We start from the raw sequence: 54039 nt of genomic DNA, 5'->3' as shown, positions 1-54039 counted from the left end.
TGAAGATCGCCGCCGCCAGCCTGCCGCCCGGTCAGGTGCTGATCACCTTCGGGATCCTCGGCACCGCGGCCTTCGCCCTGCTGTCCGTCCTGGCCGGCGAGCCGCCGCTGATCCGCGCCATGCGGGGCCGCCCGATGATCCTGCGCTCCCTGTCCGAGGTGACGGGCCGGCTGTTCTATATGCTGGCCATCGCGCTGACGCCGCTTTCGACCGCCTCGGCCATCCTTCAGGCGACGCCTCTGGTGGTGATGGTGGGCGCCGCGCTGCTGTTCGGGGAACGGATCGGGCCGCGCCGCTGGCTGGCGGTCGCCTTCGGTTTCCTGGGGGTGCTGCTGATCCTGCGGCCGGGAACCGAGGGGTTCGGGCCGCTGTCCCTGCTGGCGGTGGCCGCCATGCTGGGTTTCGCGGGCCGCGATCTGGCGACCCGCGCCGCGCCCGTGTCGATGTCGTTCCGGCAACTGGGCGTCCTGGGCTTTTCGATGCTGATCGTCGCGGGCCTGATCGCCCTGCCCTTCGGCGGTCCCCTGGCCGCGCCCGACGCCGCCACCTGGGCGGGCCTGCTGGCGGCATCGGCGGCGGGGGTCTGCGCCTATACCTTCCTGACGGTGGCGATGCGCACGGGCCAGATCGGCGCCGTCACCCCGTTCCGCTATACGCGCCTGGTCTTTGCGATGGTGGCGGGCGCGGCGGTGTTTTCCGAAACCCCCGACGCCCTGACCATCCTGGGCGGCGCGGTGATCATCCTGGCCGGGATCGCGGCGCTGCGCCTGTCGCGCCAGCCCGCGCGGCCCCGGCCTGCCTAGGCGTCAGACCCGCTCGATCGCCAGCGCGATCCCCTGCCCGCCGCCGATGCACATGGTGATCAGCCCGCGCCGGCCGCCGATACGCTCCAGTTCGTACAGCGTCTTGACGGTGAGGATCGCGCCCGTCGCGCCGACCGGATGGCCGAGCGCGATGGCGCCGCCGTTCGGGTTGACCTTGGCGGGATCCAGTCCCAGCCCCTTGTTCACCGCCAGGGCCTGCGCGGCGAAGGCCTCGTTCGATTCGATCACGTCGAAATCGCCGACCGACAGCCCGGTCTTTTCCAGCAACCGCTCCACCGCCGGGATCGGGCCGATGCCCATCACCTCGGGGCGCACCCCGGCCACCGCATAGCCGAGGATCCGTGCCCGCGGCGTCAGCCCCGCCGCCTGCGCCGCATCCGCTCGCGCCAGCACAAGCGCCGCCGCCCCGTCGTTGATGCCGCTGGCATTGCCCGCCGTGACGCTGCCGTCCTTGCGGAACACCGCCGTCAGCGCGCCCAGCTTTTCAAGGCTGGTTTCCTTGGGATGCTCGTCCGTGTCGAAGGCCACCACCCCCTTGCGGGTCTTGATCTCGATCGGCACGATCTGGTCGCGGAAATGCCCCGCCGCGATGGCCGCCGCCGCCCGGCGCTGCGATTCCAGGGCGAATTCGTCCTGCGCCTGACGGCTGACATCATGTTCCGCCGCGACGTTTTCCGCCGTCACGCCCATATGCCCGGTGCCCATCGGGCAGGTCAGCGCGCCGGTCATCATGTCCAGCATCGTCTGGTCGCCCATCTTCGCGCCGAATCGCGCCGACGGCACGGCATAGGGCGCCCGGCTCATGCTTTCCGCACCGCCCGCGACCGCGAAGTCGGCGTCCCCCAGCATCAGCGCCTGCGCGGCCGAGACGATGGCCTGCGCGCCCGACCCGCACAGCCGGTTCACGTTCATCGCGGGCGTGGTGTCGGGGATGCCGGCGTTCAGCATCGCCACGCGCGACAGATACATGTCGCGGGGCTCGGTGTTGATGACATGGCCGAAGACCACCTGCCCGATGCGGTCGGGGGCGATGCCCGCCCGCTCCATCGCGGCGCGGGTCACGGTCGCGGCCAGGTCGATGGGCGGAACGGCGGCCAGGCTGCCGCCGAAGGTGCCGATGGCGGTGCGCGCCCCGGACAGGATGACGATTTCGGTGGACATGACGAACCCCTTCCCTTGGTTGCGCGGCCAACATAGGCCGGGCGCGTCCCGCAGGCCAAGCGCGTCGTGGCGTCGCACGGGGTCCAGGGCTAACCTGCCGCAAAGACAGGAACCGAATCGCGATGACCGACCCCACCCCCCGGATCAAGCTGCGCCTGGAATACGACACGCCGCTGGTGCTGGGTCCGGGCAAGGCGCAACTGCTGCGGCTGATCGACCAGCACGGATCCATCTCGGCCGCCGGGCGCCGGATGGGGATGAGCTACAAGCGCGCCTGGTCCCTGGTCGAGGAAATGAACGCGGCCTTCGCCAGCCCGCTGGTGGACAGCAGCCGGGGCGGCGCGGGCGGCGGCGGGGCCAGGGTCACGGCGACCGGCCAGGCGGTGCTGCGGCATTACGAGGCGCTGGAACGGCTTCTGGCGGACAAGGGGGCGGCCGACCTGGCCGCCATCGGGGGATTGATGAAGGGGCGGGACAGATGACGATTCTGGCGATGGATCAGGGGACCACCTCGTCCCGCGCGCTGGTGTTCAGCGACGACCTGGGGGTGCAGGCCACCGCGCAGCACGAGTTTCCCCAGCATTTCCCCCGCTCGGGCTGGGTGGAACACGACCCGAACGACATCTGGACCAGCAGCGCCGGAACCGCCCGCGCCGCCATCGAAAAGGCGGGCGCCCCGCGCATCGACGCCATCGGTATCACCAATCAGCGGGAAACCGTGGTGATCTGGGACCGCAGGACCGGCCAGCCGATCCACCGCGCCATCGTCTGGCAGGACCGCCGCACCGCCGAGATCTGCGACCGGCTGCGCGACGACGGGGCCGAGGATCAGGTGACCGACACCACCGGCCTGCTGCTGGACCCCTATTTCAGCGCCACCAAGATCGCCTGGCTGCTGGATCATGTCGAAGGCGCCCGCGACCGCGCCCGCGCCGGGGAACTGGCCTTCGGCACCGTGGACAGCTTCCTGATCTGGAAGCTGACCGGCGGCCGGTCGCATGTCACCGACGCGACCAATGCCAGCCGGACCCTGCTCTATGACATCCGCAAGGGCTGCTGGTCGGGCGACATGTGCCGCCTGTTCGGCATCCCCCCCGAACTGCTGCCCGAGGTGCGCGACAGCGCCGACGATTTCGGCACCACCCGCCCCGACCTGTTCGGCCGCGAAATCCCCATCACCGGGGTTGCGGGCGACCAGCAGGCGGCCACCGTGGGGCAGGCCTGTTTCCGGCCGGGGATGATGAAATCGACCTATGGAACCGGCTGTTTCGCGCTGCTGAACACCGGCGACCAGGCGGTTCGGTCGCAGAACCGGCTGCTGACGACCATCGCCTACAGGTTGGACGGGAAGACCACCTATGCGCTGGAAGGCTCGATCTTCATCGCGGGCGCGGTGGTGCAATGGCTGCGCGACGGGCTGAAGCTGATCCGCGAGGCAGGCGAGACACAGGCCCTGTCCGCCAGGGCCGACGACAGCCAGCAGGTGATCATGGTCCCGGCCTTCACCGGCCTTGGCGCGCCGCATTGGGCGCCGAATGCGCGCGGCGCGGTGTTCGGCCTGACGCGCAACACCGGACCCGCCGAATTCGCCCGCGCCGCCCTGGAAAGCGTCGGCTTCCAGACCCGCGACCTGCTGCAAGCGATGCACGCCGACTGGCCTCAGGCGGACGAGGCGGTGCTGCGCGTCGATGGCGGCATGACCGCCAGCGAACCGGCGATGCAATTCCTGGCCGACATCCTGGGCGCCCCGGTGGACCGGCCGAAGAACACCGAAACCACCGCCCAGGGCGCGGCTTGGCTGGCGGGATACCGCGCGGGGCTGTGCCCGCCGCCCGACGAATACGCGACGGCCTGGCGGCTTGACCGCCGCTTCGAACCGCAGATTGCCGCCGAGGACCGCGACCGGCGTTATTCCGCTTGGCAACGGGCGGTTCAGGCGGTGCTGTCGGTCTGATCTTCCGGCTTTGTGATTTCATCCGCCCGTCGTTTTCCGTAATATTCCCGGAAAACGACAAGAGGGCAGGATGAGCAGGCTTCTGAAACTCGCGATCGTCGGGCTGGTCGCGTCATGCGGCGGCGGCAACTATTCGGCGCCCCGGCAGCTGGACAACGCTTGCGCCATCGTGGCGGAACGGCCCGCCTATTACCGGGCGATGAAGGCCACGGAACGCAGATGGGGCGTGCCGATCCATGTGCAGATGGCCGCGATCCACCAGGAATCGAAATTCATCGGCGACGCGCGGACGCCGCATCAATACGCGCTTGGGGTGATTCCCATCGGCCGCCAGTCCAGCGCCTTCGGCTATTCCCAAGCCCTGGACGGCACGTGGGAGGAATACCAGAAGGAAACCGGCAACCGCCGGGCCAAGCGCGACAACATCCGCCACGCGACGGATTTCATGGGCTGGTACATGCACAATTCCGCACGCAAGCTGGGCATCTCGAAATGGGACGCGACGGGGCAGTATCTGGCCTATCACGAAGGCCGGTCGGGCTTTGCGCGGCAATCCTATCTGTCGAAGCCCTGGCTGGTGCGGGTGGCGAACCAGGTCGGCCAGCGCGCGCAGATGTATCGGGCGCAGCTGGTGGCCTGCCGCAAATCGTGACGCTTGCCCTTGGCGCCCTGCCCGGTTGATATGGCCGGGCAGCGGAAGGGAAACTTCATGGACGATCACACCAGACGCGATGCCGACGACCAGCCCGAATTCGCCGTCCATATCGGCGCGCGGCTGGTCTCGGCCACGCCCGAGCGCGTCGAATTCGAGATGCCGGTGACGCAGGCCCTGGCCAACCGCAACGGCGTGCTGCACGGCGGCGCGATCATGGGGCTTGCCGACAATGCCGGGGGCACCGGCACCTTCCTGAACCTGCCCCAGGACAAGACCACCACCACGCTGGAAAGCAAGACCAACTTCCTGCGCCCGATCCGCCTGGGCGACATGGCCCGCGCCGTCAGCCTGCCGCTGCATATCGGCCGCACGACGCAGATCTGGCAGACCACCATCACGCGCGGCGACGGCAAGGTCGCGGCCATCGTCACGCAGACCCAGATGGTGATCGACTGGAAAGGCTGATTCCGGTCAGATCCAGAAGACGTCGCGGAACACATGGGCGACGATCCCGTCGCGGGTCAGGCCCATGCGCGCCAGTTCGGCGTCGGATTTCGCCTCCAGCGCCTCGATCTGCGCGGACCGCGCCCGCGATTCCAGATAGGCGTTCATGCCTTGGCCGAAGCGGTTGAAGAAGGCGTCGATGCGGCTGCGCGTCTCGGGCGAGAAATGGGTGATCGTGTAGGCCATCGGAAAACCCTTTGCCTGGCAGAAGTGGTTTCCTCCCTTGACCGCAGCATAGGTCATGATCGCTGCCCTATCAAGCGCGCAGGGCTCGATCGGCCCTCTGGGCGGCAAGCCGCCGCGCGGCTGCCCGTCCGGCGTGCAGCCCGCTGCCCAAGCAGGCGGTCAGAAGATAGCCGCCGGTCGGCGCCTCCCAGTCCAGCATCTCTCCGGCGGCAAAGACATCGGGCAGCGCGCGCAGTTCCTGGTCCGGGCCCAGCGAATCCCAGGTCACGCCCCCGGCACTGGAAATCGCCGTCTCGATCCCCATCGCCCCCGCGTGGCGCAGCGGCAGGGCCTTGGCCAGGGCCGCCCAGGCCGCGGCATCGGCGGGCAAGGGCCTGCCCCATTCCAGCAGCAGCGCGACCTTGACCGGATCGTCCAGCACCCGGCGCAGCCAGTTGCCCAGCGACAGCTTGCCCCTGGGCCGCGCGAATCGCGCCGCCAGCGTCGGATGGTCCAGATCCGGCGCCAGATCGACATGCCCCGCCGCCCCCTCCCGCATCGCGGCCGAGATCCCATAGATCCCGCCCCCCTCGATCCGCTGTCGGCCGATGATCCATTCGCCCCGGCTGACCAGATCCCCCGCGCGCAGCGCGGTCCCCTTCACCGCCACCCCGAAATGCCGCGCCATCTGCGGCGACCAGGCGACGCGGAACCCCATATTCGCGGGCCGGAACGACGCGACGCCGACCCCCGCCGCCCGCAACCACGGCACCCAGGCCGCATCCGATCCCAGCCGGGGCCAGCTTGCCCCGCCCAACGCCAGCACCGTCACGCGCGGCGCGATCTCTGCCACACCATCGGGCGTCTGGAACCGGAAGCCGCCCCCGATCCAGCGCCAGCGGGTCCGCAGCTCCACCCCCGCCGCGCCCAACCGTCCCAGCCAGGCCCGCAGCAGGGGCGAGGCCTTCATTCCCACCGGAAACACCCGCCCCGTCGATCCGGTGAACAGCTCGATCCCAAGGCCCCGCGCCCAGGCCATGACGTCGGCAGGTCCGAACCTTTCTTCTTCACCCCAATATCCTGGGGTCCGGGGCAAAGCCCCGGTTCCGACAGCGAACCTGCGCGCGAACGCCTCGAACGGCTCGTCCCTGGTCAGGTTCAGCCCCGACTTCCCCGCCATCAGGAATTTCCGCGCGGGCGTCGGCATCGCCTCGGCCACCACCACGCGGCGGCCCGGCGCGGCCAGGGCCTCGGCCGCCATCAGCCCCGCCGGTCCCGCGCCGATCACCAGCGCGTCGACCGCCTCCGTCACCGGCGCCCCCGAGGGGTCATCGCCAGCCGGATCAGCGCGCGTTCGATCAGCGCCATCTGCGGCGCGCGGCTCGAACTGCGCAACGTCAGGTCGCAATCCAGCAGCGACCGCATCGCCTCTTCCAGGGGCGCCATGCCCCAGCCCTGGGCCTGCCGCTCCATCCGGTCGCGGCGCGGGCCAAAGACCGGCGGGCGCATCCGCGACAGCGCCACCCCCGGCCCGGCGGGATCGGCGGCGGCGGCGTGCAGGGCGCGGAAGTGGCGCAGCGCGGCGATGCACAGCGTGACGGGGTTCACCCCCTGCCCCTCGATCCGGCGCATCATCGGGCCGAATTCCGCCTCGCGCCGTTCGGCGACGATATGGATCAGCTCGTCCAGGTCGGCCTCGATGGTGGCGGGGGCCATCAGGGCGATCTCCTGGGACGTCAGGGGCGTGTCGTCGCCATGCTTGTAAAGCCCGATCTTCTCGATCGTCTGGCGCAGATCGCCCGGATCCAGGGCGCGGGCCAGCGCCATCATGTCCTTCATCGCCGGCGGCGGCACCTGGCGCAGACCGGCCTCGGCCAGCCAGCGCAAGACCTCCTCCTCGCCCGGCGGATCGTCATAGATCGGCGCCGTCACGGCGGCGGGATGCGGCTCGAACAGCTTGCGCAGGGCCGAGGATTTGCCCAGGCCCCCCGCCGTCACCACGATCACCGCATCGCCCGCGCGCCAGTCCGACAGCGCCGCGCGAATCGCGTCAGCGGCGGTGTCGGGCGTATCCTCGACCAGCACGACGCGGGGGCCGGGAAAGAAGCCGACCTCCTTGACCGCATCCAGCAGTTGCGCGGAATCCTTGCGCAGGCCGCTGCCGGGCAGGCGGGTCAGGCGCATCTCCTCGTCGGCCTTCTCGCCGACCAGCGCCTTGACCGCCTCGGCCCGCTTCATGGCGACGCGCATCGCGTCCTGCCCATGGATCAGCAACGCCGGGCGCGAGGGATCGGGCCGCGCCAGATAGCGCGCGATTTCCGCCCCCCTGAGGATCATGCGCCGGTCATTCGGGCAGTTGCGCCGATGCCGCCAGCAGCCGCGTGACGACCTGATCGGCCAGCATCTCGGCCAGCCGCGACCGCGCGTCGCCTTCGGCCGACAGCGTGGCGATGGTCGTGCCGGTGGTGGAATAGGACGAGAAGTTGCTGACCCGGCCCTGCGTCAGCACCCGACCCGCGCGATCTTTCAGCACGAAATCGGCGGTGCCGTTCAGCGAATAGCGATTCGTCACCTCGTCGGGGGTGATCGCCTGCGCCACCACACCGACATTCAGCCGGTAATCCAGGTCATAATCCGACCCCTCGCCGCCCAGCCGTTCGCCCAGGCGGCGGTTGAAGGCGAAATCCTGATAGGTCTGCGGATCGCGCGGCCGGACCTTGCCGAACAGCCGCCGGCCCGCCCCGTTCGGGCCATAGACCGGCGTCAGCCCGCAGGCGGACAGGGCCAGCAACCCCAGCAGGGCGGTCCGGCGGTCAGGCGACCACATTGACGATCCGCCCCGGCACGACGATCAGCTTCTTGGGCGCCGCGCCTTCCAGAAATTTCAGCACGGTTTCGTCGGCCAGCACCATCGCCTCGATCTGGTCCTTGGGCATGTCCTTGGCGACCGAGATCTCGGCCCGGCGCTTGCCGTTGATCTGGATCGGCAGGGTGACGGTGTCATCCTCCAGCATCGCCGGATCGGGTCTGGGCCAGGGCGCATCGACCAGCAGGCCCTGCCCGCCCGCCATGGCCCAGACATCCTCGGCCAGATGCGGGACCATCGGCCCCATCAACTGCGCCAGAATCCGCAGCGCGGCCTTGCGCGACTCGCCGCCTGCCCTGGACTTGCCCACGGCATTGGCCAGTTCATAGATCTTGGCGACCGCCTTGTTGAAGGCGAATCCCTCGATGGCCTTGGTCACATCGGCGATGGCGCGATGCGCGGCGCGGGTCAGGTCGGGATCGTCACCCCCCTCGCCGGCCTCGTCGGCCAGACGCCAGACGCGGGCCAGGAACTTGTTGGCGGCCTCGGCCCCGGCGGCGGTCCATTCCACGTCGCGTTCGGGCGGGCTGTCCGACAGCATGAACCAGCGCGCGGTGTCGGCGCCGAAATTGGCGACGATATTGACCGGATCGACCACGTTCTTCTTCGACTTCGACATCTTGGCCGAGGGGATGATCTCGACCGCCGTGCCGTCCGCCAGCCTGCCCTCGGTCACATCCTCGGGCAGGTGATAGACCGGGCGGCCCCGGTCGTCGGTGGTCCTGTAGATCTCGTGCGTGACCATGCCTTGCGTGAACAGCGCGTCGAACGGTTCCTTCGCGCTTTCCGGCAGATGGCCGGTCTTGACCATCGCGCGGGCGAAAAAGCGGGAATAGAGCAGGTGCAGGATCGCGTGTTCGATCCCGCCGATATACTGGTCCACGTTCATCCAGTAATCGGCATCCGCCCGGTCGGTCGGCGTCGGCGCATGGGGGCTGGTGAAGCGCGCGTAATACCAGGACGAATCGACGAAGGTATCCATCGTATCCGTCTCGCGCCGGGCGGCATTGCCGCAGACCGGGCAAGGCACCTGCCGCCACGAGGGATGCCGGTCCAGCGGATTGCCCGGCTGATCGAAACTGACATCCTGCGGCAGCAGAACAGGCAGGTTCTCTTTCTTCTCGGGCACGGTGCCGCAGGTGTCACAATGCACGACCGGGATCGGACAGCCCCAATAGCGCTGCCGCGAGATGCCCCAGTCGCGCAGGCGGAACTTGGTCACGCCCTCGCCATAGCCATGGGCCTCGGCATGGGCGATGGCGGCGTCCACGGCGGCCTCTCCGGTCTGGTCGGCCTCGCCCGCGAAGCCGCGCACATAGGTGACGGTCTCGGATTTCAGCGGCACGAAGGGGGCCTTGGCGACCAGCGCATCGGCCTGATCCTGCGTCATGCCGCGTTCGCCGAAGGTCGCGCGGATCGGCAGCCCGTATTTCGTGGCGAATTCGTGGTCGCGTTCGTCATGCGCCGGGCTGCCGAAGATCGCGCCGGTGCCGTAATCCATCAGCACGAAATTCGCGATCCAGATCGGCAATTGCCAATCGGGATCCAGCGGATGGCGCACCGTCAGCCCGGTATCGAAGCCCAGCTTGGGCGCCGTCTCGATGGCCTCCTCGGTCGTGCCGATCTTGCGGCACTCCTCGACGAAAGCGGCAACGCGCGGATCGGCGGCGGCCAGATCGCGCACCAGCGGGTGATCCGGCGACAGCGCGACGAAGCTTGCCCCCATCAGCGTGTCGGGGCGGGTGGTATAGACCTCGATCTGCGCGAAGTCCTCGGGCGCATCGACGGTCTGGAACCGGAATTGCAGCCCGCGCGACTTGCCGATCCAGTTCGACTGCATCAGCCGCACCTTCTCGGGCCAGCCGGTTAGCCCGTCCAGCGCCGACAGCAATTCGTCCGAATAATCCGAGATGCGGAAGAACCATTGCGTCAGCTCGCGCCGCTCGACCGTCGCCCCGGATCGCCAGCCCTTGCCGTCGATCACCTGCTCGTTGGCCAGCACCGTCATGTCCACCGGATCCCAGTTCACCTGCGCGGACTTGCGGGTGATAAGGCCCGCGTCCAGCATGTCCAGGAACAGCGCCTGCTGCTGGGCCACATAATCGTCGTCGCAGGTGGCGAATTCGCGCGACCAGTCGATCGACAGGCCCAGCGGCTTCAACTGCGTCTTCATCGTGGCGATATTGGCATAGGTCCAGTCGCGCGGATGGCCGCCCTGCTCCATCGCGGCATTCTCGGCCGGCATCCCGAAGGCGTCCCAGCCCATCGGGTGCAGCACGGAATACCCCTGCGCGCGCTTGAAGCGGGCCACCACGTCGCCCATCGTGTAGTTGCGCACATGGCCCATATGGATCCGCCCCGAGGGATAGGGGAACATCTCCAGCACATAGTATTTCGGCCGCGCGTCGCGGGTGGCGGTGAAGCTGCCGGCCTGGGACCAGGCCTGCTGCCACCGGGATTCGCTGCTGGAGGGATCATAGGGCATGGTGCAGACCTTTGGCGTCATTCGTCGCGGCCGGGTTTATACGGCACGACGGGACGGGTCCAGTGGGCGGGGCGGGGGTGCCGCGCGCCTACAGCCGCCCATCCTGGATCCGCAGCTGCCGGGCGCGGGTCAGGATCGCGTCCTCGACCGCGCGGACAGTGCCGGGTTCGACCGCCGCGCCGCCCGGACCTTGCAGCGACAGCTTCAGGCTGCGCGCGTCCAGGGCCGGATCGGCGATCTTGATCGTCGCGCGATAGGACCGTCCGCCGCCGGGGGGCGTGCCATAGCCGGTCTGGATGACGCCGGTAAAGGGATCGACCGACTGCACCGGCAGGAAGTTCAGCACCTCAAGGCTGGCATTCCACAGGTACTTGTTCACGCCGACGGTGTTGTTGGGGTTTTCGGAATTGCGGAACGCGTCCCAGATCGTCGTGCGGCGCACTTCGGGGCGCATGTCGGGGCTGTTGTCCGGCCCGGCATTCGGCCCGCCGCCGCAGGCAGCCAGCCCGGCGCAAAGCGTCGCTGCGATGATCAGACGCGCGGCGTGTGCGGTTTTCATGCGGTCCCCCGTTTTTCGCGTTGGCGCAGCTTTAGCGCGGATCGCCCCCGCCCCACAAGCGCCTTGGGCCGCAAGCCGGGAAGGGCCGGTTCCGGGGATCACGCAAAGGTGTGGCCCTTGTGCATCACAGAATCCGCCGTAGCCGGGGCAGCGGCGCGATTCCGTTGCATCGCGGGTGCGGACGGGGGAAACAAGCTGCATACCCAAGGCGGTAATGCCGGTTTGGGCATCAGAGAGACAAGAGGGAAACTTGACCATGAAAAAGGCTCTTATCGCCTCCACCGCGCTGGTCCTGACCGCTGGCGTCGCCGCCGCCGACGTGACCATTTCGGGCTACGGCCGCACCGGCGTGATCTATTACGAAAACGATACCCCGGATCTGAACGAGACCCAGATCATCTCGCGCCTGCGGATGAACATCGACGCCTCGACCTCGACCGACCAGGGCGTCGACTTCGGTGCCCGGTTCCGCCTGCAGTGGGACCAGAACCGTAACGACGACCGCGGTCAGCGCGGCGCGCTCAACGCCGGCAAGCTGTGGGTCACCGCCAGCGGCCTGACCGTCGAAGTGGGTAACGTCGATACCGCCTTCGACTCGACCGGCCTGCGTGGCGCGACCGAACTGGGCGCTTACGACCGCTCGGTGGGCTTCTCCGATCGCGCCAACACGTTCTTCGGCTATAAAACCGGCGAATACAGCCTTGACGAAACCAAGCGCGTCGGCGTCCGCGCGATCTACACGATCGCCGATGTCAAATTGCAGGCGTCGTATGTCGATCCTGACCAGACTGGCCTGAACGAAGATGGGGTCGGCCTGAAGGAAGAGCTGGGCTTCGCCGCCGACTACACCTGGAACGATCGGCTGGAACTGAGCGGCGCCTTCGTTCTGGACGGCAACGGCATCGAAGATAACGACATCTTCTTCCTGGGCGCTCGTTATGCGGTCATCGAAAACGCCCGCATCGGCCTGAACTACTCCAACGCCGACAATGACAGCGTCGTCGAGGATGGTCAGACCTTTGCTCTTTACGGCGACTACACCCTGGCCGATGGCCTGACCAACATCGAAGCCTATATCGCTCATAACGATGTCGACACCAACGAAACCGACAACGCGTTCGGTATCGGCGTGAACTACGACCTGGGCGGTGCCCGCCTGGGTGCGTCGCTGCAACGCGACTATGACGAGCTCGTGACCGCCGACTTTGGCGTGCGCTTCGACTTCTGATCCACAAGATCGGACGTCAAACTCAAGAGCGGGCCTTGCGCCCGCTCTTTTCTTTTTGTCTGGTCGCATCATGGGACTGGATGACATCAAGCGCCGCATCAGTGCGGCCGAGGAACGGGCCGGTCGCGCGCCCGGCAGCGTCACGCTGATCGCCGTCAGCAAGGTGCAGCCTGCGGACCGGGTGACGGCCGTGCTGGACGCGGGTCAGCGCGTCTTTGGCGAAAACTATGTGCAGGAGGCGCAGGGCAAGTGGCCCGGCTGGCGCGCCGCCTATCCCGGCGTCGAACTGCACATGATCGGCCCGCTGCAATCCAACAAGGCCAAGGCTGCGGTCGAGCTGTTCGACGCCATCCACACGCTGGACCGGATGACCCTGGCCCGCAAGCTGGCCCAGCAGATCGCAGGCGGGGGCCGCAGCCCGCAGCTGTTCATCCAGGTCAACACCGGGGACGAGCCGCAAAAGGCCGGGATCCTGGCCGACGAACTGCCGGTCTTCCTGTCCTCCTGCCGCGATCTGGGCCTGTCGCCCCAAGGGTTGATGTGCATCCCGCCCGAGGGCGCCGATCCCCTGCCCCATTTCCGCCTGCTGCGCCGCCTGGCCGCCGATCACGATCTGCCGAATCTCTCCATGGGGATGAGCGCGGATTTCGAGGCGGCGATCGCGGAGGGCGCCACCCATGTGCGCGTCGGTTCCGCCATCTTCGGCGCCCGCGACTACGGCTGATTTCCCGCTTGCGAAACGCGGCAGCCCCGCGTATGTCCGGCGGCGGGACACCCTTCCCCAACGAAGGGCCGCGTTCATCCTTTTTTTCTCCTTTTATTTCTAATATCTAGCACTTTTCCTGCGGCAGTTTGTGCAGAATTTGTGCGAAATACAGCATCGGTTACGGTGCGATCTTCGATGGCGTGGGCATAGGTCCGCAGCACCACCGAAGCGTCCTTCCATCCTCCCCGCGCTGCGACCGTCTTTACGTCGAAACCAGCGCGCAGCATCAGTGTGGCGAACCCGTGGCGGCAGCAATGAGGGCTTCGGTACGGCAGCTGCGCGCGCTTGATAGCGTTCTTCCACGGCTGGGTGACGCTATCCCGGCCAACATATCCGAAGACGTACTCGTCCGGGTGACGGCTGCTAGGGATGCTCTCTAGGGCATCGGTAACCTGCTGAGGCAGGTGGGCTACATGCTCCTCATGGTTCTTCCGGCTCATCGGAATACGCGCCTCGCGCTTCTCCAAGTCGATGTGTCGCCACTGGATAGCCAGCGCCTGGCTGATCCGTGCGCCTGTCCCAAGCATCAGAAAGCACAATGCACCCAGGTGAGGTGATGCATGGGTCGCGAAGGCTGCGGCCCATCCGGGCGTGACGATCTGCTTGACCTTCACCTCCACCGGGAAGCGCTTCACCTTCATTGGGCTGCACCAGTTCAGTCCAGCCGCGTGGTTGATGATGGCCTGTGTCGGCACGATCACCTGCCTGTTGCGGGTCGCGCCCTTGGCGTTGGGATATAGCTTGAATGCCGACTGACGGACGGCTTCGGCCGTAATATTGCGCAAGGCTGTATCCTTCCAATGCGCCGCGATCGGAGCAATGAAGCGATCAGACTTTTCAGCTTCCAGATAAGCCAACGCAGCCTGCGCAAAGGTTACATGGGCGTGCGGCCCGTCGAGGTGCCGCTTCCATTCAGCTGCTTCCGCTTCCGCCCGGATCCTTTCCGCGATTGTCTTGTCAGACGTGCCTGTAGATCGACGTAGCTCCCGCCCGGCGACGGTGCCGCTGATGTGCCAGTATCTGCCGCGCTTCTTGAGCCTGAGGGGCATGTCATCGCCTCCGTGAGCATTTCGACATGGTGCGGGAAAACCACCATACGGTTGCCAAGGGTGCCATAGGCCCCTAGCGTCCGCAGCTTGGCGCGGACTGTACGTTCCGGCACCCCGAAGTGCGCGGCGAGGTCGGCGGGCAAGACATAGGCCGGCAAGATGGAAGCGTTCTCCATAGGTGCTACCTAAGCCAGCGAGATCAGGTGAAGTGAAAAGGCAGCGGCAAAGTATTGCCGTTGACTCGATAGCGATAAAGGTCGCCGCGCTTGATGAGCCTCATACCGTTGGGCTGCGTTTCATCGGCGGCGTACAAGTCGCGGCGAAACACGCGCTCATCCTCCGACTGTAGGACCGTCTCGTCGAGCGTGAAGAACTCTACACGCCCAACATAATGTCCAAACTCAACCGCTTTAGTTCTGACCATAACTTAGACCTCGCCCAGCTCACGGAACAGCGCATCAACACGGTCCACAATCTGCCGCTGCGGAATAGCAACCACAGCACCCGTGGTTGACTTCGCGGCCATATCCTTAAGCGTCTCGGTCGTTGGATCGTTGGTCGCGACGCCCGTAGAGAAGTCGCCAGCCGGGAAAACCACCCAGTCTCGCACATCCCCTACTTTGCTGCTGCGGATCAGCGCATTTGCCAGGGCGATGGCCGACTTCGGCGGCATTCCGCTTCTGACAAATGCGGCCGTTCCCGCCAGTTCGAGCACGTTATCGCGGCTGTATTCCTGGGCGCGGCCCGCGACGGTCGGCTTATACTCCGTCAGCAACCCGACGCGCTTCCGCCAGTTGTCTGCATCATGCCTCGATATGCCCAACTTTTCCGAAAAGTCTGTGATAACCAGCATCAAAACCTCCATCAGTGATGCACACTCTAGCGGCACACCTTAGCTGCGTCAACTACCGAGGTTCAGAGACCCATTGCATAGCCTCCCGCAAGATTGTCGCGGATAGCCGGCCGTTGTCGTCTGCAAAGTGCCGCCCGCCAAAGGTGAATGCAGTCAGCTTGGCACAGACATCTGCCGCATCTAGCGCCGAGGTCGCGACCATTCTCTCGACCAGGTCCTGGACCTCCGCATGAAATGGCGCCAACCGTTCATCTGACCAGCCACGCGTCCCAGGCCCTTCAACGAAAGCATGGACCGCCTGCCATTGGCGAAACAGTGCCATCACCGGGCTTTGCGTTTCCTGCGCCTGCGCGCCGCTGACACTCAGCACGGCGGCAGGGAAGCCCGCCAGAACCGCACGCCGGTTCATGATGCCACCATGAAGCCGGGGACACCGATAAGCGCGCGGGCTTCGTCCCACAGCCCTTTGTCCTGGTCCTCGCCCATGCTCAGCATTCCAAAATCCGCGATGGCCGAAACCTTGGCAGTCCAGTCAAGCGGAGTTGTTGCGGGCGCCGCCCGCAGCTCGTCCTCTTTCGCACTCACGCGAGCCGTGGCGGCATCCTTGGCGGTGACGCCAGCGCCGATGTCATATAGACGCTGTTCCTCGATCCGCAGCATCTGCCATTCACGGAACAGCTTCATGATCGGGGTAGCTTCGGGAACCGCAGCGAAGCCGGGCGCAGCAACGACAGTCGGCGCGGCCACAAGGAAGGCGCGGCGGTTCATTGGGGCACCCCCATCAGGCGTTCCGTGCGGCGCAGGGCAGAGCGGACATAGGACCGCGCCTCGCGCTCGGCTTGGGTATAGCTGTGCGGCCGCTCCGAGGCGTCCAGCGCCAGCGTCAGGGCGTCATGGATTTCGGCAAGGGTTTCCACGGGCAAGCCGGGGGTGATATGGCAATGCATAGCCATTCTCGATCTCCCATAAGATCGGGTTTCGGTTAGGGTCGAAGGCGAGGTGCAACTTTCCTTCGGCCCGCTTACTGTGGTACCAGCGTTGATATGGTCGAGCAAGAAAAAACTGTGCATCCACGGAAAGGGAAACGCGGCCCTGCCCCCACGGGCAAGGGAACGCCCATCCAAGTACGTTTACAACCCGACCTACTGGCGCAGATCGACGCCGAACGCGCCAAGCTGGACCCTGAACCCACCCGGCCCGAGTTCATCCGCCAGGTGCTTGAAGAACGCATGAGCATCGTAGTCGAGCCGTTGCCGCCTTCGGCCGAGACGCCCGAGACCGCGCCGACCTGGATCCGCGAAGCCGCCGCCCGCTTCCTGCTGCTGGGCGCCCGCCTGATCCGAGGCCGCAAATCGAACGCCGCACGCCTTGCCCAAGCGGCCTTCTATGAGCAGCTGGCCGAGATTGCCCGCAGCGGTCACGTATCAACGAAACTGCCCCCCGCCCGCGACTGATCTGGCACACATCATCGGCCCGGCTGCACCCAGCACAGGCAGGGCAAACCGGCGGGCCAGAAGTGTAACGCTGCCAAATTGCATTTCCTGCTACAGTAACAGCCGCAGCGCCCGCCTCTTGACCTCACCAGATCAAGGTGTGTGACTCGCAGAGGTTCTTCCTCGCCAACCTGTCAATATTTTTCTATGGCTTCGCGCCGTTTCATGGAATATTGACAGTCGCGACCTATATATGCCTAGGAACGAACGAAGGAGGAACGTCTGTCATGCCAGTCCCGTTCACTCCGCTCGCAGTAGCGAACGCATTTATCACCGAGTATGCCAAGGGCGTCGGCATTGAGCATATGAAGCTTCAAAAGCTGGTCTACTGCTCTTACGGGTGGTGGCTACAGCAGTATGGCCTTAAAGGCCTTAGACTGACGACCGAAGGCCCTGAAATTTGGCGGCATGGCCCAGTATTTTCAAGCCTTTACAAAACCTTGAAGGTGTTCGGGCGTGCTCCAATACTTACGCCACAGTCTTCTGGCCCTTTTGCAGCACCAGATGCGATTGATGATGTCAACGTAGAATCCTTGATCCACTGGATCTGGAGTCGCTACGGCCACATGTCCAGCTTTGCACTGTCGGACCTGACACACAAACAGGGAACACCTTGGTATCGTGTGGCCATGGACCACAACTTTTCTGTACCCTTCCACACGAATATTCCCGATGAGTATATCTTTGAAGAGTTTACGAAACTTGCTAACAATACAGGGCAGGCGTCGCTGGTAGCACAGGCAGAGAATGAGCGAGGAAGACCAACGATTCGAAATTGACCGGAAGCCGAGTCCCACTGCCGAAGCTGAGTCATTCGAATCTCCGGACGAGCGAAGAGACGCACGCGCCAAAGGCCATGAATTGCAGCTCTTGCTGGTCCAACAGGGACCGGTCGGCCGACTTATTGGATGCTCTGACCCGTCACTGACTATTGCACTGATCTTGTTGGTTTTTCTATTTGTTCTGCTCATAGGCGCCATGATTGGCAGCTACGCAGCACCGACAGTTTTCGGCGATCACGTTGGAAAGTTGATTACAGCCATTCTTACCATCGCAGGCTAGGCCGTGTTGACAAAAGGGATTCACAGGACGTGCTGAACGTGATTCAAGCTGGTATCTGCGATGGAGACCAGCTTGGCACGAGACCTGATGTCTGACGAGGAATGGGCGTTTCACGAACGCTTCATTCTGGCCGTCCGCGCACCGAACGGGCGCAAACCCATGAACCATCGTCTTGTTCTGGATGGGATTTTCTGGATAGCCCGCACAGGTTCGCCGTGGCGTGACCTGCCGGAAGAGTTCGGCAAGTGGTCGTCGGTCTACCGCCAGTTCCGGCGCTGGACCCTGGCCGGGCTGTGGGAAGGGATACTGGAGGCCCTGAACGAGAGCGGGGTGGTTCCAGCGGCCTTGCAGATGATCGACAGCACCGTGGTCCGCGCCCATCATCAGGCAGCGGGCGCTAAAGGGGGACTCCGCGACAGGGTTTTGGCCGTTCGCGAGGTGGCTTCACGACAAAGATCCACCTCCGCGTCAATGGCGCAGGCCTGCCCATGAGGTCGGACATCACGCCGGGCCAGACATCGGACTATCTGGGCTTTGACCTCATCATGGACGACAACCTGCCAGAGCCCTCCGTCCTGCTGGCGGATCGCGGCTATGACTCTGACAGGGTTCGAGAAACCATGGAGGCGCGCAACGTCGTGCCGGTGATCCCGATGCGAAAGTCCCGCAAGCTGCGCGTGGCCGTGGACCGAACCCTTTACCGGCTGCGCAACCTCGTCGAGCGCTGCTTCAACAAGCTCAAGAATGCCCGCCGCGTCGCCACCCGCTACGACAAAACCGCAGAGAGCTTCCTGGGCTTCATCGACATCACCTCGATCCGCATCTGGCTCCGCCATTTGTCAACATGACCTAGGTAATGGGTAAATCGCAAAGCGGTAAAGAATAAGGATGGCACAAGTTAATAGATAAACCGTAGCTATTCATTCCAATTTTGAGACTTCTCCTAAAGAGGAAGCGGCCGCAGCTTAGCCCCGATCTTCACAGGTATCTCGTGCATGGTCGGAGCAGATAGAAGATCCGTGACCTTTACCAACTCTGGCCAGCGCCAGATCAACAGAGCCGCCACCTGGTTAAATGGCGTCTTCTGATAGGCAGGCGTGAGGACGAAGCCATGAAGCCCGGCAGTTCGCAGGGCTGCACGCTCGGCCGGGTTCTTCATCACACGCCCATCCCCGGTGATGAATATCCAGACATCCCGGCTTTGGCGCAAGAACTCGATCCATTCCAAGTCCTTCGACTTACGCCCGTTCGGCAACGCAGCAACGTCTCGGATATGATGGGCAGAATGGCCGTCGCCCTGAATGAACGCGTTCAGCGTCTCGGCATAGACCGGCGCAAGGCAGTTATCGAAGAAAACCTTCACGCGGCTAGCCGTTGCTCCAGAGAAGCTTCGAAATCCAGTGCGTGGCGCACTGAAACCTCGGACACGTCATAAGCCGCCGCCGTTGCCTTAATCCCGTGTTCACGGGCAACATTCGCCAGTACCGCAGTCGGAACATGCGATTCCGCATCTATCGGTGCGCCGAAAGCATGATCGGGCGAAACCACAACACGGACGCGCCGCCCCTCTGGCCACCAGGCGAACGGGTTTCCGTCATCTCCAAAGTCCACCGTCTTGAGGATAGGTTCGATGATACCGCTGAACTCATACTGGCGCTTGAACAGATTCAGCAGCCGCTCACGCTCGGCACCGTCTTCGTCGGTTTCAATGACGTGCAGGAAAATCTCGCGACCGTCGGTGCGGAAGCGGTTGGTCGAAAGCGGATGCTGCTGGGCAATGATCTCTTGCGCCTGGACGATGGCAGACCGGACCCGCTGCGGCGACACGCCGTGCTGGATGAAAGCGGCCGCCACCCGGACCTCCATCAGATCACGGAAGCCGAGGAACACCTTGCCGTCGCCCAGGCTGACCTCGGGCGTCCAGAGCGGGTCGTATGGCTTGCCCTTCACCTGATGACCGCGCAGCCAACGGGTGATCTTCGCAGGCGAGACATGAAGAAGCCGCCCGGCCTCGGCGGGCGTGTACAATCCCACGCCGATCAGATCATCCATGGCACACCCTTCCGAAGCGGTAAGCGGTTCTTACTGCTTACCACAACATAACCGTCGCGATTCCGCGCGACTAGCTGCCATTTCGGAAATCTTACTGCGGCCCGCCGCTAGGTGAAACGGCCAGCCCCGGCGTTCGCCGTGCTGGCCTGCGCCGCGCCCCGGAGGTTCCGATGGGGCCGCGCCTTGTCGGGGTTTACCCACTCACCGACTGACGGGGGCGTTTGGCAGCGACGGACGCTGCCCGGCTGCCCTGCCGTTTCTTATTAAAACTGGCCGTACGTGAGCGCCGTAGGCTGCTTGACGGCAAGGCCCAGGCGCTCCTCTGCAAGGATGGCGACCTTGTTCGACGTGAAGAAGTCTTCATGGTGGCTGCTGACCTCCACGCGGGCCTGCCAACGGTCATAGACCGTTGCCGCCATCTGAAAGTTGCCGACCAGGAAAGACCCTGCCGCGATGGCCTTGGTCGCGACCACGGGCAGGCCGAACAACACCGGCTCCACCGCGGCGCCAGGCGCGCCCAGGATGTACTTGCCATCCCCATCCTTCAGCATCCTCATGCGCATCCAATCCGAAGGGTGGACCACGATGCCATCGGCCGGGAAATCGGCCAGGGCATTCTGAAGGATGGCCGCGCCCAGAATGTCGATCTGCGTCGGTTCGGCAAGGGCCTGCGGATCGGCAAAGGCTGTCGCGCTCGGGATCAGGCCGTGCAGGTTGGACCCGATGCCGTTGCCGTTCAGAATTTGCGCTTCCTCGGCCTCCATCAGCCCGTAGCGCAGTTCACCATCAACCAGGTCACGCAGTTGCGGCAGGTCATCGAGAACCTGCCGCGAGGCGGCAATCCAGTGCGCGATCACCTGCGTCGGCACCGTGCGCAGCACAAAGGTCATCGAGCTTTCGGGCTTGGCCGCACCTTCCGCTACGGTCGCGGCCGCATTCGGGCGCGAAGTCTGGGCCGCGAATTCGATCAGGTTGGTCGAAACTTCAACGGCCGGGATCAGGTCGCGGATAGTCATGCGGCGCCTGGGCAGGGCGCTGACCACATCACGCGTTGCAGCGCCCAGGCTGCCACTGCTGGCCGGATCGTTGGTAAAGGCCTTCACGTCCAAGCGGAAGCGGCCAGGGCGGCTGGTTTCCTCCGAAAACGACTTGAGGCCGTCTGCCTGGACGAACTGCTGTCCCTAGGTGGCAGCCTCATCGCGGAAGATGCCGAAGCCCCCACCAGCCATGCGGGCCGATTTCTGCGCCAGCTCGATCAGCGACCCGTTCAGTTCCGCGACCTTTTCCTCTGTCTGTTGCATCCGCTTGATGCTGGCGTCGGCCATATCGGCCAGCTTGCGGGACAGGATCTCAATTCCGTCGCCAGCATCCTTGTGCCGCAAGTGCTGCCCGGCGGCAAGGATGGCGCGGGCCGAGGCGGTCAGGTTCATATCATGTTTCATTTCTGGTTTCCGATTTGCTTGGTGATGCGGTCGATCTGATCCGCAAGTTTGGTGACGTGATCCGCCGACACCCCATCTCCGGCCAACGCCGGGAACCCGCCCGCGGCGAAGCGCTGCGCTGCCGCCTTAGACAGCCCCGACTCCCGCAGGAAGGCGATAGCCTCGGCCTTCGATGCCAGTTGCTTGACTTGGGTGATGCGCGCGCGCGCGTTGGCGGGAACCGACACAAGACTGATTTCGACCAGATCGAGATCGTCTAGCGCGAAGGCGCCCTTGCCCAGGTAACTCCGGCCATTTTCGGGCGTGACGTAGCCGATGCTGAAACTCGCAACATCTCCGGCACTGACATGAGCAAAGGCCTCGCGGCCCCGGTCCGTCTTGAGGTTGATCTGACCGGACACGAACAAGCCGGTACTGTCTTCCTCTATCGTCAGCCATTTGCCGATGGGCGCTTCCAGCTGATGCGACCACAGCATGGCCGGAGCAGTCTTTTCTGCCCGGTGTTCGCGCAGGGTGCGCGTGAACGCGCCAGGCGAAACGATGTCGCCGTGCCGGTCAGGTTCACCGCCAAAGGTCGAGGCGTAACCCTCGATCCTGCCGTTGCCTTCGGCTTTCACCTCGAAATCGAGTGCCGGGGCCACGCGCAAGTCCTGCTGATACTTGTGGAATGTCATGGGATCACCTTCAGACATTGAGAAACGGCAGGCAGAATTTGCCCGCTGTGAACCTCGCGCCCGGTTTGGTGGCCGGTGCTGTCGAAGGTGGAAAGTCGGTTTGCGCTCCGCATGACGGTAGCGGCCCGATCAGTCCAACTGCAGCATACCGCAAGGCAAGAATCATCGGCAAGAGGCGCATTCTCCATGCCTCTGAAAATCTTCACTGCCCCCTCAATGCTTGGGCTTTTCCTATCCAATTTCGACTTTGCGCACAGAAACTGTCCACGCCGGTCCCCAGCGATAGAGGCTTTTGACTTTCCAATACCCCCCGGCCCTAGACCGGCCAGCGCAAGATGCCCGACCATCAGACGTTCACCCCGATGCGTCGCAGGTCGCTGGACGTGACCAACCCAGCGCTAAGCATTTCGCGCGCCTCGCCAGGATTGAACGCGCTAGGCGGCACATACCCTCTCGCGTTGATAGTTTTGGCCCATAGGATAGTGTTCGGCCTCACTGGCCCAGGATGGCGGCGCAACGCATCATCGAAATCTTTCCATCGCTGATCCGACAACCAAGCATCCGAACGAACGCGGTACTGACTTTCCGTCCCAGCGCAGACAACCGCATATCGCGATGCCGCTTCAATGATGCGCTCGACCTCGGCACCGCCCTTCTTCGCAGCCTGCCACGCCTGCCACGTGCGATCTCGGCTGCTGGGTCGTGGGTGCGCCTGCCAGAAGCGTTGGAAATCCTCATCGCCCTCATCGCTGACCAGCTGCGCCGTCCCTCGCGGCTGTGCGCGCGAAGGTTCTCTTAAGGGTTCTCTGACAGAGTTAGTGTCCGGATTCCGGACACGGCTTTCTGCATTTTCCGGACACGGCTCGGCACCTTTTCCGGACACGGCTCCATGTCCGGATTCCGGACACGGGCTGTCTGCCACGAAGCCTTCCTCGAACGCGAGCAGGTAACGGGTAGATTCCTGACGGCGGGTCTGGGCGTTCACCCGACGCTCACGGCGAATCAACCCCATCGATTCGAGAATGTTTAGATGCTCGTTCACGGTGGATCGCGACATCTCGCAGTCATGGGCGAGACGCTCCTGCGACGGAAAGCAGCCGAAGTCTGGATTGTGCCGGTCGGCCAGGTGCCACAGGACGATCTTCGTTGCAGGTTTCAGGCCGCGCTGCTTGACCGCCCAATGGGTTGCATCGTTGCTCATGCCACTGCCCCCGCAAGAACGGGATAGAAACATTCTGTGCGGATTTTGTGCGAATTCTCTCTAGCAGTTCCGGTATCGTTCCGCACCGCGCTGCACGAACCAGCACACCGCAACACGCAATCGTCTTTTTCTATTGCAGTATTTTTAGGGTCCAAGTATTCCCGGCGGCGGGACACCCTTCCCCAACGAAGGGCTTTTAGCTGGAAGGCTGACATGAAGGATCTGACGATCCCGGTTGCGCGCCCGGTCAATCCGCGCTTCTCCTCTGGCCCCTGCGCCAAGATCCCCCATTACAAACTGGACATGCTTTCGGACGCCCCGCTGGGCCGCTCGCACCGTGCCGCCATCGGCAAGGCGAAGCTGGCCGAGGCGATCGACCTCACCCGCGAGGTTCTGGGCGTTCCCGCCGATTACCGCATCGGCATCGTCCCCGGTTCCGACACCGGCGCGGTCGAGATGGCGATGTGGTCCCTGCTGGGCGCCCGTCCGGTCGAGGTGCTGGCCTGGGAAAGCTTCGGCGAAGGCTGGGTCACGGATGCCATCAAGCAGCTGAAGCTGGACGCCACGGTGCGCAAGGCCGATTACGGCAAGATCGTGGATTTCGCCGAGGTCGATTTCGCGCGTGACGTGGTCTTCACCTGGAACGGCACCACCAGCGGCGTGCGCGTGCCGAATGGCGATGCGATCCCCGCCGACCGTGAGGGCCTGACCATCTGCGACGCGACCAGCGCCGCTTTCGCGATGGACCTGCCTTTCGACAAGCTGGATGTGGTGACCTTCAGCTGGCAGAAGGTGCTGGGTGGCGAGGGCGCGCATGGGATGCTGATCCTGTCCCCTCGCGCCGTGGAACGCCTGGAAACCTATCTCCCCGCCTGGCCGCTGCCGAAGATCTTCCGCATGACCAAGGGCGGCAAGCTGATCGAGGGCATCTTCAAGGGCGAGACGATCAACACGCCCTCGATGCTGGCGGTCGAGGATTACCTGGTCGCGCTGAAATGGGCCCAGAAAATCGGCGGCGTGAAGGCGCTGATCGCGCGGGCCGATGCCAATGCCGCCGCCGTGCGCGACTTCATCGCCGGCAAGGACTGGATCGCCGATCTGGCCGAGGATCCGGCCACCGCGTCCAACACCAGCGTCTGCCTGCGCTTCACCGATCCGGCCATCAAGGACGGCGCCGCCTTCGCCAAGGCCGTGGCCAAGCGGCTTGAGAAGGAAGGCGTGGCGCTGGATGCGGGCGCCTATCGTGACGCCCCGGCGGGGCTGCGGATCTGGTGCGGATCGACGGTCGAAACCAGCGATGTCGCGGCGCTGATGCCCTGGATCGAATGGGCCTATCGCGCGGAACTGGCCGCGCAAGCGTAAGCAAAGCCGGGGGCCAGCCCCCGGACCCGCGGGATATTTAAACCAAAGTGAAATGGCATCCGAGAGGCTGTGCCCGGATGCCGCATGAAAGGATGAACGACATGCCGAAGGTTCTCGTGTCCGACAAGCTGTCGGAAACCGCCGTCCAGATCTTCCGCGACCGCGGGGTCGAGGTGGATTACCTGCCCGAGCTGGGCAAGGACAAGGACAAGCTGGCCGAGGTGATCGGGCAGTATGACGGGCTGGCGATCCGGTCCGCGACGAAGGTGACCGAAAAGCTGTTGCAGAACGCCGCCAACCTCAAGGTGATCGGCCGCGCCGGGATCGGGGTGGACAATGTGGACATTCCGGCGGCGTCCAAGAAGGGCGTGATCGTGATGAACACGCCCTTCGGCAACAGCGTCACCACCGCCGAACATGCCATCGCCATGATGTTCGCCGTGGCGCGCCAACTGCCCGAGGCGAGCGCCAGCACCCATGCGGGCAAGTGGGAAAAGAACCGCTTCATGGGGGTCGAGCTGTTCAACAAGACCCTGGGCGTGATCGGCGCGGGCAATATCGGGTCCATCGTCATCGACCGCGCCCTGGGGTTGCACATGAAGGTGCTGGCCTATGATCCGTTCCTGTCCGAGGATCGCGCGAAAGAACTCGGCGTGACCAAGGTCGAGCTGGACGACCTGCTGGCGCGCGCCGATTTCATCACCTTCCACGTGCCGCTGACCGAGAAGACCCGCAACATCCTGTCACGCGAGGCGATTGCGAAACTGAAGCCGGGCGTGCGGATCATCAACTGCGCGCGCGGCGGCCTGGTCGATGAGGAGGCCCTGGCCGAGGCGCTGAAGGACGGCCGCGTCGCGGGCGCCGCCTTCGACGTGTTCGCCGTGGAACCCGCCACCGACAGCCCGCTGTTCAACCTGCCGAACGTGGTCGTGACCCCGCATCTGGGCGCATCCACGACCGAGGCGCAGGAGAACGTGGCCCTGCAAGTGGCCGAGCAGATGTCGGATTACCTGCTGACCGGGGCGGTGCAGAACGCGCTGAACATGCCCTCGGTCACGGCCGAGGAAGCCACCGTCATGGGGCCCTGGATCAAGCTGGCGGGCCATCTGGGCGCCTTCGTGGGCCAGATGACCGACGAGCCGATCAAGGCGATCAACGTGCTGTATGACGGCGTGGCCTCGACCATGAACCTGAACGCGCTGAACGCGGCGGTGATCGCGGGGGTGATGAAGGCCACCAACCCGGACGTGAACATGGTCTCGGCCCCGGTCATGGCCAAGGAACGCGGCGTGCAGGTGGCCACCACCACCCAGGACAAGGCGGGCGTGTTCGAGGGCTATATCAAGCTGACCGTCGTCACCGACACGCGCGAGCGGTCGGTCGCGGGCACGGTCTTCAGCGACGGCAAGCCGCGCTTCATCCAGATTCGCGGCATCACTGTCGATGCCGAGGTCGGGCAGCACATGCTCTATACCCGCAACAAGGACGTGCCGGGCGTGATCGGCGCGCTTGGCACGACGCTGGGCGATCTGGGCGTGAACATCGCCAACTTCACCCTGGGCCGGTCGGCCGAGGGGAACGACGCCATCGCCATCCTGTACCTGGACGAGGCGATCAGCGACGCGGCCCTGGCGGCGTTGCAGGCCACCGGCAAGTTCCTGCAAGCCCGCCGGTTGCAGTTCGAGGTTTGACGATCCCGCCGCGCCCCCTTACGCAGGGGACGCGGCTTTTCTTGCGACGGGGCGGTGATGCGGATTTATGTCATTGGCGATGTCCACGGGCATCTGGACCAGCTGAAGGCCGCGCATGACCGCATCTTCCGCGACGGCGGCCGGGACGCGGTGATCGCCCATGTGGGCGACCTGATCGACCGGGGGCCGGATTCGCGCGGCGTCGTCGACCATCTGATGACCGGCCAGGCGCAGGGACGGCCCTGGATCGTCACGCGCGGCAATCACGACCGCTTCCTGCCGCAATACCTCTCGCAGCCGGACTGGGTGGATCCGGGGCTCAGTTCGAAACTGCACTGGACGCTGCATTCCGGCCTGGGCGCGCCGGAAACGCTGCGGTCCTATGGGGTCGATCCCGCCCTACCGCCCCAGCGGATGCTGGCCGAGGCCAAGCGCGCCGTGCCCGCCGCCCACACGGCCTTCCTGGCCTCGCTGCCGCTTTATTTCCTGCATCCGCTGGCCCTGGTCGTTCATGCGGGCGTCCGCCCCGGCGTCGATCTGCAAGACCAGGCCGAGGAGGATCTGGTCTGGATCCGGCAGGGTTTCCTGAACAGCCCCGTGGATCACGGGCCGCTGGTCGTCCATGGCCATACCGCGATCCAGACCGCCACCCATTACGGTAACCGCCTGAACGTCGACGGGGGCGCGGCCTATGGCCGTCCGCTCTGCGCGGTGGTCGTCGAACGGGGCGCGGTTCATCTGCTGACCGATGACGGCCGTGTGCCGCTGGAACCACAGGATTTGCCGTGCGACTGATCGCCCTTGCCCTGCTGATCGCACCCGCCCTGGCCCAGGCCGAGGAGATCGCCAAGATCGGCGTCGATTGGGTCGGCAACGATATCGTGATCGAATCGGTGGCCGACCCGGCGGTCGGCGGCGTCACCTGCCACCTGGCCTATTTCGAACGATCCGTGCTGGACCGGCTCAGCCAGGGAAACTGGTTCGAGGATCCGTCGAACAGCGCCATCCAGTGCAGCCGAACCGGCGCTGTGGATGTCAGCGGCCTGCGCCCCGGCCGCCCCGAGGATGTGTTCAGCGAAGGCCGGTCGCTTTTGTTCAAGTCGCTGCGCGTCAAGCGCATCTATGACGCGGAAAACCGGGTTCTGGTCTATCTGGCCCATGCCAGCGAATTGACCGAAGGGTCGGCCAAGATGGCGATGTCGACCGTGCCGCTGCTGCCCGAGGATGGGGCGGACGCGCCCGCCCGATAGGGCCGGGCCTGTGGCGGACTTGCCCCACGGCATCGTGCAAATGCTGGCGATCCGATGGACAGAATCGTCGTATCGGATTAAAACGCCCGGCAGACCGGCCTGAAGCCTTACGGAATATCCATGCACGGACAGCATCGCATCGCCAAATACGGATTGGGCCAGGTGGTTCGCCATCGGAACAGGCCGTTCCGCGGCGTGATCTTCGATGTGGATCCCGAATTTGCCAATACCCAGGAATGGTATGATTCCATCCCGGAGGACGTGCGCCCCGCCAAGGACCAGCCCTTCTATCACCTGTATGCCGAAACCGAGGCGACCTATTACGTCGCCTATGTCTCGGAACAGAACCTGGTCCCGGACTATTCGGGCGAACCCCTCGACCACCCCGAGGTGTTCGAGATGTTCGGCGATTTCGAGGACGGGCGCTATCCGCTGATGGGTCCGCTGAACTGAGATTGCCGATAGGGGACCATGAAGGCCAGGCAGTTCCGCTGGTCCTCGCGGTAATAGCACAGCGATTGCGTCAGCCCCTGGATCAGGCACCAGCCGAAGCCGCCTTCGGGCAGGTCCAGCGGATCCATCACCGGCAGGCTGCGGGGCAGCAGGCAGTCGGCGGGCAGCCGGCCCCCGTCGTCGGTGATCGCGCAGGACAGGCCATTGTCGTGCATGACCACGCAGAGATGGATCGACCGCGACATCCCCCCCGGCAGCGGCGCAAGGTCGGCATGTTCGACCACGTTGTTCATCACCTCGGCCAGGACCAGTTCCAGCCGGCCCATCGTGTCGGCGCTGATATGGGGCGCGAAGCAGGCACGCAGATCCTTCAGCGCCTGGCGCACGTCATGGGGGTCCGCTTGCAGCACGCGGTGGAACATCGGCTGCGAGCGGGTCAGCGATCGGGGTTTCGGACCGGCGTTCTGCCGTTCGGTGGAACTCATTAAAACGACTCCTGTCTGGGGAGCGGATGCTATTGCTGTTGCGGGGCGGGCCGGATGTCGAACACGCTGTCCATCCGGGTCAGGCGGAACACGCGTTCGACGTTCGGGGTCAGCCCCTCCAGCACCAGAGGCAGCGATTCGGGCAGGGCCTTGCGCACCGCGATCATCGCCCCCAGGCCCGAGCTGTCCATGAAATCGACGCGCCGCATGTCCAGCCGCACCGGCTTGCGGCCGCGCAGCACGATTTCGCGCAGCCGATCCTTGAACCGCGTGGCGATGGCCGCGTCGATGCGCGCATCCTGGATGGTGACGATCAGTTCGGCGTCGGCGTCGTTGACGATCAATGTAGGCATGTCGGTCCTCTGCGCTGTCCCGGTCGGGCCTAAAGGAAAAAGGTTACCATCCGGTAAGCGCCGTCCACCCCGTCAAGGCCCCTCGGACCGCCTTCATCCTGCCCAAAATCGCGGCAGAGGCCGCAGCGTCTGGCCCGTCCTGCCCAAGGCGCGATCCCGATCTGCGGAACTTTCGCGCAGGGCAGGCCATTCCCCTGTGGACTTGGGAAAATCCGTCTCTGATCATTGTCAGGAAGAAGGCCCGCGAAGGGGTCCGGTTTTAGCGGGTGGGATCTATGACGTCTTACAACGAGATGTATGAGGGATCGCAGGTTCGCGACCCTTATGCACGGCTCAGCCAATGGGTCGAGACCATGCCGGCGGATTTCCGGCAGATGAAGCAGGCCGAGGCCGAGGCCCTGTTCCGGCGAATCGGCATCACCTTCGCCGTCTATGGCGAGGGCGGCGACCCCGACCGGCTGATCCCCTTCGACATGATGCCCCGCGTCTTCGAACAGGCCGAATGGCGCCGCCTGGAACGCGGCATCAAGCAGCGGGCGCGGGCGCTCAACGCATTCCTGCGCGATGTCTATGGCCGGGCCGAGATCGTGCGCGCGGGCCGCATCCCCGCCCGGCTGGTCTATCAGAACGAGGCCTATGAGAAGGCCGTGGTCGGCGTCGTCCCGCCGCGCGGCGTCTATTCCCATATCATCGGCATCGACCTGGTGCGCACCGCCAAGGACGAGTTCTTCGTGCTGGAGGACAATTGCCGCACGCCGTCCGGCGTCAGCTACATGCTGGAGAACCGGGAAATCATGATGCGGATGTTCCCCGGCCTGTTCCGGGGCAACCGGATCGAGCCGGTGGACCAGTATCCCGACCTGCTGCGCCGCACGCTGGAATCGGTGGCCCCCGCGAAATGCCACGACCGGCCGACCTGCGTGATCCTGACGCCCGGCCATTTCAACAGCGCCTACTACGAACACAGCTTCCTGGCCAACCTGATGGGCGTGGAACTGGTCGAGGGGCAGGATTTGTTCGTGGACGGCGAATTCGTCTATATGCGCACCACCCAGGGGCCGAAGCGCGTCGATGTGATCTATCGCCGGGTCGACGATCCGTTCCTGGATCCGCTGTGCTTCCGCCCCGATTCGCTGCTGGGCGTGCCGGGGCTGATGGATGTCTATCGGTCAGGGGGCGTGTCGATCTGTTCGGCGCCGGGCGCGGGCGTGGCCGACGACAAGGCGATCTATACTTTCGTGCCGGAAATGGTCCGCTTCTATCTGGGCGAGGAACCTCTGTTGCAGAACGTCCAGACCTGGACGCTGTGGAAGGACGACGATTACCGACACGTCATGGAAAACCTGGCCGATCTGGTGGTGAAGGAGGTCCACGGATCGGGCGGCTACGGGATGCTGGTCGGCCCGAAATCCACGAAAGAAGAGATCGAGGCCTTCCGCGCCAAGATCGAGGCCGATCCCGGCAACTATATCGCCCAGCCGACGCTGGCGCTGTCCACCTGCCCCACCTTCGTCGAGGAAGGGCTGGCGCCGCGCCATGTCGACCTGCGCCCCTATTGCCTGTGCGGCGACCGGATCGAACTGGTGCCGGGCGGGCTGACCCGCGTGGCGCTGCGCGAGGGCAGCCTTGTCGTGAATTCGTCGCAGGGCGGGGGCGTCAAGGACACCTGGGTTCTGTCGGAATAGGAAGGGGACGCACATGCTCAGCCGCACCGCCGCGAACCTGTTCTGGATGGGCCGCCACCTGGAACGCGCCGACACCGCCGCCCGCCTGCTGGATGTGGGTCAGCGGATCACGCTGCTGCCCAATACCGCCTCGGGCTATCAGAACGAATGGAACTCGCTGTTGCAGGCGTCCGGTTCCGCCGATCTGTTCGCCGAGAAATACGGCGAGATCAGCCAGGAGAATATCGAGGAATTCATCTTCTTCGACCGCGACAATCCCGGTTCGGTCATGGCCTGCATCGAAAAGGCGCGCGAGGCGGGCCGGATCGTGCGCACCGCCCTGACCAGCCAGGTCTGGGACGCGCTGAACATGGCCTATCAGGATCTGCGCCGGATCGAACGGACGCCGCGCGACACGCTGGACATGGCGTCGCTGACGGATGTCACGACCAGCCACACCTCGACCGTGCGGGGCGCGATCAACGCCACGCAACTGCGCAACGACGGCTGGCATTTCATGAACCTGGGCTATGGCCTGGAACGCGCGGACGCCACGGCGCGGCTGCTGGACGTGAAATACTATGTCCTGCTGCCCCGGATCGAGTTCGTGGGATCGGGGCTGGACACCTATCATTGGCAGGTGATCCTGCGGGCGCTGTCGGCGCATCGGTCCTATCACTGGGCCTATGGCGGCGACATCACCGCGGGCCGGGTCGCGGATTTCCTGATCCTGAACGGCGAAAGCCCCCGGTCGCTGATCACCGCGCTGTACGAGGCGGTCTGGAACCTGGAAGGCATCGCCAAGCGATACGGCGACACCGTGCCCACCAATGCCCGCGACAAGGCGCGCGAGGTGCTGGGCCGGTTGCAGGCCCATGACATCGACATGATCTTCGACGAGGGGCTGCACGAATTCCTGACCTGGTTCATCGGGGAAATCGGCACGATCTCGACCCTGGTCCACGAAGATTACCTGCTGGGAGGGTCGTGATGAAGCTGCGCATCGTTCATCAGACGGTTTACCGCTATGACCTGCCGGTCAGGAACCTGGTCCAAAGCCTGCGGCTGACGCCCTCGGTCTTCGAAGGGCAGCGGACCCATGACTGGGTGATCGACGTGTCGGGCGGCAGTCGCGGCCCCGGTTTCCGCGACGGCGCGGGCGACTGGATCGAAGGCTGGACCGTGCGCGGCCCGACCGAGGAGGTGATCGTCGCCACATCGGGCCGGGTCGAGACGCGCGATACCGCCGGCGTGTTGCGCGGGCATCGCGAACTGATCCATCCGCTGGCCTATCTGCGCGACACGGCGGCCACCAGGGCCGACGAGGCGCTGCGGGATCTGGCGGCCGGGGTCACGGATGCCTCGGATCCGCTGGGCCTGGCGCATCGGCTGTCGGCGGCGGTGTCCGAGGCGATCGCCTATCGGCCGGGGCGGACCGAGTTCCACACCACCGCCGCCGAGGCCCTGGCCCAGGGCGAAGGCGTCTGCCAGGACCATGCCCAGGCGCTGATCGCAGTGGCCCGGCTGCGCGACCTGCCCGCGCGCTATGTCTCGGGCTATCTGCACAGCACCGCCGGGGGCGAGGCGCATGAGGCCGCCCATGCCTGGGCCGAGATCCATGTCCAGGGGCTGGGCTGGGTGGGCTTCGACCCGGCGAACCGCTGCTGCCCCGACGAACGCTATGTTCGGCTGGGATCGGGGCTGGATGCGCCCGACGCCGCGCCCATCCGGGGCATCGCGGCGGGCCAGGGGATCGAGACGCTGGACGTCGCCGTGAATGTCGAAGAAGTCGAGCGGTTCCAGAGCCAGAGCCAGACGCAAAGCTGACGGGAAGGGGGGGGTTGCCGCCCCCGTCCGCAAGGGCGGACTCCCCCGCGGATATTTGGACCAAGGCAAAAGGACCGATTGCGGCAGGGTGGCGACGCCACTAGATTGCCCTGCGATCATCACGGGAAAGACGCAGCCATGACCTATTGCGTCGGCTTGAAGCTGAATGCCGGACTGGTGCTGCTGTCGGACACGCGCACCAATGCGGGCTTGGACAACATCGCCTGCTATCGCAAGATGTTCTTCTTCGAGGAGCCGGGCGAGCGCGCCATCGTGGTGATGACCGCCGGGTCGCTGTCGGTCACGCAGACCACGCTGGCCCGCCTGAACGAGGCCATCCATGACGAGATGGCGGACGAGACGACCTCGATCATGAAGGCCCAGACCCTGTTGCAGGTCGCGACCATCATCGGCGACACGCTGGCGCGCACCCGCCGCGAAATCGCCGAACAATGCCGCGACCTGCGCCAGCAGGCATCGGCCAGCATGATCGTCGCGGGCCAGCGTGCGGGCGGCGACATGCGCATGTTCCTGATCTATCCCGAGGGCAATTTCATCGAGGCGACCGAGGACACGCCCTTCCTGCAGATCGGCGAACACAAATACGGCAAGCCGATCCTCGACCGCGTGGTGACGCCCGCGACCAGCCTGGCCGATGCGCAGAAGGCCGTGCTGCTGTCCATGGATTCGACGCTGCGGTCGAACCTGTCGGTGGGGATGCCGCTGGACCTGGCGATCATCGAACAGGGCGCCTGCGCCGTGACCAGCCGCCGCCGCATCCTGGACGGCGACGCCGATTTCGCCCGGATGAGCGCGGCCTGGTCCGCCGCCCTGCGCGACAGCTTCGTCAATATCCAGGTCTGACCCGACATTCCCGCGCGTCCCGGCAAGACAGATTTGCCCGCGAAGGCGGTTGAGCCAGCGGTGACGCGACGTTAAACGGGTCCACCATCCCCGGAGGAACAGAATGTCCGACAAGACCCCCCGCAGCGCCCGCGTCACCCCCGAGGAGGCCTTGGCCTATCACATGGAGCCGCGTCCGGGGAAATTCGATGTGGTGGCCTCGACCCCGATGACCACGCAGCGCGACCTGTCGCTGGCCTATTCGCCGGGGGTCGCCGTGCCGGTCCAGGCCATCGCCGACCGCCCGGAAACCGCCTATGACTATACCACCAAGGGCAACATGGTCGCGGTGATTTCCAACGGCACCGCCATCCTGGGGATGGGGAACCTCGGCGCGCTGGCCTCGAAACCGGTGATGGAGGGCAAGGCGGTGCTGTTCAAGCGCTTCGCCGACGTGAACGCCATCGACATCGAGCTGGACACCGAGGACGCGGACGAATTCATCAACGCCGTGCGCCTGATGGGGCCGACCTTCGGCGGTATCAACCTTGAGGATATCAAGGCGCCCGAATGCTTCATCATCGAGCAGCGCCTGAAGGAACTGATGGACATCCCGGTCTTTCACGACGACCAGCACGGCACGGCGGTGATCTGCGCGGCGGGCCTGCTCAATGCGCTGGAACTGTCGGGCAAGAAGATCGAGGAGGTGAAGATCGTCCTGAACGGTGCCGGCGCCGCCGGGATCGCCTGCCTGGAACTGCTGAAATCCATGGGCGCGCGGCACGAGAACTGCATCATGGCCGACACCAAGGGTGTGATCTGGCAGGGCCGGACCGAGGGGATGAACCAGTGGAAATCGGCCCATGCGGTCGTGACCGAGGCCCGCACGCTGGAGGACGCGATGAAGGGCGCCGACGTGTTCCTGGGCGTCAGCGCCAAGGGGGCGGTGACGCAGGAGATGGTCGCCAGCATGGCCGACAACCCGGTGATCTTCGCCATGGCCAATCCCGATCCCGAAATCACCCCCGAGGAGGCCCATGCCGTCCGCCCCGACGCCATCGTCGCCACCGGGCGGTCCGACTATCCCAACCAGGTGAACAACGTGTTGGGTTTCCCCTATCTGTTCCGGGGCGCGCTCGACATCCACGCCCGCGCCATCAACGACGAAATGAAGATCGCCTGCGCCGAGGCGCTGGCGGCCCTGGCGCGCGAGGATGTGCCGGACGAGGTCGCCGTGGCTTACGGCCGCAAGCTGCAATTCGGCCGCGACTACATCATCCCGACGCCCTTCGATCCGCGCCTGATCCATGTGATCCCGCCTGCGGTCGCCCGCGCGGGCATGGAGACCGGCGCCGCCCGCCGCCCGATCATCGACATGGAGGGTTACGTCCAGTCGCTGAAGAACCGCATGGATCCCACGGCGGCGATCCTGCAAGGCATCCATGCCCGCGCCCGCCAGAGCCAGGCCCGGATGATCTTCGCCGAGGGCGACGACCCGCGCGTGTTGCGCGCCGCTGTCGCCTGGCAGCGCGGCGGCATGGGCCAGGCCCTCGTCGTGGGGCGCGAGGCCGATGTGAAGGAAAAGCTGGAGACGGCGGGCCTTGCCGATGCGGTGCGCGAACTGACCGTGATCAATGCGGCGAATTCGCGGCATCTGGATGCGTATCACGAATTCCTATACGCCCGCCTGCAACGCAAGGGCGTGGACCGAGAGGATGCGCACAAGCTGGCCAACCGCGACCGCCATGTCTTCGCCGCGCTGATGCTGGCGCATGGGCATGGCGACGGGCTTGTCACCGGCGCGACGCGCAAGAACGCCCCGGTGCTGGCGCAGCTGGGCACGGTCTTCGACCTGCGCCCGCAGGACGGCGCGGTGGGCATCACCGCCGTGTTGCACAAGGGCCGCATCGTGATGATCGGCGACACGCTGGTCCATGAATGGCCCGAGGCCGAGGATCTGGCCGACATCGCCACCCGCGGCGCCGCCGTGGCGCGGGGCCTGGGGCTTGAGCCGCGCGTGGCCTTCCTGTCGTTTTCGAACTTCGGCTATCCGGTCAGCGAACGCGCCGTGAAGATGGCCAGGGCGACCGAGGTTCTGGACCGCCGGGGCGTCGATTTCGAATATGAAGGGGAAATGACCGTCGATGTGGCGTTGAACGCCGAATCCATGGCCCGCTATCCCTTCAGCCGCCTGACCGGCCCCGCCAACGTCCTGGTCGTGCCCGCGCGCCATTCGGCCTCGATCAGCGTGAAGCTGTTGCAGGAAATGGCGGGGGCGACGGTGATCGGCCCGATCCTGACCGGGGTGCCGCAGCCGATCCAGATCTGTTCCACGACCTCGACCGTGAACGACATCCTGAACATGGCGGCGATCGCGGCGGGGGGTCTGGGGACGGGCCGCTAGGGACCGTCAGTCGCGGGCGAACAGCTCGCCCCGTGCGACCTGCCGCTGGCGGTCGCGAAACCGCGCGCGGGCGGCATCATCATAGTCGCCGATGCAGCGGTGGCAGCTGACGCCCTCTTCGAAGTCGGGGCGGGCGCGGTCCTCGGGCGCCAGCGGGCGGCGGCAGGCGTGGCAAAGCCCGTGGCGGCCCGGCCGCAAGCCGTGGCTCAGGCTGACGCGGCCGTCGAAGACGAAGCATTCGCCCTGCCACAGGCTGTCATCCTCGGGCACCTGTTCCAGGTATTTCAGGATCCCGCCCTTCAGGTGGAACACCTGATCGACCCCTTGGGACAGCAGCCAGTTCGTCGATTTCTCGCAGCGGATGCCGCCGGTGCAGAACATGGCCACGCGCTTGCCCGCGAAACGCGGGGCGTTGGCCTGCCACCAGGCGGGAAAGTCGCGGAACGACCGGGTGCCGGGATCGACCGCGCCCGCGAATGTGCCGATCTCGACCTCGTAATCGTTGCGGGTGTCGATCACGGCCACGTCCGGGGCGCTGATTAGCGCGTTCCAGTCGGCGGGTTCGACATAATGGCCGACCGAGGCGCGGGGATCGACATCGGGCTGGCCCATCGTCACGATTTCCCGCTTCAGCCGCACCTTCATCCGGCCGAAGGGCATCCGGTCCGCCGGGCTTTCCTTCCAGTCCATATCCGCGCAGCCCGGCAGCGCGCGGATATGGGCCAGCACCGCGTCGATGCCGTCCCGCGTTCCGGCGATGGTGCCGTTGATCCCCTCGGGCGCCAGCAGCAGCGTGCCGCGCACGCCGTTTGCGCAGGCGATCCGGGCCAGCGGCGGCTTCAGCGCGGCGGGATCCTCGAAGCGGGTGAAATGATACAGGGCGGCAACGATCAGCATGGATGCGGCCTTAGCCAGCCGACCCCGGTCTTGCAAGCCATTGACCGCGCCCCGCGCAGTTTCTAGGCATGGTCGCAGGCAAGGGGGAAGCCAATGCAACGGGCATTGATCGTCATCGACATGCAGGTGGATTTCTGCCCCGGCGGTGCGCTGGCCGTGGCGGGCGGGGAGGAGATCGTCGCGCCGATCAATGCGCTGATGGACCGGTTCGACGCGGTGGTGCTGACCCAGGACTGGCATCCCGCCGATCACGCCAGCTTCGCCGCCAACCATCCACGCGCGGCGCCGTTCAGCGTGACGGACATGCCCTATGGGCCGCAGGTGCTGTGGCCAAGCCATTGCGTCATCGGCATGCCGGGCGCGGATTTCCACCCCGGCCTGAACACGCGACGGGCCGACCTGGTGATCCGCAAGGGCTTCCGGGCCGCCATCGACAGCTATTCCGCCTTCTTCGAAAACGACCGCAGGACGCCGACGGGGCTTGCCGGATACCTGCGCGACCGGGGTCTGGCGGATCTGACCTTCGCGGGCCTTGCCCATGACTTCTGCGTCGCCTGGAGCGCCGTCGACGCCGCGAAACTCGGCTTTACCGCCACCGTGATCGAATCCGCCACCCGTGCCATCGACCTGGACGGCAGCCTTGATCGTGCCCGCGCCGACATGCGCGCCGCGGGCGTTTCCCAGGAGTAAGCCGATGGTCGACATCGCCACCCGCGTCTATAACCACAAATGGAAGATCGACCCCATCGTGCGGTCGCTGATCGACACCGACTTCTACAAGCTGCTGATGTGCCAGTCGATCTTTCGCAACCGTCCCGACACGGTGGTCCGGTTCCAGCTGATCAACCGGACCACCCGCATCCGCCTGGCCGACCTGATCGACGAGGGAGAGCTGCGCGAACAGCTGGACCATGTTCGCGGCCTGTCGCTGGCGCGCGGCGAAAGCACCTGGATGCGCGGCAACACCTTCTATGGCAAGCGCCAGATGTTCCGCCCCGATTTCATGGAGTTCCTGGAAAACCTGCGCCTGCCCCCCTATCAGCTGGAAAAGCGCGACGGCCAGTACGAATTGACCTTCGAAGGCCGCTGGCCCGAGGTGATGCTGTGGGAAATTCCCGCGCTTGCCATCCTGATGGAATTGCGGTCGCGCGCCGTCCTGACGACGCTGGGCCGGTTCGAATTGCAGGTTCTCTATGCCCGCGCCATGACCCGGCTGTGGGAAAAGATCGAAATCCTGCGGACCCTGCCCAACCTGCGCATCGCCGATTTCGGCACGAGGCGGCGGCACAGCTTCCTGTGGCAGGACTGGGCCGTCCAGGCCATGATCGAGGGCTTGGGCGAACGCTTCACCGGCACCTCGAACTGCCTGATCGCCATGCGCCGCGACATCGAGGCGATCGGCACCAATGCCCATGAACTGCCGATGGTCTATGCCGCCCTGGCCGACACGGACGAGGATCTGCGCCGCGCCCCCTATGAGGTTCTGGCCGACTGGCACGAGGAACATGACGGCAACCTGCGCATGATCCTGCCCGATACCTATGGGACCAAGGGCTTTCTGAAAGGCGCGCCCGACTGGCTGGCGGGCTGGACCGGGATCCGCATCGACAGCGGCGATCCGGCAGCGGGCGCGGAAACCGCGATCCGCTGGTGGCAGGACCGGGGCGAGGATCCGCGCCGGAAGCTGGTGATCTTTTCCGACGCGCTGGACGTGGAAAAGATCGTCGAGCTGCACCACCAGTTCCATGGCCGGGTCAAGGTCAGCTTCGGCTGGGGCACGCTGCTGACCAACGATTTCCGGGGCCTGGTCGCGGGCGACGGGCTGGCGCCCTTCAGCCTGGTCTGCAAGGCGGTCTCGGCCAACGGCCGCCCGACGGTCAAGCTGTCGGACAATCCCGCCAAGGCCACCGGCCCCGCGGACGAGATCGCCCGCTATCGCCGGGTCTTCGGCGTGGACAACCAGGCGCGGATGGACGTGGTGGTGTAACCCCGCCCTCAGCCCCCCATCAGCCCCCCATCAGCCCCCCATCAACCACAGCATCGCCAGGCAGCACAGCCCGCCCAGCAGCGCGGTGATCGGCACCGTCACGACCCAGGCCACGGTGATCGTCACGACATGGCTGCGGCGGATCAGCTGGCGGCGGTGCCGTTCCTCGACCGGCATGGCCGCGCGCCGACGGTCGGCGCGGCGGTCCAGCATCTCTCGCACGAAGCCCACGCCGAAGACCCCGCCCACGGCGACATGGGTCGAGGACACCGGCAGCCCCCAGCCCGAGGCGAACAGCACGATCATCGCCGTCGCCAGCGTGATGCAGAAGGCGCGGGCCGGGTTCAGGCGGGTGATCCCCTCGCCGATGACGCCGACCAGCCGCCGCCCGAACAGAAGGGCGCCCAGGGCGATGGCGGTGCCCGCCACGGCCAGCAGCAGCAGCGGGACGGGCAAGGGGTCGCGATGCGGCGGCGACAGGATCACCAGCAGCGGCCCCGCCACGTTGCCCGCATCGCCCGCGCCATGGGCAAAGGCCATCATCACGGCCGCGAACAGCAACGGCATCCGCAGGATCCGCTTCATGCCCGGCCGGTCGCCCGCCGCCTCGGCCAGGATCTGCCCGACGCGGCGGCGCATCAGCAGCATCGCCGCCAGGCCCGCCGCCGCGCCCGGCAGCAGCGCCTGGGGCAGCCGCAGCGACAGGGCGGGAACCAGCGTCGCGACATAGGCCGTAAACAGCCCGACCATGGCGCCGATGAGCGGCGGCAGCCAGGCGCGGGCGGCGTGGCTGCGATCCGGCGCCTCGGCCACCTTGATCCGCAGCAGCGCCAGCAGCGCCCCGGCGAGGATCGCGGCGGCGAGGGGGGTCAGGATCCAGGCCAGCGCCATCATGGCGATGCCGCCCCAGGACACCGCCGCCGACCCGGCCGCCGCCAACCCGGACCCGGCAATCGCCCCGACGATGGAATGCGAGGTCGAGACCGGCAGGTTCGCCCCCGTCGCAACCGTGATCCAGCCCGCCGCCGCGATCAGGGCGGCCAGCATCGCGATCTGCCCGCCCGCGCCCGCCAGCACGCTGATGTCCGCGATCCCCTCGGCCAAGCGATGCGTCACGACATGGCCCGCCAGCGTTGCGCCCGCGACTTCCGCCAGCGCCACAAGCACAAGCCCCGGTCCGAGGGCGATGGCCCCCGCCCCCACCGCCGGGCCAAGCGCGTTGGCGATGTCGTTCGCGCCGATCGACAGCCCCAGCCACCCCGCCACGATCAGACCAGCGCCGATCAGGACCAGGCCGGGTTGCTGGCCGGTGATACCCAGCGCCAGGAAGATCAGCGACACGCCCAGCAGAATGCCCGCGCCCAGCCGCAGGACCGGGCGGACAGCATGGAACTGGGCGGATTCCGCGACGGTGATCCGCCGCAGATCCCGGTCAAGAACATCGAATTTGCGGTCGGGCGGCCTCATGCTCCGTTGTCAGCCGGGTATCGGCGGCAATGCAAGCAGGATTTCCCGCAGTCCGCGTTCCGCCACCAGGCGCGCGGCGTCAGCGGGGGCGAACCAGCGGCGCTTGCGCTGCTTCGCCTCGGGGAAATCGGCGCGCTGGCGGTCGGCCTCCAGCAGGAAGACGCGAACCTCGATCGGGACGGAAAAGCCCCGGTCCTGTTCCTTGTCATAGCGATAGCGGCCCAGTTCGGCGTCCTGCACCCGCCCCTCGATCCCCGCTTCCTCCCAGGCCTCGGTGGCGGCGGCGGCGGGCAGGCTCTTGCCCTCCATCGGCCAGCCTTTCGGGATCACCCAGCGCCCGGTTCCCCGGCTGGTGATCAGGACGACATCGCCGGTCCGGATGCAGCGGCAGACCGCGCCAACCTGCAAGGCAGGCGGCCGTCGCCCGATCAGCAGGCCCAGCAACTGGCCGATCGCGTTCATTCGCCCTCCTCTACCCTGCCACGCAGGGCCTTGACCTCTCCTCGTGAGGACTTGGCCTTCAGGCGGCGCTGCTGGCTGCCCCAGGTCGGCTTGGTCGCGACCCTGGGCCGGGCGGCCTCGGTCGCGCGCCGGATCAGGTCAGCCAGCCGGTCGCGGGCGATTTCCCGGTTCCGAGCCTGGCTGCGGGTTTCCTGCGACAGGATCACCACCGCGCCGTCGCGCGTCCAGCGCCGCCCCGCAAGCCGTTGCAGGCGGCGCTTGACCGCGTCGGACAGGTTGGGCGAACGCGCGGCTTCGAACCGCAGTTCGACCGCGGTTTCGACCTTGTTGACATTCTGTCCGCCCGGTCCCTGGGATCTGGTGAACTGTTCGGTCAGCTCCCACTCCTCGATGGTGATGGTGTCTGTGATATGCAGCATAGCTGCGGAATATGGCACTGAAAGGCGCAGTGACCAGTGCCATGGATGAATAAAACGAATTGTTTAAGAAATGGTTTCCGTGCCCGTCAGGCCAGCGCCTTCGCTTTCGGGCCAATGGGCGAAGGGCAGGACCGCGCCGTTGCGGCGGCTGTCGGCCACGCGGGCCAGATCGACATCGGCCGTGACCCAGCCGGGCTGGTCCATCGGACCTTCGGCGATGATGCCGGTTTCCGGCCAGAACCCGTCCGGCGGGCCATAGATCGCCGCCCGCCCCCGGTTTACGTCCAGGGCGGGCATCCAGTCGCAGGCCCCGACCGTGGGCGCCTGGACCACCACGCATTGGCTTTCCAGCGCGCGGGCCATCGCCCCGATCCGCACCCGGTTGAAGCCGGCAACCGTATCCGTGCAGCTTGGCACCAGCAGCAGTTCCGCCCCCGCCCGCGCCAGCACCCGGCCCAGCAGGGGAAATTCGCTGTCATAGCAGATCAGGACGCCGATCCGGCCCAACGCGGTCTCGAAAACCCGCAGGCCGGGGGCGCCGGTCACGTCCCACTCCTCGCGCTCGAACCGGGTCATGATCTGCTTGTCCTGATGGCCGATGATGCCCTGCGGCCCATAGAGCACCGCGCGGTTGACCGGGAGCGGGCCTGCAAAGACCGGACCCGAGGCGCCGAGGATGTGGCAGCCATGGCGGGCCGCCAGATCCAGATGCAGCGCCTGGACCTGCGGCCAATGCCGCGCGACCTCGTGCAGCGATGCCTCCAGATCGCCCGCCACCGCGCGCCCGCCCAAGGAGGCAAGCTCCATCGCGCCGTATTCGGGGAACACCAGCAGGTCGGCCCCTGCCGCGTCCGCGACCCAGCGGGTCAGCTTGGCCTGGTAATCGGCGAAGCTGTCGAACCAGTCGATGGGATAGGCGGCGGCGGCGATCCTCACAGCGGGCGCATCCAGAATTGCAGGGGCTTTTCGGTTTCCCGCGCCTCGCCCAGATCCTTCCAGGAAAACCGCGCGACGACGCCGGGCAGCGGCGCGTAGCCGCGCTTGCGCCAGAATTCGTCCAGCGGGCGGTAATCGGCCGGCCGGGCGGGATGGTCGGCGGGGCGGATCACGCTGCAAAAGGCGCTGTAGGTCAGACCCAGGTCGCGGGCATGGGCTTCGCGGGCGTCGAAGAACGCATGGCCGATGCCCCGGCCGCGATAGTCCCGCAGCAGCACCGATTCCGCGCAATAGAAGATCTGGTCCAGCGGCTCGGGTCGGTCGGCGAAGGCGGCGGCGAAATCGGCGGCGTGATCGACCATCGGCGCGCCCGTCGCGGCGCCGACCACGCGGGCGCCGTCCATCGCCGCCACGACCACCGCGCCGGGCGACTGATAGGCGCGCAGATAGTCCTGTTCGTAATCCTGATCCCCGTCATAGAGATAGGGGAAATCGTGGAACACCCGGATCCGCAGACGCGCGACATCCTCCAACGCCGCGCCAAGCGCCTCGCCGGTCAGCACGCGCGTCGTGACGGTCATTGGCTGACCTGCCGCGTCCAGTCGGCCAGGTTGTAATAGGTCGTCACCCGCGCGATCTTGCCGTCGCGGAGGGTGAAGAACGTTCCCGCAGGCAGGCGATAGGTCTGGCCCTTCGCAGGCGGCAGGCCCTCGTCGGTCTTCAGATAGGTGCCGTTGACCACGAATTCCGCCGCCGCGCGGTCGCCCGCCTCATTGGCGAAGATCACCATGTCGGTCAGGCTCTCCTTGTAGCTGTCGGTCATGTGGCGGTTGAACTGGGCGAACAGCGCCTTGCCCTTGCGGATGCCGCCTTCGTTGACATGGTGTTCCACGTCATCATGCAGCAGGGCCAGCATCTCGTCGGTGCGGCCCGCGTTGAAGGCGTCGTAATAGGCGGCGATCAGGGTCTTGGCGTCCATCGGCATTCTCCTTGGTCGGGAACGGTTCTAGCGCCCTTCGCGTTTCGCGTCACCTAGACCAGAAGGACCAGATGCGCCTTGAAATTCCATGGCGTCCTGCTAGCGCTTGGTCTGTTCCGCAGTTCAGCAAGGATTTACCCCATGAGCGACAAAGGCAACCTGGGCCATCGCGAGATCACCTGCTTCAAGGCCTATGACGTTCGGGGCGAGTTGGGCAAGAACCTGGACGCGGACGTGGCCTATCGCATCGGCCGGGCCTTCGCGCAGGCGCGGGGGGCCAGGCGCGTCGTGGTGGGTCGCGACAGCCGCGAAACCTCGCCCGAACTGGCCGCCGCGCTGATCGAGGGGCTGACGGATGGCGGCGCGAATGTGCTGGATCTGGGCCTGGCGGGAACCGAGGAGGTCTATTTCCACACCGGCTTTCATGACACCGATGGCGGGATCGAGGTGACGGCCTCGCACAACCCGATCAACTACAACGGCATGAAGATCGTCGGGCGCGGATCGGCGCCGCTGGATCCGGCCACCGAACTGCCGCCGATCGTGGAACTGGCGACCAGCGGCGTCTTTGCGCCGGCCGAAAAGGGCAGCGTCACCGATTTCAGCCAAGCCCGCGCGGACTATGCCAAGGCGATGGCGGATTTCGTCGATGTTTCGGTCCTGAAACCGATGAAGATCGTGGTGAACGCGGGCAACGGCACGGCGGGGCCGACCTTCGACGCCATCGCGGCCGAGCTGGAAAGGCGCGGCGCGCCGCTGACCTTCGTGCGGATGCACCACAACGTCGACAGCAGCTTCCCGAACGGCATCCCGAACCCGCTGCTGCCCGAGAACCAGCCCGTCACGGTCGAGAAGGTGAAAGAGGAAGACGCCGATCTGGGCGTCGCCTGGGACGGCGATTTCGACCGCTGCTTCTTCTTCGACGAGAACGGCCGCTTCATCCCCGGCGAATATATCGTCGGCCTCTTGGGCGCGGCCTTCCTGGAGAAATCGCCGGGCGAGAAGATCGTCCACGATCCCCGCGTCATCATGAACACCAAGGCGATGATCGAGGAAGCGGGCGGCGAGGCGGTGGTCAGCAAGACCGGCCATGCCTTCATCAAGCGCAAGATGCGCGACGTGGGCGCGATCTATGGCGGCGAGATGTCGGCGCATCATTATTTCCGCGACTTCTATTACTGCGACAGCGGCATGATCCCCTGGCTGCTGATGATCGAGCTGCTGTCGCGCAAGGGCCAGACGCTGGCCGAACTGCTGGAGGAGCGGATGCGGCTCTACCCGTCCTCGGGCGAGACGAACTATCACATCGACGACCCCGATGCGGCGATTGCCCGGCTGATCGCGAAATACGAAGCGCAGGCCGACAGCCGCGACGACTTGGACGGCGTGTCACTGGATTTCGGCAACTGGCGCTTCAACCTGCGCAAGTCGAACACCGAGCCGGTGGTGCGGCTGAACCTGGAATCCGACGGCGACGCGGCTTTGGTGCGCGAAAAGCAGGCGGAACTGGCGGCGCTGTTGCAGGGGTGATAGCCCGCCTGCGGTCCCGCTTGGACCCGGTCCGGCAGGCCGCGCGGCTAGGTGTTTGATCCCACGGTTTGATGGTGCGATCCTTTCTCAGGGATGGAGGGAAGCATTATGGGCCAGGTTCGTCACGGGAGCGCCACGACCACGCACGCCGTCAGAGCTGCAATACAACGATCGCAAGCTTCGCTCGCGACGCTGAGCCGGGAGCTCGGCATTAACCCCAAGACAGTGGCGAAGTGGCGCAAGCGAGCGACGGTCGATGATCTCAAGACAGGGCCGAAGGAGCCACGCTCCACGGTTTTGACAGAAGCCGAGGAGGCGGCCATCGTCGCGTTCAGGCTGCACACGCTTTTGCCGCTGGACGACTGCCTCTATGCCCTGCAGCCATCAATTCCACACCTGACACGCTCAGCGCTGCATCGGTGCCTTCAGCGCCACGGCATCTCTCGACTGCCCGACGTGGAAGGCGACAAGCCGAAACGGTCGAAGTTCAAGCGCTACCCTATCGGCTTCTTTCATATCGACATCGCCGAGGTGCAGACTGCTGAAGGCAAGCTTTACCTGTTCGTCGGCATTGACCGCACGAGCAAGTTTGCCGTGACCCAGCTCGTCGACAAGGCGGACAGGAAGACAGCTTGGGAGTTCCTGCAGCACATGCTCGAAGCCGTGCCCTATCAGGTCCATACCATCCTCACCGACAACGGTATTCAGTTCGCCGAGCAGCCTCGGAACCGGAACACCATCTATTCCAGACCTATGCGCTTTGACATGATCTGCGAGGCCAACGGCATTGAGCACCGCCTGACGAAGCCCAACCACCCGTGGACCAACGGTCAGGTCGAGCGGATGAACCGCACGATCAAGGACGCCACCGTCAAACGCTTTCACTACACCAGCCACGACGAGCTCCGCACGCATCTCGCCGACTTCATGGCAGCCTACAACTTCGCGCGTAGGCTCAAGACCCTCGGCGGCCTCACGCCCTACGAATACATCTGCAAGATCTGGACATCAGAGCCAGACAGATTCATCCTAAACCCGATCCACCAGATGCCGGGACTGAACACCTAGAGGTCCAGCATCATCGCCGCCATCGCCGGGCGCCCGACCGACCAGGCCCGCCGCAGCGCCGGGACCGGGCCGCCGGTCACGCCTGATAGGAGCCGTTCTGATGCCACCGCCAGGCATCCGCGATCATCTGCCTCATGGTGGACCGATGCGGCTGCCAGCCCAGTTCCGCCTTGGCGCGGGTGCTGCCGCAGACCAGCTTGACGGCATCGCCGCCCCGGCGCGGACCGTCCACCATCGGCACCGGGCGGTTGGTGACATGGCGGGTCGCGTCCACGACCTCTCGGACCGAAAAACCCTCGCCGGTGCCCAGGCAGAAGACCCGGCTGGCCTTGCCCGCGCGCAGCCATTCCAGGCCCCGGACATGCGCATCGACCAGATCCATCACATGCACATAGTCGCGGATGCAGGTGCCGTCCGGGGTCGGATAGTCGGTGCCATGCACCGTCAGTGCCGCGCGCTTGCCGTCCACCGCATCCAGGATCAGCGGGATCAGATGCGTTTCCGGGCGATGGTGTTCGCCCACCTCTCCGTCAGGATCGGCGCCCGCGACGTTGAAATACCGAAAGATCACCGAGCGCAGACCGTGCGAGGCGCTGAAATCGGCCAGCATATCCTCGATCGCGCGCTTGCTGGCGCCATAGGCGTTCAGCGGCGCCTGTGGCGTATCCTCGTCCAGAACCTCGCCGTCGCGGTCGCCATAGGTGGCGCAGGTCGAACTGAAGACGAAATCCCGGCAGCCGGCGTCAATGGCGGCCTCGATCAGGTTCAGCGATCCGCTGACATTGTTGCGCCAGTATTTTCCCGGTTCGGCCATCGCCTCGCCCACCTGGCTCAGCGCCGCGAAATGCAGCACGGCGGCGGGACGATGTTCGGCGAAGGCCGCGTCAAGCGCCGCGCGGTCCAGCAGATCGGCCTGCACGAAGGGACCGAATTTCACCGCATCGCGCCAGCCGGTCGACAGGTTGTCCAGCGTGACGGGAACATAGCCCGCCGCAGCCAGGGCCTTGCAGGCGTGCGAGCCGATATAGCCCGCACCCCCCGTCACCAATACCGTCTGCGACATGCGTTTATTCGGCCGCCCGGCGCATCGACATGATGTCATGCAGGTATTCGGCGAATTCTTCCTTCAGCTCGTCGCGCTCCAGGCCGAAGGCCACGGTGGCTTGCAGGAAGCCCGCCTTCGATCCGCAGTCGAAACGCTGGCCCCGGAAGCGCAGGCCGAACACGTCGCGGCCCGCCGCGATGTCGTCGGCGATGGCGTCGGTCAACTGGATTTCCCCGCCCGACCCGGCCTTCAGCTTGTTGAGGTTCTGCATCACCGTCGGCGCCAGGATATAGCGGCCGATCACCGCCAGGTTCGATGGCGCGGTGCCCAGGGGCGGCTTTTCGACCATGCCGCGCGCCCTGACGATGGCGCCCATATCCTCGGCCACGTCCAGCACGCCGTAAGCCTGGGCCTTTTCGGGCGCGACCTCCATTGTGGCGACCATGCTGCCGCCGGTCTCGCCATAGGCCTCGATCATCTGTTGCAGGCAGGGGGGTTCGCCCATGATCACGTCGTCGGTCAGCACCACCGCGAAGGGCTCGTCATCGGCCAGAAGGCGGCGCGCGCACCAGACCGCATGGCCCAGGCCAAGCGCCTTGTGCTGGCGGATATAGGCGATGGCGCCCGATTCCATGTTGGTGCCGCGCAGGGTCTCCAGCAACTCGGTCTTGCCGGATTTCTTCAGGCTGCTTTCCAGTTCATGCGCATGGTCGAAGTAATCTTCCAGCGCGCCCTTGCCGCGCGAGGTGACAAAGATGAACTCGGTGATGCCGGCGGCCCGCGCCTCGTCGATCGCGTATTGGATCAGCGGCCGGTCGACCAGGGTCATGATCTCTTTCGGGATGCTTTTGGTGGCGGGAAGGAACCGTGTCCCCAGACCAGCCACGGGGAAAATGGCCTTGGTTACTTTGCGAGTCATCGTACTGACACCTTTTTCGATCTTCGCGGCGGACAATGGCCGGACGCAGCTTAACGCTAAGTCACCCACAAACGCTGCATCTGCAAGCGGATCATAGCGGCGTCGGCAGCTTGGCGCCAATGCAATTGCAGAAAAGCGCGTCTGTTTTACAACGAATACTGCCGATCGAGGAAAAACAAGGGATTCAGTCCAGATTCATCCTCCGCATCATCTCCTCCAGCCGCGGCACATCCTGGGGATTGTTCAATTCCCAGAACTGGCGGCCCCGCGATTCGACCTCGACGCACAGGATCCGGCGGCCGCGTTCCAGGAAACGCAGCTGCTCCAACCCCTCCAGCCGTTCCAGCGGGCCTTCGTCCCAGGTCGCGTATTCGGCAAGCGCGGCGGGGCGATAGGCATAGACGCCGACATGGTGAAAGACCGGGCTGGGATCGTCGTCGCCATAGGGACCGGCTGCGAAGGGGATCACCTCCTTGGAAAAATACAGCGCCTGCCGGTCCTGGCCGAAGACCGCCGTGGTCCCGCCCACGCGGCCCGCATGGCGGTCGGCGATCAGGTCGGCCCGCATCCGCCCGGTGCAGCGCAGCACCGGGGTCGCCACGTCGGCGCCGGGATCGGCGCGCAGCCCGGCCACCAGATCCTCGACGAACCAGGCGGGGGTCAGGGGCGCGTCGCCTTGCAGGTTCACCACGATTTCAGGCGTCAGGCCCAGATTGGCCACGGCCTCGGCGCAGCGTTCGGTGCCGTTGCGGCAGGTCGTCGCGGTCATCACCACCTGCGCGCCGAAGCCCCGCGCATGGTCGCGGATGCGGTCGTCGTCGGTGGCGACCACCACCCGGTCGATGCCCGATACCGCCATGGCCGCGTCCCAACTGCGCCGGATCAGGCTGCGCGCCTGGCCCGACGCGCCGCGCAGATCGACCAGCGGCTTGCCCGGATAGCGGGTCGAGGCATGGCGCGCGGGAATGACGATCAGGACCGTCATCAGGCTTTCACCAGCAGCACGCCCGGCGCGAAGGCGATGAAGAACGGGTTTTCGAACCCCGGCTTGCCATAGGCCAAGGGCGTGTGGTCGTCAAAGCGCACGACCTCGCCGCCTGCGCCGCGCAGCACCGCGTCGCCCGCCGCCGTGTCCCATTCCATCGTGCGGCCCAGGCGCGGATAGAGATCCGCCTCTCCGGTCGCGACCAGGCAGAATTTCAGCGAGGATCCGGCACTGGTCATGTCGCGCACCGCGTATCGGGCGATGTAATCGTCGGTCGCGGCATCCCGATGCGATTTCGACGCCACCACCATCAGCCCGCGATTGTCGGGGATCGGGTTCACGCCGATGGGCACGACCTGGCCGGGCGTGTCCCCGAACGGTCCCGTCTCCTCGACCGAGCGGCCGTCGGCGGTGGTATAGAACAGCCGCCCCTTTGCGGGGGCATAGACCACGCCCAGCCGCGGCACGCCGTTTTCGACATAGGCGATGTTGACGGTGAAATCGCCGCGCCGCTGCACGAATTCCTTGGTCCCGTCCAGCGGGTCGACGATCAGGAAGGTCTGCGCCGTCCGGGCATGGCTTGCCGCCTGTTCCTCGGTGATCAGGGGGATGTCGGGAAAGGCCTGGGACAGCCCCGCGCTGATCAGCGCGTCGGCGGCCTCATCGGCGGCGGTGACGGGCGAATCGTCGGATTTGGCGCGAACCTCGAAATCCTCGGCCTGATAGATCTCCATGATCCGGGCTCCGGCCTGCAACGCCAGGCGCCGCATCTGTGCGATCAGTCGTTCAAATTCCATGGTCTTTCCTTCCCGCACGGCCCGCCTGACGCGGTCCCGCCGATTGTGACGGGCACCGGTTCCCCTTATGATCGCGGCCGACGGCTTGGGCAAGCGCCCCAAGGTCGCAGGCAAGGGGGGGTGCGGGCTTTGTTCAGCCAGCGGCAGAGCAGAACGATCGTCCGGGCCGCGGGCACGACCCGGGGCGGCGATGATGGTGGGTCGGCCGATCGACTTCACCACCCGCGAATACGAAACCCTGGCTGGACGGCGGCCGGTTAATCGCGCGCAAAATGCCCGCATCGGGCGCTTGCGGGGCTTGAAACCATCCCTATATACACCCCCGAAGCGTCCGGGTTCCCGGACCTGGAACCGCATTTGGGATCGGGCCTCGGGGGCCATAACGGACCTGAAGCCCTCTGGAATCGCCGCAAGAAGGAAACAAGCATGTCAAAAGTCATCGGCATCGACCTCGGCACCACCAACAGCTGCGTCGCGATCATGGACGGCAGCCAGCCCAAGGTCATCGAGAACAGCGAAGGCGCCCGCACCACGCCCTCCATCGTGGGCTTCACGGATGGCGAACGCCTGGTCGGCCAGCCCGCCAAGCGCCAGGCCGTCACCAACCCCACCAACACCGTCTTCGCGGTCAAGCGCCTGATCGGCCGCCGCATCGGCGACGAGGCTGTTGAGAAGGACAAGAAGCTCGTCCCCTACAACATCGTGGACGGCGGCAATGGCGACGCCTGGGTCGAGGTGAAGGGCGAGAAATATTCCCCCGCGCAGGTCAGCGCGATGATCCTCCAGAAGATGAAGGAAACCGCCGAATCCTATCTGGGAGAGACGGTGACGCAGGCCGTCATCACGGTCCCCGCCTATTTCAACGACGCCCAGCGTCAGGCGACCAAGGACGCGGGCAAGATCGCCGGCCTGGAAGTCCTGCGCATCATCAACGAACCGACCGCGGCCGCGCTGGCCTATGGGCTGGACAAGAAGGACAGCAAGACCATCGCGGTCTATGACCTGGGCGGCGGCACCTTCGACATCACCATCCTGGAAATCGACGACGGCTTGTTCGAGGTGAAGTCCACGAACGGCGACACCTTCCTGGGCGGCGAAGACTTCGACATGCGGATCGTCAACTATCTGGCCGACGAGTTCAAAAAGGAACACGGCGTCGATCTGACCCGCGACAAGATGGCGTTGCAGCGCCTGAAGGAAGCCGCCGAAAAGGCCAAGATCGAACTGTCGTCCTCCAGCCAGACCGAGATCAACCAGCCGTTCATCTCGATGGACAAGAACAGCGGCACGCCGCTGCACCTGGTCATCAAACTGACCCGCGCCAAGCTGGAAAGCCTGGTGGGCGACCTGATCAAGCGCACCATGAAGCCGGTCGCCGACGCCATCAAGGACGCGGGCGTGTCCAAATCCGACATCGACGAGATCGTCCTGGTCGGCGGCATGACCCGGATGCCCAAGGTGATCGAGGCGGTGACCGAGTTCTTCGGCAAGGAACCCCACAAGGGCGTCAACCCCGATGAGGTCGTGGCCCTGGGCGCCGCCATCCAGGCGGGCGTTCTGCAAGGCGACGTGAAGGACGTGGTCCTGCTGGACGTGACGCCGCTGTCGCTGGGGATCGAGACCCTGGGCGGCGTGTTCACCCGCCTGATCGACCGCAACACCACGATCCCGACCAAGAAGTCGCAGATCTTCTCGACCGCCGAGGACAACCAGAACGCCGTGACGATCCGGGTCTTCCAGGGCGAACGGGAAATGGCCGCCGACAACAAGCTGCTGGGCCAGTTCAACCTGGAGGACATCCCGCCCGCGCCGCGCGGCCTGCCGCAGATCGAGGTGACCTTCGACATCGACGCCAACGGCATCGTCTCGGTTTCGGCCAAGGACAAGGGCACCGGCAAGACCCAGAACATCACCATCCAGGCCTCGGGCGGCCTGACCGACGAGGATATCGAGCGGATGGTGAAGGACGCCGAAGCCAATGCCGATGCCGACAAGCAGCGCCGCGAACTGGTCGAGGCCCGGAACCAGGCCGAAAGCCTGATCCATTCGACCAAGAAATCGCTCGAGGATCACGGCGACAAGGTGGACAGCTCGACCGTCGAGGCGATCGAACTGGCCGTCGGCGCGCTTGAGGAATCGCTGAAATCGGACGACGCGGGCAAGATCCGCGGCGGCATCCAGAACGTGATGGATGCGTCGATGAAGCTGGGCGAGGCGATCTACAAATCGCAGCAGTCCGCCTCTGACGGCGGCGACGATGAGGGCGACCAGCCCCGCAACGTCGACGACGACATCGTGGACGCCGATTTCGAGGATCTCGGCGAAGACAAGAAGCGCGGCTGATCCGGGCCGCACCCTCTCGGGCCGGTCCGCCGAATGACGCGGGCCGGCCCTTTCGTTGGGGAACCAGACAGGACGAAAGATGGCCAAGCGCTGCTATTACGAGGTTCTGGGCGTGACGCGCGGGGCCTCGGCCGAGGAAATCAAGAAAGCCTATCGCCAGAAGGCGAAGGAACTGCATCCCGACCGCAACAAGGACAATCCCCAGGCCGAAACCCGCTTCAAGGAGGCGAACGAGGCCTATGATTGCCTGAAGGACGACCATAAGAAGGCGGCCTATGACCGGTTCGGCCATGCCGCCTTCGAGGGCGGCGGCGGCGGCGGTTTCGGCGGGCGCGGCGCGCATCCGGGCGATTTCGGCACCGCCTTCGCCGATGTGTTCGAGGATCTGTTCGGCGATATGATGGGACGCCGGGGCGGCGGCGGCCGGACCCGCGCGCAACGCGGCCAGGATCTGCGCTATAACCTGCGCGTCAGCCTGGAAGACGCCTATACCGGCCTCAAGAAATCCATCACCGTTCCCGGCTCGGTCGCTTGCGACGAATGCGCGGGCACCGGGGCCGAGGGCGCGACCCAGCCCGCCACCTGCCCGACCTGCGGGGGCATGGGCAAGGTCCGGGCGCAACAGGGCTTTTTCACCGTCGAACGCACCTGCCCGACCTGCGGCGGCCTGGGCCAGATCATCAAGAATCCCTGCCCGGCCTGCCAGGGCACCGGCCGCATCGAACGCGAACGCACCCTGTCCGTGAACATCCCCGCGGGTGTCGAGACCGGCACCCGCATCCGCCTTGCCGGAGAGGGCGAGGCCGGGCTGCGCGGCGGTCCCGCAGGCGATCTCTATATCTTCATCGAGGTTCAGGACCACCCGATCTTCCTGCGCGACGGCAAGATCCTGGCCTGCCAGGTGCCCGTCAGCATGGCCACCGCCGCCCTGGGCGGCGAGGTCGAGGTGCCCACCATCGACGGCGGCCGCGCCCGCGTGAAGGTTCCGGCGGGCAGCCAGTCCGGCCGCCAGATGCGCCTGCGCGGCAAGGGGATGCCGCCGCTGCGCCACGGTCCCGGCGCATCGGGCGAACCGGGCGACATGCTGATCGAACTGACCGTGGAAACGCCGGTGAACCTGACCGCCCGGCAGCGCGACCTGCTGCGCGAATTCGAGGCCGAGCAGGCCGACAACAGCCCGCAGTCGGACAGTTTCTTCAACAAGGTCAAAAGCTTCTGGGACGGCATGACGCGCTGATCCTGCGTTAACCTTTTCTTCACCGGCACGGGTCCATGCTGCGTTCATGGATCCGAATCGTACCTTTGGCGAAATGCCCCTGCCGCTGTTCGCGCCCGCCCCGGACGAGGCGCCGCCGCTGCCGCTGCCCCAGGGCAAGGCGCCGTCCTATCTGGCCGATCACCGCGCCCGGCTGCGCGACCGCTTCATGCAGGGCGGCGCCACCGCCATGCCGGACTATGAATTGCTGGAACTGGTGCTGTTCCGCGCCATCCCCCGCCAGGACGTGAAGCACCTGGCCCGGCGGCTGATCGAAACCTTCGGCGACTTCAACCGCGTGCTGACCGCCCCCGCCGCCCGGCTGGACCAGATCGAGGGGGTCGGCCCCGCCGTCATCACCGAACTCAAGATCGTCGAGGCCGCGGCACAGCGCATGGCCCGCGCCCGCGTCATGCACCGCCCTGTCCTGTCGGGCTGGGACGCGCTGCTGGATTACTGCCACACCGCCATGGCGCATCGCGAGATCGAGCAGTTCCGCGTCCTCTATCTCGACCGCAAGAACGTGCTGATCGCGGACGAGGAACAGGCGCGGGGCACCGTCGATCATGTCCCGGTCTACCCGCGAGAGATCATCCGCCGCGCCCTGGAACTGAACGCCTCGGCGCTGATCCTGGTCCACAACCATCCTTCGGGCGATCCCACCCCGTCGGATGCCGACATCACCATGACCGCCCGCATCGCCCAGGCCGCCGACAGCATGGGAATCACCATCCACGACCACCTGATCATCGGCAAGTCGCGCGAACTGTCCTTCCGCAGCCAGGGCCTCCTCTAGGTTCTTCTTCATGAAAATATCCTCGGGGGGTGAAGGCCGCGATCGCGGCCGAGGGGGCTGAAAGCCCCCTGCGCGCCCGACCCTGCGACGAAATGCCCGCGACAATTTTCCAACAGCGGCAGGGGAATGGACCGGCAGGGCGGGGCTTACCCGCTGGACTGACGCAGAATTGAAGGCTAGAACCGCGGGCGCGAAGGCTGCGACGATGCGCGGCCCGGATTGTCGTATCGGCCGGTCCCCGGCCCGAATTGGAGAATGACCCGTGTCCCACGCAGACGAACACGTAGGCACCCGGAGGGATTTCCTCTATTATGCCACGGCGGGCGCAGGCACGGTGGCTGCCGGAGCCGCCGCCTGGACGCTTGTGAACCAGATGAACCCCTCGGCCGATGTCCAGGCGCTCGCCTCGATCCAGGTCGATGTCAGCGGCGTCGCGGAAGGCACGCAACTGACCGTCAAATGGCTGGGCAAGCCCGTGTTCATCCGCCGCCGCACGCCCGAGGAGATCGAGGCGGGCCGCGCCGTCGATCTGAACGACCTGATCGACCAGAACGCGGAAAACGCCAACAAGCCGGGCGAACCGGCCACCGACCAGAACCGCACCCTGGACGAGGCCGGGGAATGGCTGGTCCAGATCGGCGTCTGCACGCATCTGGGCTGCGTTCCCATCGGCGACGGCGCCGGCGATTTCGGCGGCTGGTTCTGCCCCTGCCACGGCTCGCATTACGACACCGCCGGGCGCATCCGGCGCGGGCCCGCGCCGCAGAACCTGCATATCCCCGTCGCTGAATTCATCAGCGACACCACCATCCAGCTGGGCTGAGGAGGC

General features: G+C 65.7%; 61 protein-coding genes (1 of these 61 cut by a window edge). 29 read left to right on the top strand and 32 right to left on the bottom strand.

Features of this window, described 5'->3' with window-relative positions:
- A protein-coding gene (locus tag PXD02_RS01370) for a DMT family transporter (RefSeq protein ID WP_275105198.1) crosses the window boundary here: on the top strand, positions 1 to 803 show its 3' portion. 100 nt of this gene lie to the left of the window's left edge; the window shows 803 of its 903 coding nt (coding positions 101-903); the start codon falls outside the window, past its left edge; the stop codon is at positions 801 to 803.
- A 3-nt stretch (positions 804 to 806) separates the two neighbouring features.
- Here PXD02_RS01370 and PXD02_RS01365 read toward each other — a convergent pair whose 3' ends face one another.
- Complete coding sequence (locus tag PXD02_RS01365; protein WP_275105197.1) at positions 807 to 1985, bottom strand: acetyl-CoA C-acyltransferase family protein; 1179 nt, start codon at positions 1983 to 1985, stop codon at positions 807 to 809.
- A gap of 122 nt (positions 1986 to 2107) precedes the next feature.
- On the opposite strand from PXD02_RS01365, the gene PXD02_RS01360 reads away from it, so the two are divergent.
- The 4 genes from PXD02_RS01360 (at position 2108) to PXD02_RS01345 (ending at position 5059) form a co-directional block, all read left to right on the top strand.
- Positions 2108 to 2467, top strand: a complete 360-nt coding sequence (locus tag PXD02_RS01360) for a winged helix-turn-helix domain-containing protein (RefSeq protein WP_275105196.1) — start codon at positions 2108 to 2110, stop codon at positions 2465 to 2467.
- Positions 2464 to 3939, top strand: a complete 1476-nt coding sequence (glpK, locus tag PXD02_RS01355) for a glycerol kinase GlpK (RefSeq protein WP_275105195.1) — start codon at positions 2464 to 2466, stop codon at positions 3937 to 3939. The genes PXD02_RS01360 and glpK overlap by 4 nt, the downstream gene beginning before the upstream one ends.
- Positions 3940 to 4009: 70 nt before the next feature.
- Positions 4010 to 4591: a transglycosylase SLT domain-containing protein gene (locus PXD02_RS01350; protein WP_275105194.1), complete on the top strand. Its 582-nt coding sequence runs from the start codon at positions 4010 to 4012 to the stop codon at positions 4589 to 4591.
- A gap of 57 nt (positions 4592 to 4648) precedes the next feature.
- A complete protein-coding gene (locus PXD02_RS01345) occupies positions 4649 to 5059 on the top strand; it encodes a PaaI family thioesterase (RefSeq protein WP_275105193.1) in 411 nt (136 codons plus the stop codon).
- 6 nt (positions 5060 to 5065) lie between these two features.
- Here the strand turns inward: PXD02_RS01345 and PXD02_RS01340 are convergent, their stop codons facing one another.
- The 6 genes from PXD02_RS01340 to PXD02_RS01315 all read right to left on the bottom strand — a co-directional run bounded on the left by PXD02_RS01340 (position 5066) and on the right by PXD02_RS01315 (position 11173).
- Positions 5066 to 5284, bottom strand: coding sequence for a hypothetical protein (locus tag PXD02_RS01340; protein ID WP_275105192.1), 219 nt, complete (start codon positions 5282 to 5284; stop codon positions 5066 to 5068).
- A gap of 70 nt (positions 5285 to 5354) precedes the next feature.
- Positions 5355 to 6575 (bottom strand): BaiN/RdsA family NAD(P)/FAD-dependent oxidoreductase, encoded by a 1221-nt coding sequence (locus tag PXD02_RS01335; protein WP_275105191.1) that lies wholly within the window; start codon positions 6573 to 6575, stop codon positions 5355 to 5357.
- Positions 6572 to 7600: a DNA polymerase III subunit delta gene (holA, locus tag PXD02_RS01330; RefSeq protein ID WP_275105190.1), complete on the bottom strand. Its 1029-nt coding sequence runs from the start codon at positions 7598 to 7600 to the stop codon at positions 6572 to 6574. Before holA ends, PXD02_RS01335 begins: the two co-directional genes overlap by 4 nt.
- Before the next feature lie 7 nt (positions 7601 to 7607).
- Positions 7608 to 8090, bottom strand: coding sequence for an LPS assembly lipoprotein LptE (gene lptE, locus PXD02_RS01325; protein WP_275105189.1), 483 nt, complete (start codon positions 8088 to 8090; stop codon positions 7608 to 7610).
- Positions 8077 to 10614 (bottom strand): leucine--tRNA ligase, encoded by a 2538-nt coding sequence (gene leuS / locus PXD02_RS01320; RefSeq protein WP_275105188.1) that lies wholly within the window; start codon positions 10612 to 10614, stop codon positions 8077 to 8079. Before leuS ends, lptE begins: the two co-directional genes overlap by 14 nt.
- Positions 10615 to 10702: 88 nt before the next feature.
- Entirely contained in the window at positions 10703 to 11173 is a 471-nt protein-coding gene (locus PXD02_RS01315; protein ID WP_275105187.1) for a DUF3576 domain-containing protein, read from the bottom strand.
- 256 nt (positions 11174 to 11429) lie between these two features.
- Between PXD02_RS01315 and PXD02_RS01310 the strand changes: the two genes are divergently transcribed.
- Both PXD02_RS01310 and PXD02_RS01305 read left to right on the top strand, forming a co-directional pair.
- Entirely contained in the window at positions 11430 to 12401 is a 972-nt protein-coding gene (locus PXD02_RS01310) for a porin (RefSeq protein ID WP_275106335.1), read from the top strand.
- 70 nt (positions 12402 to 12471) lie between these two features.
- Positions 12472 to 13125: a YggS family pyridoxal phosphate-dependent enzyme gene (locus tag PXD02_RS01305; protein ID WP_275105186.1), complete on the top strand. Its 654-nt coding sequence runs from the start codon at positions 12472 to 12474 to the stop codon at positions 13123 to 13125.
- A 74-nt stretch (positions 13126 to 13199) separates the two neighbouring features.
- Here the strand turns inward: PXD02_RS01305 and PXD02_RS01300 are convergent, their stop codons facing one another.
- The 6 genes from PXD02_RS01300 to PXD02_RS01275 all read right to left on the bottom strand — a co-directional run bounded on the left by PXD02_RS01300 (position 13200) and on the right by PXD02_RS01275 (position 16022).
- Complete coding sequence (locus PXD02_RS01300) at positions 13200 to 14216, bottom strand: tyrosine-type recombinase/integrase (RefSeq protein WP_275105185.1); 1017 nt, start codon at positions 14214 to 14216, stop codon at positions 13200 to 13202.
- A gap of 199 nt (positions 14217 to 14415) precedes the next feature.
- Entirely contained in the window at positions 14416 to 14640 is a 225-nt protein-coding gene (locus PXD02_RS01295) for a hypothetical protein (RefSeq protein WP_275105184.1), read from the bottom strand.
- Between the two features lie 3 nt (positions 14641 to 14643).
- Entirely contained in the window at positions 14644 to 15069 is a 426-nt protein-coding gene (locus PXD02_RS01290; protein ID WP_275105183.1) for a hypothetical protein, read from the bottom strand.
- 52 nt (positions 15070 to 15121) lie between these two features.
- On the bottom strand, positions 15122 to 15478 hold the full coding sequence (locus PXD02_RS01285; RefSeq protein WP_275105182.1) for a hypothetical protein: 357 nt from the start codon (positions 15476 to 15478) through the stop codon (positions 15122 to 15124).
- On the bottom strand, positions 15475 to 15837 hold the full coding sequence (locus tag PXD02_RS01280) for a hypothetical protein (RefSeq protein WP_275105181.1): 363 nt from the start codon (positions 15835 to 15837) through the stop codon (positions 15475 to 15477). Before PXD02_RS01280 ends, PXD02_RS01285 begins: the two co-directional genes overlap by 4 nt.
- Positions 15834 to 16022, bottom strand: coding sequence for a hypothetical protein (locus PXD02_RS01275; protein ID WP_275105180.1), 189 nt, complete (start codon positions 16020 to 16022; stop codon positions 15834 to 15836). The genes PXD02_RS01280 and PXD02_RS01275 overlap by 4 nt, the downstream gene beginning before the upstream one ends.
- A gap of 90 nt (positions 16023 to 16112) precedes the next feature.
- Between PXD02_RS01275 and PXD02_RS01270 the strand changes: the two genes are divergently transcribed.
- From PXD02_RS01270 to PXD02_RS01255, 4 genes are all read left to right on the top strand, one after another.
- Positions 16113 to 16523 carry a ribbon-helix-helix protein, CopG family gene (locus PXD02_RS01270; protein WP_275105179.1) on the top strand — a complete coding sequence of 137 codons (411 nt, stop codon included), beginning with the start codon at positions 16113 to 16115 and terminating at the stop codon, positions 16521 to 16523.
- A 266-nt stretch (positions 16524 to 16789) separates the two neighbouring features.
- Positions 16790 to 17341 carry a Panacea domain-containing protein gene (locus PXD02_RS01265; RefSeq protein ID WP_275105178.1) on the top strand — a complete coding sequence of 184 codons (552 nt, stop codon included), beginning with the start codon at positions 16790 to 16792 and terminating at the stop codon, positions 17339 to 17341.
- Complete coding sequence (locus PXD02_RS01260; protein WP_275105177.1) at positions 17310 to 17624, top strand: hypothetical protein; 315 nt, start codon at positions 17310 to 17312, stop codon at positions 17622 to 17624. Before PXD02_RS01265 ends, PXD02_RS01260 begins: the two co-directional genes overlap by 32 nt.
- Before the next feature lie 60 nt (positions 17625 to 17684).
- Positions 17685 to 18472 (top strand): IS5 family transposase gene (locus tag PXD02_RS01255; protein ID WP_275103592.1). Its coding sequence is split into 2 segments (ribosomal slippage): positions 17685 to 18024 and positions 18024 to 18472, totalling 789 coding nucleotides; the frame shifts between segments, so codons are not numbered across the junction.
- Between the two features lie 95 nt (positions 18473 to 18567).
- On the opposite strand, the gene PXD02_RS01250 is transcribed toward PXD02_RS01255, so the two are convergent.
- From PXD02_RS01250 to PXD02_RS01225, 6 genes are all read right to left on the bottom strand, one after another.
- Positions 18568 to 18987, bottom strand: coding sequence for a PIN-like domain-containing protein (locus tag PXD02_RS01250; RefSeq protein WP_275105176.1), 420 nt, complete (start codon positions 18985 to 18987; stop codon positions 18568 to 18570).
- A complete protein-coding gene (locus PXD02_RS01245; protein ID WP_275105175.1) occupies positions 18984 to 19676 on the bottom strand; it encodes a hypothetical protein in 693 nt (230 codons plus the stop codon). The genes PXD02_RS01250 and PXD02_RS01245 overlap by 4 nt, the downstream gene beginning before the upstream one ends.
- A 263-nt stretch (positions 19677 to 19939) precedes the next feature.
- Positions 19940 to 20779, bottom strand: coding sequence for a phage major capsid protein (locus tag PXD02_RS01240; protein ID WP_275106334.1), 840 nt, complete (start codon positions 20777 to 20779; stop codon positions 19940 to 19942).
- A 78-nt stretch (positions 20780 to 20857) separates the two neighbouring features.
- Positions 20858 to 21118: a hypothetical protein gene (locus tag PXD02_RS01235; protein ID WP_275105174.1), complete on the bottom strand. Its 261-nt coding sequence runs from the start codon at positions 21116 to 21118 to the stop codon at positions 20858 to 20860.
- On the bottom strand, positions 21115 to 21792 hold the full coding sequence (locus PXD02_RS01230) for an HK97 family phage prohead protease (protein ID WP_275105173.1): 678 nt from the start codon (positions 21790 to 21792) through the stop codon (positions 21115 to 21117). The genes PXD02_RS01235 and PXD02_RS01230 overlap by 4 nt, the downstream gene beginning before the upstream one ends.
- 346 nt (positions 21793 to 22138) lie before the next feature.
- Positions 22139 to 22993, bottom strand: coding sequence for a helix-turn-helix domain-containing protein (locus PXD02_RS01225; RefSeq protein ID WP_275105172.1), 855 nt, complete (start codon positions 22991 to 22993; stop codon positions 22139 to 22141).
- 213 nt (positions 22994 to 23206) lie between these two features.
- Here PXD02_RS01225 and PXD02_RS01220 point away from each other — a divergent pair, with 213 nt between their 5' ends.
- The 5 genes from PXD02_RS01220 (at position 23207) to hspQ (ending at position 27749) form a co-directional block, all read left to right on the top strand.
- Positions 23207 to 24355 carry a phosphoserine transaminase gene (locus tag PXD02_RS01220; RefSeq protein ID WP_275105171.1) on the top strand — a complete coding sequence of 383 codons (1149 nt, stop codon included), beginning with the start codon at positions 23207 to 23209 and terminating at the stop codon, positions 24353 to 24355.
- Positions 24356 to 24456: 101 nt separating this feature from the next.
- A complete protein-coding gene (gene serA / locus PXD02_RS01215; protein WP_275105170.1) occupies positions 24457 to 26046 on the top strand; it encodes a phosphoglycerate dehydrogenase in 1590 nt (529 codons plus the stop codon).
- Positions 26047 to 26103: 57 nt separating this feature from the next.
- The gene (locus PXD02_RS01210; RefSeq protein WP_275105169.1) at positions 26104 to 26841 is read left to right on the top strand and encodes a metallophosphoesterase; all 738 of its coding nucleotides are present in this window, start codon (positions 26104 to 26106) and stop codon (positions 26839 to 26841) included.
- On the top strand, positions 26832 to 27296 hold the full coding sequence (locus PXD02_RS01205) for a CreA family protein (protein ID WP_275105168.1): 465 nt from the start codon (positions 26832 to 26834) through the stop codon (positions 27294 to 27296). Before PXD02_RS01210 ends, PXD02_RS01205 begins: the two co-directional genes overlap by 10 nt.
- A gap of 120 nt (positions 27297 to 27416) precedes the next feature.
- Positions 27417 to 27749, top strand: coding sequence for a heat shock protein HspQ (gene hspQ / locus PXD02_RS01200; protein ID WP_275105167.1), 333 nt, complete (start codon positions 27417 to 27419; stop codon positions 27747 to 27749).
- On the opposite strand, the gene PXD02_RS01195 is transcribed toward hspQ, so the two are convergent.
- Positions 27722 to 28234, bottom strand: a complete 513-nt coding sequence (locus PXD02_RS01195) for an ATP-binding protein (RefSeq protein WP_275105166.1) — start codon at positions 28232 to 28234, stop codon at positions 27722 to 27724. The genes hspQ and PXD02_RS01195 overlap by 28 nt on opposite strands.
- A 29-nt stretch (positions 28235 to 28263) precedes the next feature.
- Positions 28264 to 28587 carry an STAS domain-containing protein gene (locus tag PXD02_RS01190; RefSeq protein WP_275105165.1) on the bottom strand — a complete coding sequence of 108 codons (324 nt, stop codon included), beginning with the start codon at positions 28585 to 28587 and terminating at the stop codon, positions 28264 to 28266.
- 275 nt (positions 28588 to 28862) lie between these two features.
- Here PXD02_RS01190 and PXD02_RS01185 point away from each other — a divergent pair, with 275 nt between their 5' ends.
- The 5 genes from PXD02_RS01185 (at position 28863) to PXD02_RS01165 (ending at position 35325) form a co-directional block, all read left to right on the top strand.
- Positions 28863 to 30272, top strand: a complete 1410-nt coding sequence (locus PXD02_RS01185) for a circularly permuted type 2 ATP-grasp protein (RefSeq protein WP_275105164.1) — start codon at positions 28863 to 28865, stop codon at positions 30270 to 30272.
- A gap of 13 nt (positions 30273 to 30285) precedes the next feature.
- Positions 30286 to 31242, top strand: a complete 957-nt coding sequence (locus PXD02_RS01180) for an alpha-E domain-containing protein (RefSeq protein WP_275105163.1) — start codon at positions 30286 to 30288, stop codon at positions 31240 to 31242.
- Positions 31242 to 32078, top strand: coding sequence for a transglutaminase family protein (locus PXD02_RS01175; protein WP_275105162.1), 837 nt, complete (start codon positions 31242 to 31244; stop codon positions 32076 to 32078). The genes PXD02_RS01180 and PXD02_RS01175 overlap by 1 nt, the downstream gene beginning before the upstream one ends.
- 138 nt (positions 32079 to 32216) lie before the next feature.
- Positions 32217 to 32942, top strand: coding sequence for an Ntn hydrolase family protein (locus tag PXD02_RS01170; protein WP_275105161.1), 726 nt, complete (start codon positions 32217 to 32219; stop codon positions 32940 to 32942).
- Between the two features lie 103 nt (positions 32943 to 33045).
- Positions 33046 to 35325, top strand: a complete 2280-nt coding sequence (locus PXD02_RS01165) for an NADP-dependent malic enzyme (protein ID WP_275105160.1) — start codon at positions 33046 to 33048, stop codon at positions 35323 to 35325.
- Positions 35326 to 35331: 6 nt separating this feature from the next.
- Here the strand turns inward: PXD02_RS01165 and trhO are convergent, their stop codons facing one another.
- A complete protein-coding gene (gene trhO / locus PXD02_RS01160; RefSeq protein WP_275105159.1) occupies positions 35332 to 36222 on the bottom strand; it encodes an oxygen-dependent tRNA uridine(34) hydroxylase TrhO in 891 nt (296 codons plus the stop codon).
- Positions 36223 to 36315: 93 nt separating this feature from the next.
- On the opposite strand from trhO, the gene pncA reads away from it, so the two are divergent.
- Positions 36316 to 36912: a bifunctional nicotinamidase/pyrazinamidase gene (gene pncA, locus PXD02_RS01155; RefSeq protein ID WP_275105158.1), complete on the top strand. Its 597-nt coding sequence runs from the start codon at positions 36316 to 36318 to the stop codon at positions 36910 to 36912.
- A 4-nt stretch (positions 36913 to 36916) separates the two neighbouring features.
- Positions 36917 to 38209 carry a nicotinate phosphoribosyltransferase gene (pncB, locus tag PXD02_RS01150; RefSeq protein WP_275105157.1) on the top strand — a complete coding sequence of 431 codons (1293 nt, stop codon included), beginning with the start codon at positions 36917 to 36919 and terminating at the stop codon, positions 38207 to 38209.
- Between the two features lie 30 nt (positions 38210 to 38239).
- On the opposite strand, the gene PXD02_RS01145 is transcribed toward pncB, so the two are convergent.
- The 6 genes from PXD02_RS01145 to PXD02_RS01120 form a co-directional block, all read right to left on the bottom strand.
- Entirely contained in the window at positions 38240 to 39676 is a 1437-nt protein-coding gene (locus tag PXD02_RS01145) for an inorganic phosphate transporter (RefSeq protein WP_275105156.1), read from the bottom strand.
- Positions 39677 to 39685: 9 nt separating this feature from the next.
- Positions 39686 to 40138, bottom strand: coding sequence for an NUDIX hydrolase (locus PXD02_RS01140; protein WP_275105155.1), 453 nt, complete (start codon positions 40136 to 40138; stop codon positions 39686 to 39688).
- On the bottom strand, positions 40135 to 40557 hold the full coding sequence (gene arfB, locus PXD02_RS01135) for an alternative ribosome rescue aminoacyl-tRNA hydrolase ArfB (RefSeq protein WP_275105154.1): 423 nt from the start codon (positions 40555 to 40557) through the stop codon (positions 40135 to 40137). The genes PXD02_RS01140 and arfB overlap by 4 nt, the downstream gene beginning before the upstream one ends.
- A gap of 63 nt (positions 40558 to 40620) precedes the next feature.
- Positions 40621 to 41493, bottom strand: coding sequence for a carbon-nitrogen hydrolase family protein (locus PXD02_RS01130; RefSeq protein WP_275105153.1), 873 nt, complete (start codon positions 41491 to 41493; stop codon positions 40621 to 40623).
- Positions 41490 to 42074 (bottom strand): GNAT family N-acetyltransferase, encoded by a 585-nt coding sequence (locus tag PXD02_RS01125; protein WP_275105152.1) that lies wholly within the window; start codon positions 42072 to 42074, stop codon positions 41490 to 41492. The genes PXD02_RS01130 and PXD02_RS01125 overlap by 4 nt, the downstream gene beginning before the upstream one ends.
- A complete protein-coding gene (locus PXD02_RS01120) occupies positions 42071 to 42472 on the bottom strand; it encodes a ketosteroid isomerase-related protein (RefSeq protein ID WP_275105151.1) in 402 nt (133 codons plus the stop codon). Before PXD02_RS01120 ends, PXD02_RS01125 begins: the two co-directional genes overlap by 4 nt.
- A 141-nt stretch (positions 42473 to 42613) precedes the next feature.
- Here PXD02_RS01120 and PXD02_RS01115 point away from each other — a divergent pair, with 141 nt between their 5' ends.
- Together PXD02_RS01115 and PXD02_RS01110 are read left to right on the top strand one after the other, a co-directional pair.
- A complete protein-coding gene (locus tag PXD02_RS01115; RefSeq protein WP_275105150.1) occupies positions 42614 to 44002 on the top strand; it encodes a phosphohexomutase domain-containing protein in 1389 nt (462 codons plus the stop codon).
- A gap of 108 nt (positions 44003 to 44110) precedes the next feature.
- On the top strand, positions 44111 to 45070 hold the full coding sequence (locus tag PXD02_RS01110; protein ID WP_275103905.1) for an IS481 family transposase: 960 nt from the start codon (positions 44111 to 44113) through the stop codon (positions 45068 to 45070).
- A gap of 76 nt (positions 45071 to 45146) precedes the next feature.
- Here the strand turns inward: PXD02_RS01110 and galE are convergent, their stop codons facing one another.
- The 4 genes from galE to cysQ form a co-directional block, all read right to left on the bottom strand.
- Positions 45147 to 46133, bottom strand: a complete 987-nt coding sequence (gene galE, locus PXD02_RS01105; RefSeq protein WP_275105149.1) for a UDP-glucose 4-epimerase GalE — start codon at positions 46131 to 46133, stop codon at positions 45147 to 45149.
- Between the two features lie 4 nt (positions 46134 to 46137).
- On the bottom strand, positions 46138 to 47034 hold the full coding sequence (locus tag PXD02_RS01100; RefSeq protein WP_126153943.1) for a UTP--glucose-1-phosphate uridylyltransferase: 897 nt from the start codon (positions 47032 to 47034) through the stop codon (positions 46138 to 46140).
- A gap of 184 nt (positions 47035 to 47218) precedes the next feature.
- On the bottom strand, positions 47219 to 48019 hold the full coding sequence (locus tag PXD02_RS01095) for a 3-deoxy-manno-octulosonate cytidylyltransferase (protein WP_275105148.1): 801 nt from the start codon (positions 48017 to 48019) through the stop codon (positions 47219 to 47221).
- A complete protein-coding gene (cysQ, locus tag PXD02_RS01090; protein WP_275105147.1) occupies positions 48019 to 48816 on the bottom strand; it encodes a 3'(2'),5'-bisphosphate nucleotidase CysQ in 798 nt (265 codons plus the stop codon). Before cysQ ends, PXD02_RS01095 begins: the two co-directional genes overlap by 1 nt.
- A gap of 426 nt (positions 48817 to 49242) precedes the next feature.
- Between cysQ and dnaK the strand changes: the two genes are divergently transcribed.
- From dnaK to petA, 4 genes are all read left to right on the top strand, one after another.
- The gene (dnaK, locus tag PXD02_RS01085) at positions 49243 to 51159 is read left to right on the top strand and encodes a molecular chaperone DnaK (protein WP_275105146.1); all 1917 of its coding nucleotides are present in this window, start codon (positions 49243 to 49245) and stop codon (positions 51157 to 51159) included.
- A gap of 79 nt (positions 51160 to 51238) precedes the next feature.
- Complete coding sequence (dnaJ, locus tag PXD02_RS01080) at positions 51239 to 52396, top strand: molecular chaperone DnaJ (RefSeq protein WP_275105145.1); 1158 nt, start codon at positions 51239 to 51241, stop codon at positions 52394 to 52396.
- A gap of 46 nt (positions 52397 to 52442) precedes the next feature.
- Complete coding sequence (gene radC, locus PXD02_RS01075) at positions 52443 to 53210, top strand: RadC family protein (RefSeq protein ID WP_275105144.1); 768 nt, start codon at positions 52443 to 52445, stop codon at positions 53208 to 53210.
- Between the two features lie 262 nt (positions 53211 to 53472).
- Positions 53473 to 54033, top strand: a complete 561-nt coding sequence (gene petA, locus PXD02_RS01070; RefSeq protein WP_275105143.1) for a ubiquinol-cytochrome c reductase iron-sulfur subunit — start codon at positions 53473 to 53475, stop codon at positions 54031 to 54033.
- The last annotated feature ends 6 nt before the right edge of the window (positions 54034 to 54039 follow it).

This window comes from Paracoccus sp. S3-43 (assembly GCF_029027965.1).
In the GTDB taxonomy this organism is placed as follows: Bacteria; Pseudomonadota; Alphaproteobacteria; order Rhodobacterales; family Rhodobacteraceae; genus Paracoccus.
The sequence above is the reverse complement of the archived record's forward strand: the minus strand, read 5'-3'. Positions and strand labels throughout refer to the sequence as shown.

What these genes read in the sequence shown, in the direction of transcription:
- PXD02_RS01365 (WP_275105197.1), bottom strand. Translation starts at nt 1,985, where the DNA reads ATGTCCACCGAAATCGTCATCCTGTCCGGGGCGCGCACCGCCATCGGC.
- PXD02_RS01360 (WP_275105196.1), top strand. Translation starts at nt 2,108, where the DNA reads ATGACCGACCCCACCCCCCGGATCAAGCTGCGCCTGGAATACGACACG.
- glpK (WP_275105195.1), top strand. Translation starts at nt 2,464, where the DNA reads ATGACGATTCTGGCGATGGATCAGGGGACCACCTCGTCCCGCGCGCTG.
- PXD02_RS01350 (WP_275105194.1), top strand. Translation starts at nt 4,010, where the DNA reads ATGAGCAGGCTTCTGAAACTCGCGATCGTCGGGCTGGTCGCGTCATGC.
- PXD02_RS01345 (WP_275105193.1), top strand. Translation starts at nt 4,649, where the DNA reads ATGGACGATCACACCAGACGCGATGCCGACGACCAGCCCGAATTCGCC.
- PXD02_RS01340 (WP_275105192.1), bottom strand. Translation starts at nt 5,284, where the DNA reads ATGGCCTACACGATCACCCATTTCTCGCCCGAGACGCGCAGCCGCATC.
- holA (WP_275105190.1), bottom strand. Translation starts at nt 7,600, where the DNA reads ATGATCCTCAGGGGGGCGGAAATCGCGCGCTATCTGGCGCGGCCCGAT.
- lptE (WP_275105189.1), bottom strand. Translation starts at nt 8,090, where the DNA reads ATGTGGTCGCCTGACCGCCGGACCGCCCTGCTGGGGTTGCTGGCCCTG.
- leuS (WP_275105188.1), bottom strand. Translation starts at nt 10,614, where the DNA reads ATGCCCTATGATCCCTCCAGCAGCGAATCCCGGTGGCAGCAGGCCTGG.
- PXD02_RS01315 (WP_275105187.1), bottom strand. Translation starts at nt 11,173, where the DNA reads ATGAAAACCGCACACGCCGCGCGTCTGATCATCGCAGCGACGCTTTGC.
- PXD02_RS01310 (WP_275106335.1), top strand. Translation starts at nt 11,430, where the DNA reads ATGAAAAAGGCTCTTATCGCCTCCACCGCGCTGGTCCTGACCGCTGGC.
- PXD02_RS01305 (WP_275105186.1), top strand. Translation starts at nt 12,472, where the DNA reads ATGGGACTGGATGACATCAAGCGCCGCATCAGTGCGGCCGAGGAACGG.
- PXD02_RS01300 (WP_275105185.1), bottom strand. Translation starts at nt 14,216, where the DNA reads ATGCCCCTCAGGCTCAAGAAGCGCGGCAGATACTGGCACATCAGCGGC.
- PXD02_RS01295 (WP_275105184.1), bottom strand. Translation starts at nt 14,640, where the DNA reads ATGGTCAGAACTAAAGCGGTTGAGTTTGGACATTATGTTGGGCGTGTA.
- PXD02_RS01290 (WP_275105183.1), bottom strand. Translation starts at nt 15,069, where the DNA reads ATGCTGGTTATCACAGACTTTTCGGAAAAGTTGGGCATATCGAGGCAT.
- PXD02_RS01285 (WP_275105182.1), bottom strand. Translation starts at nt 15,478, where the DNA reads ATGAACCGGCGTGCGGTTCTGGCGGGCTTCCCTGCCGCCGTGCTGAGT.
- PXD02_RS01280 (WP_275105181.1), bottom strand. Translation starts at nt 15,837, where the DNA reads ATGAACCGCCGCGCCTTCCTTGTGGCCGCGCCGACTGTCGTTGCTGCG.
- PXD02_RS01275 (WP_275105180.1), bottom strand. Translation starts at nt 16,022, where the DNA reads ATGGCTATGCATTGCCATATCACCCCCGGCTTGCCCGTGGAAACCCTT.
- PXD02_RS01270 (WP_275105179.1), top strand. Translation starts at nt 16,113, where the DNA reads ATGGTCGAGCAAGAAAAAACTGTGCATCCACGGAAAGGGAAACGCGGC.
- PXD02_RS01265 (WP_275105178.1), top strand. Translation starts at nt 16,790, where the DNA reads ATGCCAGTCCCGTTCACTCCGCTCGCAGTAGCGAACGCATTTATCACC.
- PXD02_RS01260 (WP_275105177.1), top strand. Translation starts at nt 17,310, where the DNA reads ATGAGCGAGGAAGACCAACGATTCGAAATTGACCGGAAGCCGAGTCCC.
- PXD02_RS01245 (WP_275105175.1), bottom strand. Translation starts at nt 19,676, where the DNA reads ATGGATGATCTGATCGGCGTGGGATTGTACACGCCCGCCGAGGCCGGG.
- PXD02_RS01235 (WP_275105174.1), bottom strand. Translation starts at nt 21,118, where the DNA reads ATGAAACATGATATGAACCTGACCGCCTCGGCCCGCGCCATCCTTGCC.
- PXD02_RS01230 (WP_275105173.1), bottom strand. Translation starts at nt 21,792, where the DNA reads ATGACATTCCACAAGTATCAGCAGGACTTGCGCGTGGCCCCGGCACTC.
- PXD02_RS01225 (WP_275105172.1), bottom strand. Translation starts at nt 22,993, where the DNA reads ATGAGCAACGATGCAACCCATTGGGCGGTCAAGCAGCGCGGCCTGAAA.
- PXD02_RS01220 (WP_275105171.1), top strand. Translation starts at nt 23,207, where the DNA reads ATGAAGGATCTGACGATCCCGGTTGCGCGCCCGGTCAATCCGCGCTTC.
- serA (WP_275105170.1), top strand. Translation starts at nt 24,457, where the DNA reads ATGCCGAAGGTTCTCGTGTCCGACAAGCTGTCGGAAACCGCCGTCCAG.
- PXD02_RS01210 (WP_275105169.1), top strand. Translation starts at nt 26,104, where the DNA reads ATGCGGATTTATGTCATTGGCGATGTCCACGGGCATCTGGACCAGCTG.
- hspQ (WP_275105167.1), top strand. Translation starts at nt 27,417, where the DNA reads ATGCACGGACAGCATCGCATCGCCAAATACGGATTGGGCCAGGTGGTT.
- PXD02_RS01195 (WP_275105166.1), bottom strand. Translation starts at nt 28,234, where the DNA reads ATGAGTTCCACCGAACGGCAGAACGCCGGTCCGAAACCCCGATCGCTG.
- PXD02_RS01190 (WP_275105165.1), bottom strand. Translation starts at nt 28,587, where the DNA reads ATGCCTACATTGATCGTCAACGACGCCGACGCCGAACTGATCGTCACC.
- PXD02_RS01185 (WP_275105164.1), top strand. Translation starts at nt 28,863, where the DNA reads ATGACGTCTTACAACGAGATGTATGAGGGATCGCAGGTTCGCGACCCT.
- PXD02_RS01180 (WP_275105163.1), top strand. Translation starts at nt 30,286, where the DNA reads ATGCTCAGCCGCACCGCCGCGAACCTGTTCTGGATGGGCCGCCACCTG.
- PXD02_RS01175 (WP_275105162.1), top strand. Translation starts at nt 31,242, where the DNA reads ATGAAGCTGCGCATCGTTCATCAGACGGTTTACCGCTATGACCTGCCG.
- PXD02_RS01170 (WP_275105161.1), top strand. Translation starts at nt 32,217, where the DNA reads ATGACCTATTGCGTCGGCTTGAAGCTGAATGCCGGACTGGTGCTGCTG.
- PXD02_RS01165 (WP_275105160.1), top strand. Translation starts at nt 33,046, where the DNA reads ATGTCCGACAAGACCCCCCGCAGCGCCCGCGTCACCCCCGAGGAGGCC.
- trhO (WP_275105159.1), bottom strand. Translation starts at nt 36,222, where the DNA reads ATGCTGATCGTTGCCGCCCTGTATCATTTCACCCGCTTCGAGGATCCC.
- pncA (WP_275105158.1), top strand. Translation starts at nt 36,316, where the DNA reads ATGCAACGGGCATTGATCGTCATCGACATGCAGGTGGATTTCTGCCCC.
- pncB (WP_275105157.1), top strand. Translation starts at nt 36,917, where the DNA reads ATGGTCGACATCGCCACCCGCGTCTATAACCACAAATGGAAGATCGAC.
- PXD02_RS01145 (WP_275105156.1), bottom strand. Translation starts at nt 39,676, where the DNA reads ATGAGGCCGCCCGACCGCAAATTCGATGTTCTTGACCGGGATCTGCGG.
- PXD02_RS01140 (WP_275105155.1), bottom strand. Translation starts at nt 40,138, where the DNA reads ATGAACGCGATCGGCCAGTTGCTGGGCCTGCTGATCGGGCGACGGCCG.
- arfB (WP_275105154.1), bottom strand. Translation starts at nt 40,557, where the DNA reads ATGCTGCATATCACAGACACCATCACCATCGAGGAGTGGGAGCTGACC.
- PXD02_RS01125 (WP_275105152.1), bottom strand. Translation starts at nt 42,074, where the DNA reads ATGACCGTCACGACGCGCGTGCTGACCGGCGAGGCGCTTGGCGCGGCG.
- PXD02_RS01120 (WP_275105151.1), bottom strand. Translation starts at nt 42,472, where the DNA reads ATGGACGCCAAGACCCTGATCGCCGCCTATTACGACGCCTTCAACGCG.
- PXD02_RS01115 (WP_275105150.1), top strand. Translation starts at nt 42,614, where the DNA reads ATGAGCGACAAAGGCAACCTGGGCCATCGCGAGATCACCTGCTTCAAG.
- PXD02_RS01110 (WP_275103905.1), top strand. Translation starts at nt 44,111, where the DNA reads ATGGGCCAGGTTCGTCACGGGAGCGCCACGACCACGCACGCCGTCAGA.
- galE (WP_275105149.1), bottom strand. Translation starts at nt 46,133, where the DNA reads ATGTCGCAGACGGTATTGGTGACGGGGGGTGCGGGCTATATCGGCTCG.
- PXD02_RS01100 (WP_126153943.1), bottom strand. Translation starts at nt 47,034, where the DNA reads ATGACTCGCAAAGTAACCAAGGCCATTTTCCCCGTGGCTGGTCTGGGG.
- PXD02_RS01095 (WP_275105148.1), bottom strand. Translation starts at nt 48,019, where the DNA reads ATGACGGTCCTGATCGTCATTCCCGCGCGCCATGCCTCGACCCGCTAT.
- cysQ (WP_275105147.1), bottom strand. Translation starts at nt 48,816, where the DNA reads ATGGAATTTGAACGACTGATCGCACAGATGCGGCGCCTGGCGTTGCAG.
- dnaK (WP_275105146.1), top strand. Translation starts at nt 49,243, where the DNA reads ATGTCAAAAGTCATCGGCATCGACCTCGGCACCACCAACAGCTGCGTC.
- dnaJ (WP_275105145.1), top strand. Translation starts at nt 51,239, where the DNA reads ATGGCCAAGCGCTGCTATTACGAGGTTCTGGGCGTGACGCGCGGGGCC.
- radC (WP_275105144.1), top strand. Translation starts at nt 52,443, where the DNA reads ATGGATCCGAATCGTACCTTTGGCGAAATGCCCCTGCCGCTGTTCGCG.